Genomic DNA, 55877 nt, shown 5'->3' with positions numbered 1-55877 from the left:
ACTCTATCCGCTGGGCCGATTGGTAGACTGTCCGGACCGAACCCAACCGATGTGCCGCCACACCCAACGCAGAAACAATTGAACCTTCAACCGAGCGGAGTCCCCTGTGCTGCCAGTCCTCGCCCTGCATTTCGTAGTGGCGGCTGGCGCGCCCTGGATCTTCCGGCGGATGGGGCGATCGGGGTTCTTCCTCCTCGCGCTCGTCCCGGCAGGCTCGCTCGTGTGGCTCGCCTTCCAAGGCCCTGCCGCGTACGACGCCGGCCCGTCCGGTTCCGCGGCGCCCATCGCCGCCGGGGCGCTCGCCGCAGCCCAGGCCAGTCCGCAGGCGGCCCGCGGCATCGTCCAGTCCTGGGACTTCATCCCCACCCTCGGCGTCCAGATCGCGTTCAGGCTCGACCCGCTCGCCTGGGTCATGTCCCTGCTGGTCCTCGGGGTGGGCGCCCTGGTCCTGCTCTACTGCGCGCGCTACTTCACCCGCGATGACGAGGGGCTCGGCGGATTCGGCGGCCAGATGCTCGCGTTCGCCGGCGCGATGTTCGGGCTCGTCACCGCGGACGACCTGATCGTCCTGTTCATCTTCTGGGAACTCACCACCGTCCTGTCCTACCTGCTCATCGGCTACGCCCACGTCCGCCTCTCCGCCCGCCGCTCGGCGCTGCAGGCCCTCATCGTCACGACCGCCGGCGGCCTCGCCATGCTCGTGGGCCTCATCCTGCTCGGGGAGGCTGCCGGGACCTACCGGGTCTCCGGGGTACTCGAGCGCGCATCCTCGCTCGTCGCCGACCCTGCCACCGCGGGCACGGTCGCCGCCGGCGCGGTCCTCGTCCTCGTCGGCGCCCTGAGCAAGTCCGCCCTCGTCCCGTTCCATTTCTGGCTCCCGGCCGCGATGGCCGCCCCCACCCCGGTCTCGGCGTACCTCCATGCGGCGGCCATGGTGAAGGCCGGCGTGTACCTCGTGGCCCGGCTCGCCCCCGGCTTCGCCGAGACGGCCTACTGGCAGCCCGTGGTCCTCGGACTGGGCCTGGCCACCATGGTCCTGGGCGGCTACCGCTCCCTGCGCCAGACGGACATCAAGCTGATCCTCGCCTTCGGCACCGTGAGCCAGCTGGGCTTCATGATCGCGATCGTGGGGCTCGGGACCCCGGCCGCTGCGCTCGCGGGCCTGGCCATGGTGGTGGCGCACGCGCTGTTCAAGGCGGCGCTCTTCCTGGTGGTGGGCGTCATAGACCACCAGACGGGCACCCGAGACCTTCGGAAGCTCTCCGGGCTCTTCAGGCAGTCCCGGGCGCTCGCCGTCACGGGCGCGCTGGCGGCCGCGTCGATGGCGGGCCTGCCCCTCTTCGGAGGCTTCGTGGCGAAGGAGGCGGTCTTCGAGGCGTTCACGCACTCCCCGCTCCCGCCCGGTCTGGCGGCGGTCATGGTCGCGGGATTCGCGGTGGGCTCGGGGCTCACGGTCGCGTACAGTGCGCGCTTCGTGTGGGGAGCCTTTGCCCGCAAGCCCGGCATCGCCGACACGCCGTTCACCCCCATCACCGGGCTGTTCGTGGCCTCTCCGGCCGTGCTCGCGCTCCTCGGCCTCGTCTACGGACTGTGGCCCGCGCCCGTGGACGCGTGGGTCGGGCCCTATGCCGCCGAGGTCGCGGCGGGTGCCGCGGCCGCCACGCACGACGCCGGAGCGCAGCTGGGTGCCCTGCCGCACCTGGCAGCGTGGCACGGGTTCGGGCTCCCGCTCGCCCTCTCAGCCGCAGGCTGGGCCATAGGTGCGCTGCTCTTCTTGAGCCGGGGCGCGGTCGGACGCCTCCAGTCCCGGCTGGCGTCGCCCTTCGACGCGGAGCGCGCCTACCGGGCGATCGTGGGCGCGGTGGACGATACGGCCATCTGGCTCACCGGGCGCACGCAGCGCGGCTCGCTGTTCTTCTACCTCGCGGTGATCCTGGCGGTGGCCGCGCTCGTGCCGCTCTCGGCCCTGATTGCAGGCCGCGTGGTCCTCCCCGCGCCGGACCGCCTCACGTTCGTGGACCCCCGATCCCCACTCGTCCCGGTCATCGGGATCGCGATCGCCATCGGTGCGGTCGCCGCGGTGCGGGCCAACAAGAGGTTCCTGGCCGTGCTCATGGTCTCCATCACCGGCTACGGCCTCTCCCTCATCTTCGCCCTCCAGGGCGCACCGGACCTCGCCCTGACGCAGATGCTCGTCGAGACCATCGTGCTCGTCGCGTTCGTCCTGGGCATGCGCAGCCTCCCACCGCAGCTGCGGGACCGGCTCGGCGGCCGGTACCGGGCCGTCCGGATCGTCATCGCCGCGGTGTTCGGAACGGTCATGGTCCTGGCCGGCCTTGCGGCGATGGACGCCCGCACCGCCGCGCCCGTCTCGCTGCAGTTCCCCGATCTGGCCTACAGCGACGGGGGCGGCCTCAACGTCGTCAACGTCACCCTCGTGGACATCAGGGCCTGGGACACGTTCGGGGAGATCTCCGTCCTCGCGCTCGCCGCGACCGGAGTCGCGAGCCTCATCTTCATCCGGCACAGCGGGCGCACACTCGGCCAGACCGCGGACGTGCCCACCGGCAGCATCGGCCGAATGCGCCCTGCCGAGGCGCCCCGGAGCGCTGCGGAGCTCGCCGTTGCCCGGACGTTCGCGACAGTCGTCCGCGATCCGTGGCTCCTGGCCGGGCGCACCCTCGCACCGGAGCGGCGCTCCATCATCTTCGAGGTCATCACCCGGCTCATCTTCCACTCGATGGTGGTGTTCTCCGTCTACGTGCTCCTGGCTGGCCACAACCTGCCCGGGGGCGGGTTCGCGGGCGGCCTGCTCGCGGGGCTCGCGCTCACGGTGCGGTATCTCGCCGGTGGCCGCTTCGAGCTGCACGAGGCCGCGTCCCTCAGCCCCGGCGTGCTGCTCGGCGTGGGCCTCGGGACCGCATCCCTGGCCGGCGCCGTGCCACTCGCGCTCGGCGGCCAGGTCTTCCAGAGCGCCATCATCGGACTCTGGCTGCCCGTGTTCGGCGATGTGAAGTTCGTGACGTCCACGATCTTCGACGTCGGCGTCTACCTCGTGGTCGTGGGGCTCGTGGTGGACGTGCTGCGCAGCCTCGGATCGCGCGTTGACGAGCACCTCGAGTCGAGCGAGAAGGCGGCGGTGCAGGCGGCGCGGCGATCCCGCGGAGACCATGAGGAGGCCCGGGCATGACTGTGAACGTGACGCTCGCCCTCGTCGCCGGACTCCTCTTCGCCACCGGGATCTACCTCCTGCTCGAGCGGTCCCTGACCCGCGTGCTCCTCGGCCTCATGCTCCTGACCAACGGCGCGAATGTGCTGCTGCTGGCCACCGGCGGTGCGGCTGGCCTGGCGCCGCTGATCTCGAAGGGCACTAACCCCGCGCAGTACAACGACCCGCTCCCGCAGGCACTCATCCTCACCTCGATCGTGATCTCGTTCGCGGTCACCGCGTTCATGCTCGCGCTCATCTACCGAACGTGGCAGCTGGGCCGGGCGGACGTGGTCGCGGACGACATCGAGGACCGCCGCGTGGCATCCCAGCCGAGCTGGGACGCGGAGGACGACGCCGACGTCCCTGACGACCCCTCCGAGTTCCCCAGCCCCGAGGCGGCGGCTGCCGCCGACCACGCCGTGCTGGCAGCCAAGGACCCGAGAGCCCACGCCGACGCCCGGAAGGAGGCGGCGCGAGAGTGAATGTCACCGCCTTGGCGCCGCTCGCCGTCGCCCTTCCGATCCTCGGCGCCGCCCTCGCCTTCCTGCTGCTGCGCCAGGAGCGCGCGCAGCGCACCGTCACCATCTCCGTCCTGACGCTCACCCTCGGGCTCGAGTGCCTGCTCCTCGCGTCGGTCTGGGACGGCGGGACCGCCGCCGTGACGATCGGGGGGTGGGCCCCGCCGTTCGGCATCACGATGGTCGTGGACCAGTTCTCCTCGCTCATGCTCGTCATCTCCACCACCGTGAGCCTGGCCGTGCTCGTGTATGCGACGGGGCAGGGCATGGCGGATGGGGACAAGGACGGCCCCGTCTCCGTGTTCCACCCGAGCTACATGATCCTCGTGGCGGGCGTCTCGAATGCCTTCCTCGCAGGGGACCTGTTCAACCTGTACGTCGGGTTCGAGATCCTCCTGACCGCGAGCTACGTCCTCCTGACCCTCGGCGGCACGGGACCCCGCATCCGTGCGGGCGTGACCTACGTGGTGGTCAGCGTCGTCTCCTCGATGCTGTTCCTGATCGCAATTGCCATGGTGTACGCGGCGACAGGCACCGTGAACATGGCGGACCTTGCGGTGAAGCTCGGCCAGCTCGACCCCGGGATGCAGACGCTCCTGCACTCCATGCTGCTCGTGGGCTTCGGCATCAAGGCGGCCGTCTTCCCCCTGTCCTTCTGGCTGCCGGACTCATACCCGACCGCGCCGGCACCCGTGACCGCCGTCTTCGCGGGCCTGCTGACCAAGGTCGGCGTCTACGCGATCATCCGCACCGAGACGCTCCTCTTCCCCGGGGACACGCTCAACGTCCCGCTCATGCTCGTGGCGTTGGCGACCATGGTGGTCGGGATCCTAGGCGCCCTCGCCCAGACGGACATCAAGAGGCTTCTCTCCTTCACGCTCGTGAGCCACATCGGGTACATGGTGTTCGGAGCCGCCATGAGCTCGGTGCTCGGACTGGCTGCAGCCGTCTACTACGTGGTGCACCACATCACCGTGCAGACCTCGCTGTTCCTCGTGGCGGGGCTCGTCGAGCGGCGGGGAGGATCGTCGTCCTTCGAGAGGCTCGGCGGCCTGGCCAAGCTCTCGCCGCTGTTGGCCCTCCTGTACTTCCTTCCCGCGATGAACCTCTCCGGCATCCCGCCCCTCTCCGGCTTCCTGGGCAAGCTCGGACTCCTGCAGGCCGGCATCCAGCTCGGCACGCCGCTCGCGCTCGTGCTCGTGGGTGCCGGTGTGGTGGTGAGCCTGCTGACCCTGCTGGCCATGGCGCGCGTGTGGAGCCGCGCCTTCTGGCGCCGGCCGGAGGACGCCGAGGCGCCAGCGCCGGCGCTGTTCCGGCCCGCCGCCGCGCAGGCGATGCCCAAGTCCATGGTGGGCGCCACTGCCGGGCTGGTGGGCGTGGGACTTGCGCTGACCGTGTTCGCCGGGCCGCTGTTCCGCCTCAGCGAGGAGTCCGCGCGGGAGATGCTGGGCCGCACTGCGTACATCTCGGCGGTGCTCGGGCCCGAGGCCGCGGCCGCCGCGCAGGCGCAGTTCACGCCGCCCGTCGAGGCAGGCGCCCGATGAGGCGGCCCAGCACGACGCTGCGGACCGAGCTGCCGCTGCTCGCGTGGCTCGTGATCGTGTGGGGCGCGCTGTGGCAGGACTTCTCCCCGGGGAACCTGCTGTTCGGGGCCCTCATTGCGCTCGTCGTGACGCGCGTGTTCTACCTCCCACCGGTCGAGCTCAGCGGCCGCTTCAATGTGCTGCATGCCGTGAGGTACGCGTTCGTGTTCGTGTGGCACGTGATCGTGGCCAGCGTCCAGCTGACGTGGCTCGCCCTTGCCAAGGGCCCTGCGGTGCGCAGCGCCGTCATCGCAGTGCCGCTGCGCAGCCACGCGGACCTCATGGTCACCGCCACCGGCCACGTCATCTCCCTCGTGCCCGGCTCCCTCGTCGTGGATGTGGACCGGGCCAACGCGACGCTCTACGTCCACTACATCGACGTCGAGACCGAGGCGGACGCCGACAGGGTGCGGCGCGAGGTGCTCGGCGTGGAGGCGGAGCTCATCCGCATCATGGGCACCCGGGAGGAACTGGCACTCGTGGCCGAGGAACAGCACCTGGACCGCATGATGTCCGCCGAGCGCGGGGAAGGGGGCATCCGGTGAGCCCCCTCGTGATGCCGTGGGTCCTGGCGATCTGCAGCGTGGTGCTCTCACTCGCGGCCTTCGGCGCGATCATCAGGATGATCAAGGGGCCCGCTCTCCTGGACCGCGTCCTCGCCGCGGACGTGCTGCTCGCCGTCGTGGCGGCGGCGCTGAGCATCGACATGGCCGCCAACCGGCACACCAACCACACCGCCCTGATCGTGGCCATCACCCTCATCGGGTTCGTCGGGTCCGTCACTGTCGCACGGTTCGTGCAGGAGCGGAGGCGCCCATGACCCCCGAGCCCGTCACCCCCGACGCCCTCGATGCCATCCTCACGTGGACCGCCGCTGTGCTCATGGTCCTCGGCTCGCTCATGTCCCTCACCGCCGCCGTGGGGCTCCTGCGCTTCCCGGACCTGATCACCCGCATGCACGCGGCCACCAAGCCCCAGGTCCTCGGCTCGCTGCTCCTGCTCGCGGCGGTGGCCCTGCAGCTGCGCTCCTGGGCGCTGGTGCCGGTGCTCATGGTGGCATGGATCTTCCAGCTGCTCACCGTGCCCGTCTCAGCGCACATGGTGGGCCGGTCCGGCTACCGGACCAAGCACTACGACCGCTCCCACCTCTCGGTCGACGAGCTCGAGGACGTCGTGGCGCGGGTCGAACGCGAGCACGACGCCGGCGACTGACCACCGGGGGACTGCCGAGTTCCCCAGCTTTCGGCCTCGCACCCGGGCGCCACGCCGACAGAACTGCCCGACGTGCCGAGGCTTGAAGGCTAAAGCTGGGGAGGAAGGTCAAAGTTGGGGACGGAGGACGCCCGGCCCCAACGCCACCGCACAGCGCCCCGCCCAACACCGCGGACGAGGGACTGCTCCCCGGCCAGGCCGGGCCTGGGCAGCAGGGCTCAGGTGAGCTCGGGGGTCTTCTTGTAGTTGGCGATGGCCCGCTGGGTGTACCGCTGGGTGAAGGTCTGGATGACGGCCCCGACGCTGGCCGAGACGAGTGCGAACACGAGCGTGGCCCGCAGGCTCTCCTCGAGGTTCGTCGCGTCCTTGGGCGGCTTGTTCCCGGTGCTCTTCTCCCACGCGAAGTCCACGAGCTTGGTGGCCACGATGCCCGCACCGATACTGATCGCCGTGCCGAGGAGCTTGATGAGGATGCTCATGGTGGCCAGCCTAACCCGCCGCGCTAGACTGAGGGCACCAAACGACAGGGGAGCGTCGCCCCGCGCCGTCACCGGACGGATGCCGTCGCAGGACGGAACCCGCCACTGGCGGGCCGCGGAGCACAGGGCGCTGAGAGTGCGGGCCACCGCTGACCCTCGAACCTGCTCCGGCTAGTACCGGCGAAGGGAGTCGAGTTCTCAAGGCAGCCACGGCTGCCCTCCCCTCCTGAACGCAGGAGGACACACCAATGTCTGGAACCACCACCCCTCCGACCTCCGCCCCGGCCACGTACAGCTGGCGCGTGGTCGACATCGTCGTGGCCGCGGTCATCTCCGTCGCGTGCGGCGTCATCTTCTGGCTCTGGGACCAGGGCTACGTCGGGGTCGAGGCCGCCACGGCGGCGTTCGCCCCGCTGGGCGGCCTGTATGCGGGCGGCTGGGTCATCGCCGGCGTGCTTGGAGGGCTCATCATCCGAAAGCCCGGCGCCGCGCTGTTCTGCGAGATCCTCGCAGCCGTGGTCGAGGCGCTCCTGGGCTCCCAGTTCGGGCTCGCCGTCCTGCTCTCGGGCCTCGTCCAGGGCGCCGGCGCGGAGCTCGCGTTCGCGGTCTTCCGCTACCGCCGCTGGAACCTCGGCGTCAGCCTGCTCGCGGGCGCCCTCTCCGGCCTCGCCCTCGGCGTCTCGGAGGTCATCATCTACTTCCCGGAATGGGAGTTCGGCTGGCAGGCCGTGTACGTGGTGCTCGCCGTCATCTCCGGGACGGTCATTGCGGGCCTGCTGAGCTGGCTCGCTGTGCGGGGCCTGGCGAAGACGGGCGCGCTCTCCGCCTTCGCGGCCGGCCGCGCCGCGGACGTCTAGATGGCGGGCAGCGCGCCAGCGGCGCCCTCGGGCCCTGCTGGGCGCACCGGCCCCGCGGCCGTCAGGGCCCAGGGATGGGGCTGGCGGCACGCGGGCCGCAGGGCGTTCGCGCTCGACGGCGTGGACCTGGACATCGCCCCCGGCGAACGGGTGCTGCTGCTCGGTGCCTCCGGCGCGGGCAAGTCCACCCTCTTGCATGCGCTCGCCGGGGTGCTCGGCGCGGCGGAGGAGGGCGAGGAGCGCGGCACCCTGACGGTCGACGGCGTCCCCGCACCCCGGGCGCGCGGCCGCGCCGGGCTCGTCCTGCAGGACCCGGACGGGCAGATCGCGATGGCCCGCGTGGGGGACGAGGTCGCGTTCGGCTGCGAGAACCTCGCTGTCCCCCGCGATGAGATCTGGCCCCGCGTGCACCGCGCCCTCGACGACGTGGGCCTGGCCCTGCCCCTCGACCGCCCCACGTCCGCGCTTTCCGGCGGCCAGAAGCAGCGCCTCGCACTCGCGGGGATCCTCGCCATGGAGCCCGGCCTCGTGCTGCTCGACGAGCCCACCGCCAACCTCGACCCGGACGGTGTGACGGAGGTGCGCGAGGCGGTCCGCCGGAGCCTCGACCGCACCGGCGCGACCCTCGTGGTGGTCGAGCACCGGGTCTCGGTCTGGGCGGAGCTCGTGGACCGTGTCGTGGTGCTCGAGCCGGCCGGCGGCGTCGCCGCGGACGGGACGCCGGCGGAGATCCTCGCTGATCCCGGCGCACGACGGCGGCTGGCCGCCTCGGGTGTGTGGGTTCCCGGCTGGCATCCGCTCACGGGGGAGGAGCCGCCGCGGCCGCTGGTCGGACGGAGCCGCGGCCTCGGGGACAGAGCCGGCGGCGACCTGCTCGCGGCAGGAGGGCTCGCCGTCGGCCGCTCACGAAAGCAGGCAGTGGTGGCCGGGATCGACCTGACGCTGCACGCGGGGCGGGCCGTGAGCGTGACCGGCCCCAACGGCGCCGGCAAGTCCACCCTGGCCCTCACGCTCGCGGGCCTGCTGCCCGCGGTGGGCGGTCGGCTCGAGGCGCTCCCGACGCTCGCGCGCGGGGCCGCGCCCAGCCCGCACCGCTGGCGTTCGAGCGAGCTCGTGACCCGGATCGGCAGCGTGTTCCAGGAGCCCGAGCACCAGTTCCTCACCCCGCGGGTGATCGACGAGCTCGAGTTCGGCCCGCGGCGCGTGGCCAGGCTGCCGGAGGCGGAGGTGCGAGCCGCCGTCGACCCCCTGCTCGAGCGCCTGCGCCTGGCCAAGCTCGCGGGCGCCAACCCGTTCACCCTCTCGGGCGGGGAGAAGCGCAGGCTCTCGGTGGCGACCATGCTTGCCACCGGCCCGAGCATCCTCATGCTCGACGAGCCCACGTTCGGACAGGACACCCTCACGTGGGCGGAGCTCGTGCGGCTGCTGGCCGGGCTCCTCGAGGAGGGGACGTCTCTGCTGGCAGTGACCCACGACGAGGACTTCACGGCCGCCCTCGCAGACTCCGTGTACCGCGTGGACTCGGGCCGCGCCGCCCTCGTCGGGGCCGCGGCGTGAGCGCGGGGAGCACGGACGGGGCCGCGGCGGCGGGCATCCTCACCCCCGACGTCGCGAACTCGCCGCTTGCCCGCGCGAATCCGGTGGCGAAGCTCGCCGCAGGCCTGTCCATCACGATCGCGCTCCTGTTCAGCGTGGACTGGGTGTCCGCATCCGTGGCGCTCGCCTGCGAGCTCGCCCTCGTGCCCCTGCTCGGCGTGCGCCCGTGGACGCTCCTGAAGCGCACCTGGCCGCTCGTCGTCGCCGCTGCGCTCGCGGCATACTCGACCGCGCTGCTGGGCGCGAAGACCGGCCCCGTCTGGCTGCAGCTCGGCCCGATCACCTTCACCGAGCACTCCGTCCTCGCGGGGATCGCCATCGGCCTCCGCGGCCTCGCCATCGCCCTGCCCGGAGTGTTCCTCCTCTTCTCCACCGACCCTACCGACCTCGCCGACGGCCTTGCCCAGAAGCTGCGGCTGCCGGCGCGGTTCGTGCTCGGCGCCCTCGCCGGCATGCGGCTCGTGGGGCTCCTCGTGGATGAGTGGCGCACGCTCGGGCTTGCCCGGCGGGCCCGCGGTGTCGGCAGCGGGCACAACGCCGTGGACCGGTTCCGGGCCTTCCTCGGGCAGGCGTTCGCCCTGCTCGTCCAGGCCATCCGGCGCGCCACGCGGCTCGCCGTGGCGATGGAGGCCCGTGGCTTCGGCGGCACGGTGGACGGGAAGGCCGCGCCGCGGACCTGGGCGAGGGAGTCGAGCTTCTCGCGGCTCGACGTCTGGGTCGTGGCCGGGGGCCTGGCGATCGCCGCGCTCGCGGTGGGCGCCGCCGTCGTGCTCGGGACGTGGAACGTGGTCTGGGGGTAGTCCGCGATCCGTCACGCGCAGCGGGCTCTGGCGCCGGGGGTTCTGGCGCCGCGGGTTCTGGCGCCCGGCGGCGCCCAGTGGGATTGTGGAGGCGGGAGGAACCCCGACCCCAGGAGCCACCATGTTCCAGCCATCAGACTCGTTCTCGAGCTTCAGCGTCAATGACATCGAGAAGGCCCGCTCGTTCTACGGCACCACCCTCGGCCTCCCGGTCGAGAACACGATGGGCGGCCTCAACATCACCGTGCCCGGCGGCCACCGGGTCTTCGCCTATCCCAAGCCCGACCACGAGCCCGCGTCCTTCACGGTGCTCAACTTCCGGGTGGACGATCTCGACGCCGCGATCGGCCAGCTCGCCGACCTCGGGATCAGCCTCGAGAAGTACCCGTCGACCCCGGAGATGCCGGTGGACGAGCAGGGCGTCCTGCGCGACCCGGAGAGCGGGATGGGCATCGCGTGGTTCAAGGACCCGGCGGGGAACGTGCTCTCCGTGATGGCAGGATAGACCACCGGCTTATCTCACCAAAATCGGTTACCGTCGGGTTGAAGCGGTTCTGGAGTGTCGGGAGCCCCCGAATTCGGGCTACGTATAGCAGATGTGATATTTTTGGGGCCATGTCACAACAGACCGCTGAGACCGTCGGCGTCCTCCTGCGCCAAGTCCGCTCCCACCGGGGCTGGACCCAGGGGCAGCTCGCCTCCGAGCTGGGAACCAGCCAGAGCGCCGTCGCGCGCATGGAGCAGGGAAAGCAGAACCTCAGCCTGAAGATGATCCAGCGCATCGAGGACATCCTCGGCCAGCGGATCGTCAGCATCGGCGCCCCCAAGATGACCCACCTTCGGGTCGAGGGCGGGCACCGGCTCTCGGGCGCAGTGGACGTGAACACCTCGAAGAACGCCGGCGTGGCCCTCCTGTGCGCCTCCCTCATCAACCGCGGCACCACCACCCTCCGCCGCCTCGCGCGGATCGAGGAGGTCAACCGGATCGTCGAGGTCCTCACCTCGATCGGCGTCGAGTGCACGTGGCTCGACGCCGCGGACGGCGAGCCCCGCGACCTCCAGATCCGCCGTCCGGCGGTCCTCGACCTCGACGCGATGGACGTCGAGGCGGCGCGCCGCACCCGCAGCGTGATCATGCTCCTGGGCCCGCTCCTCGACGAGCGCAGCGAGTACCGGCTCCCCTACGCGGGAGGCTGCGATCTCGGCACCCGCACCGTGGAACCGCACATGCAGGCCCTGCGGGAGTTCGGCCTCGCGGTCGAGGCGACCGCGGGCTTCTACACCGTCCGGGCCCCCGAGGCCGACGGCGCCGACCGCTCGTTCGTCCTCACCGAGCGCGGCGACACCGTCACCGAGAACGCCATCATGGCCGCCGCGCACCGCGAGGGCGTCACCGTGATCCGCAACGCGAGCCCCAACTACATGGTCCAGGACCTGTGCTTCTACCTGCAGGGCCTCGGCGTGCAGATCGACGGCGTGGGCACCACGACGCTGCGCATCCTCGGTACCTCGCGCGTGGACGTGGACATCGACTACTGGCCCAGCGAGGACCCGATCGAGGCCATGAGCCTCATCACGGCCGGCATCGTGACGAACTCCGAGGTCACCGTGCGCCGGGTGCCGATCGAGTTCATGGAGATCGAGCTCGCGACGCTTGCGACCATGGGCCAGAAGCTCGAGGTCTCCGGCGAGTACACCGCGCGGAACGGGCGCACGCGCCTCGTCGACGTCACGGTCCTCCCGTCCGAGCTGCATGCCGCGGCGGACAAGATCCACCCCATGCCGTTCCCGGGCCTGAACATCGACAACCTGCCGTTCTTCGCCGTCATCGCCGCGAACGCGACGGGACAGACGATGATCCACGACTGGGTCTACGAGAACCGTGCCATCTACCTCACGGAGCTCAACAAGCTCGGCGCCAACGTCCAGCTGCTCGATCCGCACCGCATCTACGTCAACGGCCCCACCAAGTGGCGCGCCGCCGAGATCGGCTGCCCGCCGGCCCTGCGCCCGGCGGCGTGCATCCTGCTGGCCATGCTCGCGGCGCGCGGCACGAGCGAGCTGCGGAACATCTACGTGATCGAGCGCGGCTACCAGGACCTCGCCGAGCGGCTCAACTCGATCGGCGCCAAGATCGAGTACTTCCAGGACTAGCCCCCGGCAGGCAGATCTGGGTTACGCCCTCGCCGGGTGGGGCAGGATGGGGGCATGGCTGAAACCTACCGTGCCGTCCAGTACAACCAGACCGGCCCGTCCTCGGTCCTGACCCTCCATGAGCGCGAGCTCGCCGAGCCCGGCGAAGGCCAGGTGCGCATCCGGATCGCGGTCGCGGGCGTCAACCCGACCGACTGGAAGGCCCGCGCGGGCGGAACGTACCCCGGCGCGCTCGACGGCTGGCATATGCCCGGCCAGGACGCGGCGGGAACGGTCGACGCCGTCGGGCCGGGTGCCGAGGGCCTCGAGCCCGGGCAGCGGGTCTGGCTCTGGGACGTCGCCTACGGCGGCACGGAGGGCACGGCCCAGGAGTACGCCATCGTCCCGGCGGAGAAGGTGCAGCCCCTGCCGGACGGCGAGTCCTTCGAGACGGGCGCCTCGCTCGGCATCCCCGCCCTCACGGCCCACCGTGCGCTGACCGCCAGCGAGCACGGGCCCGCCCGGCTCGCCCCCGGGAGCCTGGCCGGAAGGACCGTCCTCGTCACGGGCGGTGCGGGCGCCGTGGGCCACGCGGCCATCCAGCTTGCCCGCTGGGCCGGCGCGCAGGTCGTCGCCACGGTGAGCAGCGGCGAGAAGGCGGCGCTCGCGAGCGCTGCGGGCGCCAGCGCCGTCGTGAACTACCGGGAGCAGGAAGTGGCCGCCGAGGTGCGCAGGATTGCCCCCGGCGGCGCGGACGTGATCGTGGACGTCAACGTCGCCGCGAACATCAGGGCCGACCTCGACGCCGTGGCCCTGGGCGGCACCATCTCTGTGTACGCGGGCACCGGCGACGAGACCGTGAGCGTGCCGGTCCGCCCGGCGATGGGGAAGAACGCGCGCCTCCAGTTCCTCCTGACCTACACGGTCACCGATGCCCAGAAGCACGACGCCGTTGCCGCCGTCGGCGCGGCCCTCGCCGACGGCGCGCTGCGGGTCGGCGAGGGGCACGGCCTGCCGCTCACGCGGTTCCCGCTGGCCGAGACCGCCGCCGCGCACGACGCCGTCGAGGCCGGCTTCGTGGGGAAGGTGCTCATCGACGTGGCGGACTAATCCCCGCTGCCGAGCTCTGTCCGGTCGGAACCGGGGCGCGCCGGCGCGGGAGCCTCCGCACCCGCGAGGGCCTCCTCGATGAGCCCCACGATGGCAGGGTCGTCGGGAAGGGTGTGCGGCCGGAAGCGGTGCACGTCGCCGCTGGGCATCACGAGGAACTTCTCGAAGTTCCACTGGATCCGGCCCGCCTTGCCGCTCGCGTCGGCGACTCGGGTCAGCTCCCGGTAGAGCGGGTGCTGCCCGCGCCCGTTCACCCGCACCTTGGCCATCATCGGGAAGGTCACGCCCCATCTGGCCGAGCAGTATTGCGCGATCTTCTCGGCATGCAGGTACTCCTGGAGGAACTGGTTGCTCGGGAAGCCGAGCACGGTGAACCCGCGGTCGCCGTAGCGCTTCTGGAGCTCCTCGAGCTGCTCGTACTGCGGCGCGAGGCCGCATCTGCTGGCGACGTTGACCACGAGCCGGGTCTTGCCCGCCCATTCGCCGAACGTCGTACTGCGTCCGTCGAGCGTGGTGACGCCGATGCCGTCGAGATCCATGTGTTCCCCTCTCGTTCTACCGTGAGAACGAACATCGGGGCGCGGCGGTTCAGCTGCGGTGCCCGGAGCCTGCTCAGGCCGAAGGGCCCGCTGCCTGCACCCGCGCGCCCACGGTGGACGAGGAGAGGACCTTCGACTCTTCGACATCGCGTAGAAGAGGCGGATCCTGAAGGTGGGAGCCCGCCCGGGCGGGCGGCCTTCCACGAAGGAGGTGGCGACGATGCGGTCGTTGATGTGGAAGCTCCGGATCGCCACGCTGTGGATGTTCTACGCAGTCGGCATGGTCCTCCTGTTCCTGCTGGTGCTCATGGAACCGGGATCCGTCGATCAGCTCAGGACGGGGCAGATCGCGCAGATGGCGGTCGACAGCCCTGCGACGCTCATGATGCCCGCGTTCGTGCTCGTTCCGTTGGCCGTGGCCTTCCTGACGTTCGTGCTCAGTGACACGGTGGCCCGCTGGGTCAACGTGGTTGCGGGTGCGTTCTTCGGCGCCATGATGGTCTGGGACGTCTTCGAGCACTGGGGCGCTGCGGTGATCGCCGCCCCGGTCGTCTCCGAGCTCGTGGCGCTCTCCGGGCTCCTCGTCGTCGTGATGGCGCTGATGAAGCCGAAGGACGAGCTGGCCGAGACGGAGGCCGAGGCAAAGGCCGGGCACCGGCGCCACCATACCCTCGCGGCGTAGTGGCGCTCGGGCGCGCGGAAACTGGCGGGGCGATGCCCGGACCGATCTGGTCCGGGCATCGCCCCGCCTGCGTCTGCTCCCGCGGCTAGACCGACCCGAGGGCCGCGATGGACTCCGCCGCGTCCCACGCGAAGCTCGCGAGCCAGTGCGTCGACATGAAGTCGCCGCTGTCGAGGCCACTGAGCCCGGCCGTGAAGAGCGGTTCCACCGCGGCGGCGAGCACCGGCTCGGCCGCACTGGCGGCGGCCGGGGTCTCGGCGCCGTCGTGCGCCGACCCTGCCGTCCCGCCAGCACTCCTCAGCGCCGCGACGACCCGCGCGAGCTGGCCCGAACGGGTGAGGTTGAGGCCGTGGAGGTGGACCATGTAGCCGTCGGTCTCGTCGGTGACCCCCACGGGGCTGAGCATCCGGGAGTCCGGGCGGAGGTCCGGGAGGAACCGTCCGAGCCAGGCTGCGAACTCGTCCGCGGCGAGGACGCGTGCCATGAGGTCCGCCTCGGAGAGGCCCGCGGACAGGAAGTCCTGGCCTGAGAGCTCCCACTCGGACGGCCATCCCGCGTCATCGGCGAACCAGCGCCGGGCCGCCGCCTCGCACGCGGCCGCGGCATCGTCCCGGCCCAGGACGCGGAAGGCGTCCACGAGCCACGCCAGGCCGAACGCCGAGTTGGTGTGCAGGCCGTGCCGGATCGGGTATTCCGCCTTGTCCAGCCACTCCACCATGAGCTTCTCGACCGTCTCGACGCATCCGGCGAGGTTCTCGCCCCAGGCGCGCAGGCCGGCGTCGTGCGAGGTGGTGCAGGCTGCGGCGAGCCGGATGAGCCACGCCCACCCGTAGGGGCGCTCCCAGGTCGGGTTCGCCGCGAGGTACGCCGCCTCGACGGCGAGGTTCTCGGCAGTGAGGTTCGCCGCGAGGGCCGCGCGGAGCCGATCCGCGGTGGCGGAGTCGAGCCGGCCCGAGTCCAGCACGCTCACCCCGAGCCAATGCATGTGCACGCACGAATGCCAGTCGAACGAGGTGCCGAAGGCGGGATGCAGTTCGTGCGGCATCGCCGTGTCCCGCGCTGAGCGGCGCACATGGTGGGCGGCATACGGGTAGGGGCGGCTGAGGTTGTCCAGCACGACGGCGGCACAGCGGGCCGCCGCATCCGGGAACAGATCGGGGAACAGGTCCCCGGGGACGGTGGCGGGTGAGGCGTGGTCCATGGGTCCTGACTCCTAGTGGAACGCGAGGAAGTACATGAGCGCGGTGTTGACGGCGAGCAGCGGGATGGCCGTGCCGATCTGCGCCGTGATGACGCCGTACTTGTTCTTCATCTCGAGCAGCGCCGACGGGACGAGGTTGAAGTTGGCAGCCATCGGGGTGCAGAGGGTGCCGCAGAAACCCGCGAGCATGCCGATCGCGAACACGATCGCCGGGGTGCCGTGGAACTCCTGCACGAGGACCGGCCAGCCGATCGCCGCCGTCATGATCGGGAAGGCCGCGAAGCCGTTGCCCATCAGGATCGTGAACAGGAACATGCCCACGCAGTAGACGATCACGCCCGCGACGAGCGATCCCCGCGGCATGACCGTCTGCGCGAGAGTGCCCACGGCGGTGCCGACGCCGGCCTTGGTGAACAGGATGCCCAGGGTCGAGAGCATCTGCGGCAGCAGTGCCGCCCATCCGATGGACTCGAGGAGCCGGCGGCTCTCGATGATCGGGTTCAGCTTGTTCTTGGGCTTCAGGAGCACGACGGCGAGCACGGCCGCCACGATCGCGCCGATGGCCAGCGCCACGAGGGTGGTGTTCTTGGGGTCGAGGATCGCGGTCTTGCCGATGGTCAGCACCGGTGCGGCGAGCACGAGGATGACGGTCACCACGGGGATCGCCAGCGCCGGGATGAAGAGCCTGTTGCCGAACTTCGCCGCGTACGCGACGCGCTCGGCCGGCGTGGACGTCCGGGCCGGGCCGTGCTTGAGGCGCCCGGTCGCGGCGATCGCCACGAGGACCAGGACGGCGATGCCGAGGATCCACGCGGGCGCCGTGCCGGCCTGGACCCAGGTGCCGTAGAAGAAGCACAGCCCGAGCAGGCCCCAGAAGGAGGACGCGCCCCAGCGGTGCGGGTGGTTCTCGTCCCGCGCGATGAGAGAGGCCCAGGCGATGAACAGGGCCCCGATGAGCCAGTAGACGGCTTCGACGTTGATCACTTGTTGTCTCCCAGATCAGTGTTGAGGGAAGAGCCGAGGGACGAGGGGTCCACGTCCGGGGCGGCCGCGTCCTCGCGCTCCGCCTCGGCCTCGGCAGCCCGGGACGGCCGCGCAGCGACGCCGAGGTCCTGGCCCGCCTCGGCGTCCTCGTCCGTGTCCCGGCCCGCGGCGTTGGCGTACTCGCGGTCCAGCTGCCGGTCGAGGCGCAGGAGCCGGAAGCCGTGGATCAGGAAGGCCGCGACCGCGGTCGGGATCGCCCAGATGGCGAGCTCGAGCGGCTCGAGGTGCAGGTGGTAGGTGGTGTCCACGAAGGTGGTGATGAGCAGGATCGAGCCGACGGCCACGAACACGTCCTCGCCGAAGAACACGCCCACGTTGTCGGCACCCGCCGAGTGGCCCTTGATCCTCTCCTTCACCTTCTCGGGCACGTGGCCGTACCGCCGCATCGCGGCGCCCTCGGCCATCGGGAAGACGAGGGGTCGGACGGTCTGGGCGTGGCCGCCGATGCTCGTCAGGCCGACTGCGGCGGTGATCTGGCGGATGGCGAGGTAGGCGAGGAGCACGCGGCCGGCGGTGAGCCTGGCCAGCTTGCCGATGAGGTTCTTGGCCTGCTCTTGGAGGCCGAAGAACTCGATGATGCCGATCACTGGCAGCACTGCCGCGAAGATCGTCACCGAACGGCTGCTGGCGAAGCCGGAGCCGAACGCGTCGAGGATCTGCAGGGGGTTCAGGCCGCCGAGCAGCGCGGTGACGATGCCGGACACGGTGACGACGACGAGGGGGTTCAGCCGGATGGCGAAGCCAACGATGACCAGGAGTACCCCGATGAGTACAAGCATGATGATCCGTTCCGAGGGGGGAGTGCACCGGTCCTGGGAAGGGTGCTGGAGGGACGCGCCGTGCGGCGCTGTGACCTAGAGCATATAGGTTTGTTCAACAATCAGGCAAGGCATTTGTTGAACAATGTGCCTTGCGCGGGCGCGCGGCCCGGCGGCCCCCGGCCTGCCGGCGCTCAGGCCGGGGTGAGGGCGGTGAGGAGCTGGTGTTCAGCGCGGTCGAGGTAGTGGGCCATCGACTCGGCGCCCTCCGCGGCCTTCCCAGCCTCGAGGAGCGCGAGGATCCTGGCGTTCTCTTCGACGTAGGGCGCGTGGAAGCGCGGATCTGCGCCCATCGTGGCGAACACGAGCCGCATCTCGGCCAGGACCTGCTCCATGAGCGTGTCGAGGCGCTCGCTGCCGGCGGCTCCCACGAGCGCGCGGTGGAAGTCCTGGTTGGCGCCGGCCATGGCCGCGACGTCGCCGGCCTCGGCCGCTTCCCGCGCCCTCCGCACGATGGCTGTGAGCTGCCCGATCGGGTGCTGGGGGGCCCACAGGATCGCTGCGGGCTCCAGGAGCCGGCGCACGCGGTAGATCTCCCGGATGTCTTCCGGGGTGGGATGCGAGACGAAGACGCCGCGGTTCGGGATCCGCGTGACCACCCGCTCCGTGCTCAGGGTCGCGAAGGCCTCCCGGAGGGTGTTCCGGGAGACGCCGAGCGCCTCCCGGAGCTCTTCCTCGGCGAGCTTGGCCCCGGGCGCGAGCCGCCCGTCCGCGATCGCCTGCCGCAGCTGGGCCGCCACCCATTGGCCCGTCTCGGCGTGCCTCGACCTCCCGGCCGCGGTGCGCAGGCTCGCCAGGACCCCCTCGGTTGTCATGGTCCCAGCCTATCCAGCCACGGCGCGCGTTCTTCAGTCGCCGCTGATGGTGGTCAGGACCGTCCCGGGCTCCACCGGGGCCCCGGCCGGTGCGCCGTGCTCGCCGACGGTCCCGGACCGGTGCGCCTGGACGGTCGTCTCCATCTTCATCGCCTCGAGCACGACGACGCCGTCTCCCGCCTCGACTGCCGCGCCCGGCTCCACGAGCCACTTGACCACCGTGCCGCCCATCCCTGCGGTGAGATCCGCGGCGGCGGGCGCAGCGCCCGAGGAGGCGGCGCCGTCGTGCGCCGAGCGCCCGGTCACCGCGGCACCGAGCCCCGCGAGCAGCTCGGCGGGCAGGCCGAGGGTGACGCGGCGGCCGTCGAGGTCGATCGCGAAGGTGCGGCGGGCGCCGTCGTGCCCGCTGGGCGCGGTGAATGCCGGGCTCGCGGCGATCCCGCCGGCGAACTCCGACTCGATCCACGTGGTGTACACGCCGAACGAGTCGCCGCCGTCCTCGGCGGTGAACGCGGGGGAGTCGACGACGGCCCTGTCGAACGGGAGGACCGTGGGCAGCCCCTCGATCTCGAACTCCCGCAGCGCCCGGCGTGCCCGGCGCAGCGCCTGCTGGCGGTCCGCCCCCGTGACCACGAGCTTGGCGAGGAGCGAGTCGAACTGGCTGGGGACGGTGAAGCCGTCGCGGACGCCGGAGTCGATGCGGATGCCGGGGCCCGTGGGTGTCGAGAAACGGGTCACGGTGCCGGGGGAGGGCAGGAATCCGCGGCCCGGGTCCTCGGCGTTGATGCGGAACTCGATCGAGTGGCCGCGGGGCTCGGGATCCTCCAGGACCGGCAGCACCCCGCCGTCGGCGATGCGCAGCTGCGCGGCGACGAGGTCCACCCCGGAGGTCTCCTCGGTGATGGGATGCTCCACCTGGAGGCGCGTGTTGACCTCGAGGAAGCTCACCGTGCCGTCCACGCCCAGTAGGTACTCGACCGTGCCCGCGCCCACGTAGCCGGCCTCCCGGCAGATCGCCTTGGCCGAGGAGTGGATCCGGGCGCGCTGCTCCGGGGTGAGGAACGGGGCCGGCGCCTCCTCGACGAGCTTCTGGTACCGGCGCTGGAGCGAGCAGTCCCGCGTGCCCACCACGACCACGTTGCCGTGCGTGTCGGCGAGGACCTGCGCCTCGACGTGGCGGGGCCGGTCGAGGAACTTCTCCACGAAGCACTCGCCGCGGCCGAACGCCGCCTGGGACTCCCGCACAGCCGACTCGTAGGCCTCCTCGATCCCCTCCAGGGTCCGGGCCACCTTCAGGCCGCGCCCGCCGCCGCCGTGCGCGGCCTTGATGGCCACCGGCAGGCCGTGCTCCTCCGCGAACGCCCGGACCTCGGAGGCGGAGGCCACCGGGCCGTCGGTGCCCGGGGCGAGCGGTGCCCCAGCGCGGACGGCGACCTCGCGGGCGCTGACCTTGTCGCCGAGGAGGCGGATCGTCTGCGGGGAGGGTCCGATCCACGTCAGCCCCGCGTCCAGGACGGCCTGGGCGAACGCCGCGTTCTCGGACAGGAAGCCGTAGCCCGGGTGGACGGCGTCCGCGCCGGAGCGCCGGGCCACGTCCAGGATCTTCGCGATGTCCAGGTAGGTCTCCGCGGGGGAAGTGCCGCCGAGCGCGTATGCCTCGGTGCAGGCGGCGGTGTGCGGAGCGTCCGCATCCGGGTCCGCGTACACAGCGACGCTCTCGAGGCCAGCGTCATCGCACGCCCGGGCCACGCGGACGGCGATCTCGCCGCGGTTGGCGATGAGGACTTTACGCATGGGAGGTTCCTTCCGGGGTGCCGGCCCCGGGTGCCGGCGCGTTCTGGGAGTGTGTGGGCTGCGGGTGCTGGGAGGTCTGGGAGTTCTGGGGGACGAAGCGGACCTTCGCCCCGGGCGGCAGCTGGGCGGCGAGGTCGAGGTCCGCGCTCACGACGACGCCGATCACCGGGTACCCGCCGGTGACTGGGGCGTCGGCGAGGAACAGCACGGGCAGGCCGCTCGCGGGGACCTGGACGGCCCCACGCGCCGTGCCCTCGCTCACGAGTTCGCCCTTGAGGGAGCGCTTCAGCGGAGTTCCGTCCAGCCGCACCCCGACGCGGTTGGACTGGGCCGTCACAGTCCACTCCTGCTCCGCGAACGAGGCGAGGGACTCCCGCGTGAACCAGTCCTGGCGCGGGCCGGGAATGACCCGCAGCTCTGTGACGGCGCCGTGTGCGCCGGGCAGCGGCGGCGGGACCTCCGGGAAGCCGACTACATGCGCGCCCCGCGGTGGGAGCACCGCGAGCTCATCCCCTGCCGCCAGCGGGGCGGGGCCGATCCCCGAGAGGGAGTCGGCGCTCGCACTGCCGAGGAGGTGCGGCACGTCAAGCCCCCCGCGAACCGCGATGTAGGTGCGCAGCCCCTGCGTGGGGGCACCCACGGCCAGGGTCTCGCCGGCGAGGAGGGCGAACGGCGCGTCGAGGGGCGCCTCCCGCACGCGGGCGGGCCGCGGTGAGGGGTCACTTCCCTGCGCTGAGGGGCCATGTCCCCGCGTTGAGGGGTCAGTGTGAGGCGTCGGTGCCACGGTGATCCTCAGGGGTACCTGTGCGCCCGTGACCGCGAGGACCTGATCCTCCCTTGCCCGCAGCTCGAGGCCGCCGAAGAGCGACTCGAGTCCGGCCGCCCCCGGCTCGTTGCCCACCATCCGGTTGGCCCGCCGCAGCGCGCCGCGGTCCAGGGCCCCGGCCGGGCTCACGCCGAGGGCCGCCCGGCCGGGGCGCCCCAGGTCCTGCACCGTGGTCTGGAGCCCCGGACGCACGACGACGAGCCCCGCCTCCGCAGGCTCGCCCCCCTCGCGCGCCGCCTCGCCCCCCTCGGAAATGGTGGGTTGAGCAGGGTGAGAGGCCCCGGCACCCTGCGCAACCCACCATTTCGCGGAAGGGGCGATGGTCGTGGACTCGCGCACTGCGACGAACTGCACCCGATCGCCGGGCTGCACCAGCGCAGGCTCGTCCCGCCCGAGGTCCCACATGGGCGCGTCGGTGCGGCCGATCAGCTGCCAGCCGCCCGGCGATTCGCCGGGATAGACGGCGGAGTAGGTGCCGGCGAGGGCCACGGAACCCGGGGGAACCGCAGTGCGCGGCGACGTGCGGCGCGGAACGGAGGGCGCGGCGTCGTGCGTCAGATAGGTGAACCCGGGCGCGAAGCCGCCGAACGCCGCGTCCCACACCGCCTGGGTGTGTGCCGCGACGAGACCCTCGGGAGAGAGGCCAGCGAGCCGGGCCGCCTCATTGAGGTCGGCGCCGTTGTACACGGTCTCGAGGCGTACAAGCCGGCCGGGGGGCCGCTCGCCTGGATCGAGCTGCGCGGGGCCGAGGGCCCGCACATAGGCCGCGGCGCGGGCAAGCTCCTGCGCGGACGGGGCGACGATGAGCACGGTGGTCGCCGCGGCGACGACGTCCACGACGTCGATGTCCCCGGCGTGCTCGGCCGCGGCGAGCTGCGAGGCGAGGGTCAGGACCGCGCCGAGGGAGCGGAGCTCCACGAGGACGGCGCGGTCGCCGACGGGGCGCAGGCCCACGATGGGGTGCGGCGCCTCCGGATGGGGCGTCTCGGCGTTGTCGCGCCCGGGACTCGGACGGCCGCCGGACACGCGGGCCCCGATGCCGTGCTCCGCGGCCCGCTGCGCGATGGCGGCGTGGCGCCTCACGCGAAGCTCGCGATGTCGACGCCGGACGCCGTGATGGCCTCGCGGATCTTCGCTGCCATCTCCACGGCGCCCGGGGTGTCGCCGTGGACGCAGATGCTGTGGGCCTCGAGGGTGACGCGGCTGCCGTCGATCGCCTTGACCTCGCCGTCGAGGATCCGCAGGACGTGCTGGACGATTTCGTCGACGTCGTGCAGGACCGAGCCGGGCTCCCGCCGTGAGACGAGCGTCCCGTCGGGGGTGTAGGCGCGGTCGGCGAACGCCTCGGTCACGGTGCGCAGCCCGGCGGCCTCGGCCGCGCGCTGGATCTCGGAGTTGGGGAGCACGAGCAGCGGCAGCTCGGGGGCCACCTCCAAGATCGCCTTCGCCACCGCCTTCGCCTGTGCCTCGTGGTGCACGATGGTGTTGTAGAGCGCGCCGTGGGGCTTGACGTAGCGGACCTGGCCGCCGACCGAGCGCGCGAGGGCCTCGAGGGCGCCGATCTGGTAGATGACGTCGTCGATGAGTTCCTTCGGCGCCACGTCCATAAAGCGCCGGCCGAACCCGGCGAGGTCGCGGTATGCCGGGTGTGCCCCGATGACGACGCCGGCCGCCACCGCCGCCTCGCACGTGGCCCGGATGCCGCTCGGATCCCCTGCATGGAAGCCGCACGCGACGTTGGCGCTCGAGACGCTCGTGAAGATCGCGGCGTCGTCGCCGAAGGTCCAGTTGCCGTACGACTCGCCGACATCGCTGTTGAGGTCGATGGTTGCCATGAGTGATCTCCGTCTCACGAGGTGGTGAATCAAGCATGCACCATCGGAGGCAGATTGTTCAACAATTTCTGCGAAGTGGGCACCGCGGCGGTCGGCCGCGGAGGAACCGTTCAGGGCTCGTAGGCAACGTCCTTCGGCGTCTTGTCGGGGCGCCACCCCCGCCACACCGGGTGGCGGAGCCTTCCGCCCGAGGTCATCTCCGAATAGGTCACCTCGCCGACGAGCTTGGGCGTCACCCAGTGCGCGCCCCGCGCGTCGGCCGCCGGCACGTCCTCGAGCGGCGACGTCTTCCGCTCGAGTGCGTGCAGCCGCCGGGAGACCTCCGTGAGCATGCCCTCCGTGAACCCCGAGCCGACGCGCCCCGCGTACGCCAGCCGGCCGGCGTCGTCCGGAATGCCCAGAAGCAGCGAACCGACCGTCGCCGCGCGGCTCCCGTTGCCCTCGCGCCAGCCCGCCACGACCACCTCCTGGGTCCGCTCGTTCTTGATCTTGACCCATGCCCCCGAGCGGCGCCCCGGCTCGTAGCGGGCGCCGAGCCGCTTGGCCACGATGCCCTCGAGCCCGTGCTCGGCGGAGGCGGCGAGGACGTGCTCGGCGTCGTCGGGGGCGCCGTCCTCCGCGCCGAACAGCGGTGAGAGCCTGACGTTCTCGGGGAGGCCTCCCTCGGCGAGGAGCTCAAGGGCCTGGCGGCGCTCGCGGAACGGCAGCCGGGTGAGGTCGCGGCCCTCGTACTCGAGGAGGTCGAACAGCACGATCTGCACCGGGACGTCGCGGCGGATGCGTTCGACGTCGGCGGCCCGGGTCAGGTTCATGCGCTGCTGCAGGAGCCCGAAGTCGGGGCGGCCGTGCGCGTCGAGGGCGACGATCTCGCCGTCGAGCACTGCAGGCCCCAGCTCCATGAGGCCCCCGAGCTCCGGGTACGTGGCTGCCTGGTCAATCCCTTTGCGGCTCAGGAGGCGCAGCGGCTCCGCGCGGGCGTCCACGATGGCGCGGATGCCGTCCCACTTCATCTCGAACGCCCATTCGTCTCCGCGGACGAGCGCCGCCGTGCCGGTCTGGGCGAGCATGGGCTCCGGCGCCGGGCCAGTGCGCGAGGAGGCGGCGTCGGGGTGAGGGCCCGCGGCGTCGGCCGCAACGACGTCGTCGGGCCCCTCGGCCTCCGCGCCCTTCCCGCCCTTCGCCCCGCCTCGCCAGTGCCCCTTCGCCTGGTCCTTCATGAGATGCGCGAGCCAGTTCTCCTTGCCGGAGCTCCCCTCGCTGGTCCGGATGAGAGCCAGCCGCACGCCCTCGCCCGGGCGCCCCAGCCCCTCCGCCACCGACTCGAGGCCGCCGCCGGGCCGACCGTGCAGCACCACGACGATCTCGTCCTCGCGCCACTTCTCGGCCTCATAGGTGCCGGTGTCCCACACGTACATCTCGCCGGCGCCGTACTCGCCCTTCGGGATGCTGCCGGAGAACGTGAGGTACTCGATCGGGTGGTCCTCGGTGTGCACGGCGAGGTGATTCTTCCCGGTGCCCGTGGGAATCCCCTTGGGGATCGCGAACGAGGCGAGCACACCCTCGTGCTCGAGCCGCAGGTCCCAGTGCAGCCGGCGCGCATGGTGCTCGTGGATCACGAACGCCGTGCCTTCCCCCGGGGTGGGAGCCTCGAGCGGGACCGGCTCCGGGGTCTTCGCGGCGTCCCTCTTGGCCCGGTACTCGGTGAGCCGGTCACTGCGCGCTCCGCCTGTGGTGGCGGACGACGCCGCGTGGCCGCCGCCGTCGTCCTCCTCGCCGTCCGCACCGGGCAGGGGCTCGGGGCGGAGCGGGGCGAAGAGGTCGCCGAACTCCTCCAGGCGGGCGGCCATCTCGGTGTAGCGCACGTGTGCCAGATCCGGCGAGGCGATCTCCTCCCACGTCCGCGGCGCGGCGACCATGGGCTGAAGGCGGCCGCGCAGTGAGTAGGGGGCGATGGTCGTCTTCTGGCCGCTGTTCTGGCTCCAGTCCACCAGCACGCGGCCGTGCCGGAGGGTCTTCTTCTGGTCCGCGACCACGAGGTCGGGGTGGTCCGCCTCGAGGGACTTGGCGAGCTCGCGCGCCACGGCGGAGACGGCCTCCCATTCCTGCGAGCCGTCGAGCTTGGCGTAGAGGTGGATGCCCTTCGAGCCGGAGGTGACCGGGACGGAGACGAGGCCCATGTCGTCGAAGACCGGCTTGATGAGGTGTGCTACCTCGACGCACTCGGCCAGCCCCGCTCCGGGGCCCGGATCGAGGTCGATCACGAGGCGGTCGGGGTTGATCATCGTGTCGGTCTCGATGGCGCGCCACTGCGGCACGTGGATCTCGAGCGCGGCGATCTGGGCGAGCCAGATCAGCGTGGGCAGGTTGTTGACGAGGGGGTAGGTGTTCGTCGAGTTGCGGTGGTGCAGGGTGACGCGCTCAACCCACGGGGGCGTGGACTTGTCGAGGTTCTTCTGGAAGAACACGTCGCCGGGCTCGTCTTCGGTGCCCACGCCATGGACCCACCTCTTGCGGGTCGCCGGTCGGTCCCGGATGGCCGGGATCATGACCGGTGCCACTGTCCGGTAGTACTCGATGACATCGCCCTTGGTGGTTCCGGCAGCGGGGTACATGACCTTGTCGAGGTTCGACAGGCTGATGCGGCGGCCTTCGATCTCGACGGTCTCGCGCTGCGGAGCCATGCGGCTACCCTGCCACGGGCCCTAGCCCGCGGGGAAGGCATGGATTCCGGCGACGCCGCCCCCAGAGGGCTGCAAAGGCTCAGGGGCGCACCCGGACCGGACTCGGCCGGGTGCGCCCCTGAGAGGTGTGAGTGGGTCCCTTGGCCGGGGCTACTTCGAGAAGCCGTCCTTGACGTCCTTCACGGCGTCCTTGACGTGCTCGCCGGCCTGCTTGACGCCCGCCGATGCCTGGTCCGCCTGGCCCTCGGCCTCGAGGTTCGGGTTGTCGGTGGCCCGGCCGGTCGACTCCTTGATCTTGCCGCCGAGCTCTTCTGCCTTGTTGCTGATCTTGTCGCCGAGTCCCATGGTGCTCTCCGTTCCCGTATGCCCGGTGTCCGGGCCGCGCTCGCCGTGTGCGCTGGCCTTAAACTGCCACGCGCGCCCCCGGCAGACAAGGGGGCTGCCCTCCGCCTTCGCCTCAGCCCCGCTCCGGTCCTGGGGCGCGCAGCTCGTCAGCAATGCCCCGCGCCCACGCCTCGATGTCCTCCCAGTCCCGGAAGTCTCCGGCGGGCATCGAGGCGAGCGGCTTCCCGGGCAGGTGGCTCATCATCTTCTCCATCGCGCCGACCGGCGGCGACGCCGGATCCCACGCCCCGAAGAACACGCGCTCGCCCCTGACGTGGAGCAGGTCGGCGAATTTCTCGAACTCCTTGGGCTGCGTCGTCTCGCGCACGTCGCGGCCTTCCTTGTCCACCGTCTCCGTGCCGAGCGGGCCGCTGCTGAACAGCCATACCGGCCGTTCCGCGAGCTCGGTCTCATGCCGCTTGGCGAAGGCTGTGGCCTCTTTCATCCAATGGAGCGTGTAGGCGGCGCTGCCGAGCACCACGGCGTCGTAGGCGGTCACGTCGTCGATCTCGTCCACGGGCTTGACGGTGGCTGGAAGCCCTGCGGCGCTGAGTGTCGAGCCGATCCGTTCGGCGATGCCGGCAGTGGCCCCGTGCTTGCTGGCGTAGGCGACGAGGATGTTCATGGCGAGTCCTCTCAGAGGTGGGGTGTGATTCCAGCGTGGCCCAGCCCCGTGCGAGCAGGTAGGGCCAAAGGGCCGCCCGGGACGGAGGGCGGCCTATCCAAGCCTGCGATTGTGCGGTTCACTTAGGCACATGCGTTCTATCTGGAAGGGCGCCATCAGCTTCGGCCTGGTCAGCGTGCCCGTGAAGGTCTACAGCGCCACCGAGGACCACGACCTCAAGCTGCACCAGGTCCACGACCGCGACCGGGGCCGCATCCGCTACCAGCGGCGCTGCGAGGTCTGCGGCGAGGTCGTAGAGTACGCGGACATCGACAAGGCGTACGAGGAGGGCGGGCGGACAGTGGTCCTCACGGACGAGGACCTCAAGTCGCTGCCGGTGGAGCGCAGCCGGGAGATCGAGGTGGTCGAGTTCGTCCCCGACGCCCAGATCGACCCGATGTTCTTCGAGAAGAGCTACTACCTCGAGCCGGAGAAGGTGGGGGTCAAGCCGTACCAGCTGCTCCGGGAGACGCTTGAGCGGACGGAGCTGACCGCCGTCGTGAAGTTCTCGCTGCGGCAGAAGTCCCGCCTCGGGGCGCTGCGGGTCCGCGGGGACGTCATGGTCCTCCAGGCGCTCCTCTGGCCAGACGAGGTGCGTGAGGCCAACTTCCCCATCATCGAGGACACCGAGGTGAAGATCTCGGACAAGGAACTGAAGATGTCCTCGTCGCTCGTGGAGAGCCTGTCCTCGGACTACGAGCCGGAGCAGTTCACCGACGAGTACCAGGAGCAGCTGCGCCAGCTCGTGGAGGCGAAGCTCGCCAAGGGCGACGCTGTGGACACCGAGGAGACCTTCGGTGCCCCGGCCGAGGAGGGCGAGGGCGCCGAGGTCCTTGACCTCATGGAGGCCCTGCGCCGGAGTGTCGAGAGCCGCCGCAAGGCCTCCGGAGGCTCCGAGGAGGCGAAGCCCTCGGCAGGCACACGCAGCCGGGCCAAGAAGGAGGAGAAGCACGACGACGAGCCCGCACCCTCCGAGGAGAAGGCGCCTCCCAAGCGGCGTCCCCGCAAGACGGGCTAGGCCGCCGCCTCCCCGCGCGGGCACAGCGTCCCGGGCGAGGCAGCGTCCCGGCAGCTACTTCTTCGCCCGGACCTCGATGCGGCCGTCCCGCACGCGGGCCTCGTAGCTCGGCTGCGGGGCTGTGGCAGGCCCGAGCATGGGAGCGCCGTCGGCCAGGCGGAACTGGCTGCCGTGCCAGGGGCACGTGACGCAGCCGTCCTTGAAGGTCCCCTCGTTCAGCGGGCCGCCCGCATGAGTGCAGGTGTTGTCGAGCGCGACGATCCGACCGCCGTCGCGCATCACGAGCAGCGGGATCTCGCCGTGCTGGACGAGCTTGGGCGCGTTGCCCTCGAGCTCGCCCTCCGCCATCACGTCCTCCCACGTGAGGGGTCCCTCGTGGTAGGCGGTGTGGCTGACCTTGACGCCCTTGGAGTAGGTGAGGTGGCCTCCGAGATAGCCGCCCACGCTCAGCACCCCGAGCCCGGCGAAGGCGAGCGCGCGGCCGGCCGGCCGACGTCCTGCGCGGCGCGCGGCGAGCGAGGCCGCGTAGAGGCCGAGTGCAACCGTGTTCACCGCGGCGTGGACGAGGCCCACCCGCTCGGTCGGGCCGTAGGTGTCCGACCAGTCGTTGAGGCCGGCCGCAGCGGTCGGCACGGCGGCGGCCAGGCCGGCGGCGACGAGGAGGTCCGCGGCGGGTTCGAATCCGCGGTCGTCCGGAGCCAGCATGGACTTCCCGTCCAGCAGGGCAGCCATGCTCCACGCCCCGATCGGGATGTCCGTGAGGACGGCGTGGAGGGGGTGGCCGGTAGGGATGCCGCTGAGCGCGTTGCGGACCAGACGCGGCCTGACGAGTGTATGGGCCGCCTTGCGGAGCGGTTCTGCCAGGCCGTCCAGGGCCCTCCAGCGCTCGAGGCGGCTGACGGCGTCATCCAACAGGTTCACGTGACCCTCCTGCGTGCTGTAGCGGACGCGGTGACCGTGGACACTTACCCGGGGCTCATCTCTTCACGCACCGGTTCCTGCGGGCGAGCGGCCGGCTGGGTGGTTTCGATTCCCCCGTCCCGGGTAGGCCTGCGCCATGAGCGAGAATGCGGGCGCGCACCCGATCCCTGAGAATCCACGCCACGACGAGTCCGGGCTGCCCCTGGAGCCCGGAAGCCGCCACGTGGGCAGCGCCGCTGAGGGCCAGTACACCGACGGGGAGTACGACGTCGAGCCGGGAGAAGACGACGCGGCCGTGGCCCCGCCGGTCGTCGAAGAACCGGTGCGCCGTGCCGACACTGCGGCCCCGGTGCGGGCGCCCGGACAGTACACGGACGGCGCGTACGACACCGCCCCGGAGGAGTAGCCCGATTGGACCCGATCGGAGCGGGTACGGATGGCCCATGACTGAGAACACGAGCGAGCCCGAAGAGCGCGAGTACAAGACCGGCGACCCGTACGACGAGCCGCGCGACTCCGGCGACCAGGCCAACGACATCCGGTTCAGCGAGGAAGAGCAGCTCATCCGGGAGCAGATCCACGGCAACATGCCGCAGGAGGACGATGTGCCGCGCAACTACGCGGACATCGACAAGGCGATGGCCGGGATGGACGTCCCCGACGCCGAGCTCACCAGCGACGCGAGCGACAGCCCGCCCTACCACGGCCAGGAAGACTGACCCCTCAGGCAGGGCGGGCAAACCCACGCGCTCACCGCTCAGGCGGTGCGTCCCGGCGGCAGGTCGAACTCGTCGTCGCGCATCGTTACCAGGGTCAGGCCCGCGGCCGCGAAGCCGACGGCGGTCAGGCCCCAGCCGATGAGGTCGAGGGGGTGGTTGCCTGTCATCGCGCTGAGGAGGTGGACCGGCTGGGACACGGCGAGTGCCCAGGCGATCCACGCGGGGACGGCCCGCGAACGCCACAGCGCCATGCCGAGGATGCTCGTGCCGATGAGGTGCCCGAAGACGAAGACCCCCACGAGGGCTCCGGATTGGGGGAGCTTCTGGACGGCGTCGGAAACGGTGTAGGCGAAGCCCGGGTCCGTCTTCCCCTGTGCGGCGAGCACCGTGATGATGTTCTGGGTCGACCCTTGGCCTTCGAGGGCGATGAACCCGGGCACGGCAAGGAAGACGCCGATGGTGGCCAGCACGGGTGCTCACCGGCGGGGGAGAGGACGAGCACCGCCGCGTCCTCGCGGTCCTCGCCTACCTCCGCGCCCGGACCGTCGACGCGTCCCCGGAGCGCCGCCGGGCCTAGCCGCGCACGCTGTAGCGGTGCTCCGGCCGCCCTGTCGTGCCGTAGCGCAGCCCCATCTCGACGGCACCCTCCTCCACCAGCGCCGAGAGGTGCCGTTGAGCGGTCGCCCGGGAGATGCCCACCGCAGTGGCGATATCCAGCGCAGTGAGGGGCGCACCCGCGGCCACGAGTGCATCGACGACGGCCCCTTCAGTGAGGGAACGGGATGCGGTGGGCTGGACCGAGGCGGGCAGGAGGTGGCGGCGTGCGCGATCCACCGTGTCCTGAGTGAGGTCCGGCGTCGACTCGAGGACCCTCCGGTATCGCGAGTATCCACGCAGCCGCTCCTGGAGCAGCCTCTCCGCGAAGGGCTTGATGAGGTAGCCGATGGCCCCGCGGCGGTAGGCGCGGGAGACAGTCGCGGCGTCCGAGGCGGCGCTGAGCACCATGGAATCGGCCTCGAGGTCGGGCAGGACGTCGAGCCCGTTCCCATCCGGCAGATAGACGTCTATGAGCACGAGATCCGGCCGGAATGCACGGGCGGCGTCGAGCGCCGCGGCGGCGCTCCCGACAGGGTCGAGGGCGACGAATCCGGGCGCGCCGCCGACGTACTCGGCGTGCAGCCGCGCCACACGGAAGTCGTCGTCGACGATCAGAACGCGCAGGCTCTCACTCATCTGCGATCCCCGCGTGCGTCTCGAGCACCCCGGGCAGCCTTGCGCAGAACACCGCGCCCGGGCCGCCGGGAGCGCCCGTGGACACCAGCCACACGTCGCCCCCGAGGCTTCTGGCGATCTGGCGCGAGAGCGAGAGCCCGAAGCCCTCGCCCCGGCCCGTGGCCGAGTACCCCTCGGCAAAGAGCTGCTCCGGGTCCGCAGTCCCGAGGCCGTCCCCGGAGTCGTGCACCGTGAGATACAGGGTGGTCCCGTCCTCCAGGATCTCCACCTCGGCCCAGCGGTCCCTGCCCAGCCCGCGCACGGCGGCCGCGACGGCGTTGTCCACGAGATTCCCGAGCACGGTGGTGACATTCTGCGGGTCGCGGACACGGCCGTCCAGGAGGGTCGCGGCCCCGAGTCGTAGAGGCACGCCCATCTCGGCCGAGCGCATCGCCTTGGCGCCCAGGAAGGCCTGCAGGAACGGGTCCTCGAGCCTGCCGGCGAAGTCCACCGGGTACTTGAGCGGGCCCGCCTCGAGCGCCTCCTCGAGGTACCCGGCCGCGTCGTCGTGCCTGCCGATCCGCAGCAGCCCGGAGACTGCATGGAGCCGGTTCGCGAACTCGTGCCGCTGCGCGCGCAGCGCAGTGGAGAGGGCACCGACGGCGTCGAGCTGGCGGCTGAGCGCCTCCACGTCCGTCCGGTCACGCACGACGACGACCCATCCCAGCCTGCGCTGCCCGCGCGTGACCCGCTTCGCCGTGACGATGAGCACCGATCCGGCGACGACGACCTGCTCGCCGGGCCGCGCGGCGTCGTCCGGCGCATCGAGGAGCGCAAGCACCCGCGGCGGCAGGCCGAGCTCCGCCAGGGTGCGGCCAGCGGGTTCGGTGAGGCCGAGCAGTCGGCGCGCGCGCTCATTGCAGATGGTCACGCGGGCGTCCTCGCCCACGCCGATCACGCCCTCGCTCACGCCGTGGAGCACCACGGCCTGGTCCTGCACGAGTTCGCCGATCTCCGCCGGCTCAAGTCCCAGGGTGTCGCTGCGGAGGCGCCTGCCGAGCAGCGCGGTGCCGGTGCCGCCGGTCACGAGCGCGAGGGCAGCGATTCCGAGGATTGGACCAACCGCGGTGGCGAGCGCCTCCCCGACGTCGTCTGTCGAGAACCCCACGCTGACCTCGCCCACCACGGCGTCGGAGTGCGCGGACCAGACAGGGACCTTGGCGCGCACGGACGGGCCCAGCGTTCCCGTTTCGAGCAGCATCACCTCGCGCCCGGCGAGAGCCTCCTCGGGGCTCGTGCTCACCGTCTCGCCGAGCAACGCCGCAGTGGGGTGCGACCAGCGCTTCCCGTACCGATCCGTCACGACGACGAACAGCGAGTCCGTGCGTTCGCGCAGCGCCTCGGCGACCCGTTGCACCGGCCCTGTGCGGAGCTCGGCGTTGGATGGCGCGTTCCCGGACTCCGCCGCTGCGTCCAGCGAGCTCCGGACGGTGTCCTCGACAGCCACGCTCTGCGCCACGGCGAGGGCCTTCGAGCCGATCTCGGCGACGAGACGCTGGTAGGACAGCCAGCCGTAAACGCCGGCGGTGAGCACGACGACGATCACAACCACCGCGAGTTGGAGGGCCAGCATGCGGGTCGAGAAGGCGAGGCCGCGCCTGAGGGGGACGCGCCGGCTCCCAGGAACCGGGACGACCGTATCCGTTGCGTGCACAGGGACACCCTAGGGCGGCGCCCGGACCGCCGCCAGCGGCCCGTGAGCACAATGCGCAGAAGGGGAAGAACGAGTTCATTGGGGCCAATGGGAGAAAGCGAGACAGGCCCTCTCAGCGATCCGTAGCGTCTATGGCGCAGACCACACGGTTGCGCATCCAGCCCCCCGCCATCGCACCCCACGAGACAAAGGAGTCAGCATGGCTTCCCCCGCGCCGCCCCTCATCGAACTGAAGTCCGCCACCAAGAGATTCCCCAAGAACGGAGGCGGCATCCACACCGCCATCCGGGACGTGACGCTCTCGATCGCGCCCGGCGAGTTCGTCGCCGTCGTCGGCCCGACCGGCTGCGGCAAGTCCACCACCCTGTCCCTCATCTCGGGTCTGGCCCCCGCTTCGGAGGGCGAGACCTACGTGCGCGGCGACCTTGTCACCGGGATCCCTTCCGGCATCGGGTACATGTTCCAGGCCGATGCGACGCTGCCGTGGAAGACGGTCCTGGACAACGTCGCCTCCGGCCCGGAGTACCGGGGTGCCCCGAAGTCCAAGGCCCGCGCGAAGGCCCGCGAATGGGTTCAGCGGGTGGGGCTCGGGAAGTTCGAGTCGTACTATCCGCACCAGCTCTCGGGCGGCATGCGCAAGCGCGTGGCACTGGCCCAGACCCTCGTCAACGAGCCCTCGATCATGCTCATGGACGAACCCTTCAGCGCCCTCGACGTGCAGACGCGCCAGCTCATGCAGCAGGAGCTCCTGCGGCTCTGGGGCGAGAGCGACGCCGCGGTCGTGTTCGTCACCCACGACCTCGAGGAGGCCATCGCGCTCGCCGACCGCGTGGTCGTCATGACCGCGAGCCCGGCCACGATCAAGGCGGACTTCCGCGTGGACCTCGAGCGGCCGCGCAACGTCGAGGAGGTGCGCCTCACCCCCGAGTTCCTGGACCTGTACAAGCGCGTGTGGGACAGCCTGCGCGAGGAGGTCGAGATTGCCCGCGCCGCAGCCGGCAACCCCGTCCCGTCCCGAGGAGAGAAGTGAGCACGATGACCACCCTGCCCCTATCCACGGACACGGCTCCCAACAGGGACGCCGGCTGGCTCAGCGCCGAGAAGGAGGCCGTACTCCTGGCCGGGGCGAGGAAGGCCCAGCGTGCCGCCGCAATCCGCGTGTGGGGGCTGCGGGCCCTCATCGTCGCGATCTGGCTCGGCTCGTGGGAGATCACCGCGACCTTCTTCATCGACGAGTTCTTCTACTCCAAGCCCTCGCTCATCTGGGGCCGGCTCGTCCAGTGGTTCACCTCCGGGACGCAGTTCGGCTCGGTGTGGGAGAACATCGGCTACACCGTTCTCGAGGCCACGATGGGCTTCGCCATCGGCACGGTGGCCGGGATCGTGCTCGGCGTCCTGCTGGGCCGCAGCCGGTACATGGCCAAGGTGTTCTCGCCGTTCATCAAGGCCGCCAACGCCGTGCCGCGCATCGTCCTCGCAGCGCTGTTCATCATCTGGTTCGGCTTCGGGATCTCCTCGAAGGTCGCCACCGTGGTGGTGCTCGTGTTCTTTGCCGTGTTCTTCAACGCGTTCACGGGTGCCCGGGAGGTGGACGGCAACGTGGTGGACAACGCCCGCATCCTCGGTGCGAGCAAGCGCAAGATCCTCACCTCGATCGTGCTGCCCAGTGCCACCACGTGGATCCTCTCCTCCCTGCACACGGCCTTCGGCTTTGCGCTCATCGGCGCGATCGTGGGCGAGTACGCGGGCGCCAAGCACGGCATGGGCATGCTCATCGCCAACGCCCAGGGCACGTTCGACTCGGCCGGCATCTACGCCGGGATGATCATCGTCACGGTCGTCGCGCTCCTTGCCGAATCCCTCATCACCGCACTCGAGAACAAGCTCCTCACCTGGCGCCCGTCGCAGGCCCAGGGGCACACGGAAGGAATCTGAGAATGAACGCCACTTTCAAGCGCCGTGCAGCGCAGGCGGGGGCAGCGCTGCTCGCCGTGGGCCTCGCCGCCGGGATCAGCGGATGCCGCGACTCGCGTGCCGCGGCCGTGGACTCCGCCGCGGAGCCGGAGATCAACATCATCGTGGGCGGCCTCGAGAAGGTCATCTACATGCCGGCCAAGCTCTCCGAGAGCCTCGGCTACTTCGAGAAGGAGGGCGTCAAGGTCAACCTCCTCGGCGAGCAGTCGGGCGCGACGGCGGAGAACGCGCTCCTGACCGGCAGTGCCCAAGCGGTGGTCGGCTTCTACGACCACACCATCGACCTCGCCGCCAAGAACCAGTGCCTCACCTCGGTGGTCCAGCTGGCCAACATCCCGGGCGAGGCCGAAGTGGTGGCAGCATCCAAGGCGGACACGATCAAGAGCCCGGCCGACTTCGAGGGCAAGAACCTGGGCATCACATCCCTGGGTTCCTCGACGGACTTCCTGACCCAGGCCCTGGCCGGCCAGGCGGGCGTCAAGAACTACACGCCGGCCAAGGTGGGTGCGGGCCAGACGTTTATCGCCGCGATCGACAACAACGGCATCGACGCGGGCATGACCACGGACCCGACCATCGCCCAGCTCACCGAAAGCGGCAAGGGCAAGGTCCTGACCGAGATGCGCACCGAGGAGGGCACGCGGAAGGCGCTCGGCGGCCTGTACCCGGCGGCGTCCGTGTACATGGCGTGCGACTTCGTGCAGAAGAACCCCAAGACGGTCCAGAAGCTGGCAAACGCCTTCGTGCAGACGCTGCGCTACATCAACGACCACAGCGCCGCAGAGATCGCCGCAAAGATGCCCAAGGAGTACGCGAACGGCGGCCAGGCGCTGTACGAGAAGTCGATCAAGGACACCAAGACCATGTTCAACAGGGACGGCGTCATCGACCCGGAGGGCGCCAAGAACGTGCTCCGCATCCTCGACAGCTATTCGAGCAACGTCAAGGGCAAGGGCGGCTCCATCGACCTGTCCAAGACCTACACGACCGAGTTCGTGAGCAAGGTCCCGGCCCAGTAGGCCGAATGTAGGGACGGGACCCCACAGCGCCGCATCGGGACTTGCCGTTATCCAGTCGGGTTTACGGCATGTCCTGATGCGGCGTTCACGGGGGGCGCACGACCAGGGCCTGGCCGCTCAGGGCCGCGGCCCGCTGAGGCCACGCTGGGTGAGCGGAGTCGACCCGAGCGTTCCAACCCGCTTCATCCCGTCCCATCAGCGGAAACGTCGGCGTTTCCTGCCGTGGCACTGCGAGAGACGGGCAGGAGCGCACGCCGCCCCGCGCGCCTCAGCGTGCCTTGACGCCCGCCCGCCCCACGAAGTGGTCCATGCCCTTGTTGATGCCGAAGAAGTCCGCGACCCGGTCGAAGGCGCGGGTGGGGAGGAACCGCATGAGCGGCACGAGCCGGGCGAACGGCGGCAGGATGATCTGCTCGCGCCCGGACTCGATCCCGTCGATGACCTTCAGCGCGACGTCGTGCTCCTCGAGGATGGGGAGCAGGAATGGGAAGCGGGTCTCCACGCCGTCGAACATCCCCGTGTTGATGTAGTACGGGCACACCACGAGCGTGCCCACGCCGTGGCCGTCCGCGCGCAGCTCGGCGCGCAGCGACTCGGTGAACCCGAGCGCGCCGAACTTGCTCGCCGAGTAGTCGGTCTGGCGTGCGACGCCGATCAGTCCCGCCGCGCTCGCGATCGTCACCACGGTGCCGCCGCGCCGCTGGATCATGCCGGGCAGGAACGCGCGGGTGACCCAGTACAGGGCGAGGGTGTTGACCTCGAGCGTGCGGCGCAGCGCCTCCTCGCTTGCCTCCAGGAGCGGCTGCCCGGACACGACGCCCGCGTTGTTCACCACCACGTCGACGTCCCCGGTCTGCCGGGCGACCTCCCGGACGTGGGCGGCGTCGGTCACGTCCACCTGGTAGGAGCTGGCGAGGCCTCCGGAGCCGACGATCTCGGCGGCCACCGCCGTGCCGCCCTCCTCCGAGAGGTCCCAGATGATCACCTCGGCTCGGCGCCGGGCGGCCTCGAGGGCCATGAGGCGTCCGATCCCGGATGCTCCTCCTGTGATCAGGATGCGCGCGCCGCGCAGGCGTGTTCCTCGGTACATGTGACCTAGGTTACCAGCGAGTAGCATCCTGCGCAGGGTCCGGAGATCAGCGCCTGCCGTTCGACGCCTCGTGAGCGAGCAGCAGCCACGCCGTTGCGAGTGCGAGGACGGGCGGGAACGCATCGGACCCGAGCGCCCACACGCCGCAGACGAGGGCGGCGAACAGGACCGCGGCGCTCCACGAGGCCCGCACGCTCACGCGGCGGCGCACGGGGATTGGCGCCTTCTGCGGGGAGCTGAGTGTCATCTCGTTCGCCTCTCGTCACGCCGGCTCTACCAGACCGAGTCTCCGCGCAGCACAGCGTCGCTGCCGCCGTCCACATAGACGATCTGCCCGCACAGGTGCGTGTTCTCCTCGCCGCCGAGCCAAGCCAGCGCCCGGGCGACGACGATGGGCTCGGCGATGCCGTTCAACGGCATGGGAACCACTTTGAGGAGCCCTTCACGCCCCTCGGGAGTCGCGATCAGCTCAGCAGTCATGGGCGTGGAGATGACTCCAGGGGCGACCGCGTTCAGCGGAATCCCAGCCCCAGCCCACTGCGGCGCGGGGGCCTGCCGACGGACCCACCGAGAGAGGGCGAGCTTGGTGGAAGCGTAGATGAGCTGTCCCGTGGAGGGTTCCTCGGCCAGAGTACCGGCGCGAGCGATGGCGCCTGGCTCGTCGCCTGCAGAGAGCAGGGCGACCAATTCCGCGTCGCTCGGCAGAAGCGCTGCCATCGAGGATACGAGCACTGCCCGCGGGGCAGGGGAGTTGCGCAGGAGAGGCCGGAGGCCTTCGAGAGTGGCGACTGTTCCGAAGAAGTTCACCGCCACGGTGTCCGGCCCCGGGACGGACAGTCCGGCCACCGCATAGATGCAATCGATGGAGCCACCAGTCGCCCCCCGCACGCCCTCGACCAGGTGGGCGCGGCCCGAAGCGGTCGAGAGGTCAGCGGTCACCTCGGCGTCGTGCAGGTCCACGCCGATGACGCGTTCCCCGCGCCGCTCGAGAAGCTCCTTGGTCGCCCGGCCGATTCCCGAGGCGGCGCCGGTGACCACGGATGTTCGGGGCATTGGGACTCCATGTGCTGGTCGGACCTTCGCTCCCATGGTGTGGTGGGCGCCGGGTCCCGAGCCAGAGTCGAAGGGCCCAGTGAGGCCGCCGCTCAGCGGAAGCGGTTGAGGATGCGGGTGGCGCGGGTGAACAGGTTGGCGAAGGTCTCGTTGCCCATCCCCGTCCAGGGGGCGATCGGGAGGGCGCGCTGGACGGAGACGGTCTGGGACTCGGTGTACTTCAGGAGGCCCTCGGCGCCGTGCCGCCGGCCCACGCCGGACTCCTTCCAGCCCCCCATGGGCGCCGAGTGGGAGGCCCATGCGGCGGCGTAGCCCTCGTTGACGTTGACGGTGCCGGCCTCGATGCGCGAACCGAACGCCAGGCCGCGGGACGGCGCGGTCCACACGCTCGCGTTGAGCCCGAGGGGGCTGTCGTTGGCGTGGGCGATTGCCTCCTCCTCGGTCCGCACGGGGTAGATGGCCACGACGGGACCGAAGGTCTCGCTCCGCACGAGCTCGGCGGACTCCGGGACGTCGGTGAGGACGGTGGGGGCGAAGAAGCTGGGCCCGAGGTCGGGCCGCGCCGTTCCTCCTGCGAGCACGCGGGCGCCCTTGCCCACGGCGTCGTCGAGGTGGGCCTGCACCCGCGCGAGCTGCTCGGGCGAGATGAGCGAGCCCATGTCCGCGTCCCAGGAGGTCCCGGCCGCGACCTGGATCCGCGAGACCGCGGCGAGGAAGGCCTCGGTGAACCGGGAGCGGACGGCCTCGTGCACGTAGATCCGCTCGGGCCCCACGCACAGCTGGCCGGCGTTGGCGAAGCACGCCCGCGCGGCGCCGGCAGCGGCGGCGGGGATGTTGGCATCCGGCAGGACGATGAGGGGGTTCTTCCCGCCCAGCTCCGCGGAGAACCCGATGAGCCGGCCCGCGGCGCGCTGCGCGACCGTGCGGCCCGTGGCCGTCGAGCCCGTGAACATCACGAAGTCCACCTCGTCCACGAGCTGCGGGCCCACCTCCGGGCCCGGCCCGAGCACGATCTGCATGACACCCTCGGGGAGCCCGGCCTGCCGGAGCAGGTCGAGGACCAGCAGGGCGGAGAACGGCGTCTGGTGGTCCGGCTTGACCACCACGGCGTTGCCCGCGAGCAGGGCGGGGACGGAGTCGCTCGCCACAAGGGTGAAGGGGTAGTTCCACGGCGTGATGACCCCGACCGCTCCCTTGGGATGCCGCAGCTCGGTCGTCTGGGTGAGGAGTGGCAGCGCCCCGACGTGCCGCTGGGGGCGCAGCAGCCGCGGTGCGGTGTGGGCGTAGTGCGAGGACGTCATGGACGCGTCCACGGCCTCCTCGAGGGCGGCGGGACGGGACTTGCCGGTCTCCGCCTGGACCACGTCGAGGATCTCGTCCCGGTGGTCCAGCACGAGTGCGGCGAAGCGGCGGGCCACAGCGGCCCTCTCCCTGACCGGCGTCGCGGCCCAGCGCCTCTGGGCCTCGCGGCCGCGCTGCACCGCGGCGGCCACCTCGCCGGCCGCCACCTGGCGCACGACGCCGAGCGGCTGGCCGTCAGACGGGGAGGTCACCTCGAGCTCGGCGCCAGTGCCGGTGGCGAGGGCCGCGAGCCGGGCGAGAGCGGGGACGGCCATGCGGGAGCCGGTGGTCTGTGTGCTCATGGACGCAGATTCTGCCATTGTTACTCGCCAGTAGCCATAGGTGTACGCGCCCCGGGTGCGCTGCGGGCAATCCGCCGCCCCCCGCCGCCCCGAACAGGGTGCATGGGCGAAAACATCCTCATCGGATTCCTCGGCGGCCTCATCACGGGCATCTCGCCCTGCATCCTCCCGGTCCTGCCGGTGATCTTCTTCTCAGCCGGGCTCGACAGCGCCCGGCGCGGCACGCCGTCGTCCGCCCCTGCGGGCCGCGCGGCCCGGACCGCCCTTGCCTCGGGCCACGCCACGGCGGCGCGGCAGACGTCCCGGTGGCGGCCGTACCAGGTGATTGCGGGGCTCGTGCTGAGCTTCAGCGCGGTCACGCTGCTGGGCTCGCTGGCCCTCTCCGCGCTCGGCCTTCCACAGGACGTGCTCCGCTGGGCGGGAATCGCGGTCCTCGGGGCGGTAGGGATCGGCCTGATGGCGCCGCGGGTCGAGGAGTGGCTCGAGAAGCCGTTCTCGTGGATCCCGCAGCGTCGCGTGGATGCACGCAGGGGCGGATTCGGCCTCGGCCTCGCCCTCGGCGCGGTGTTCGTCCCGTGCGCCGGCCCGGTGCTCGCGGCGATCGTGGTCTCCGGCGCCACGGGCAGGATCGGCCCGGAGTCGGTGGCCCTGACGCTCTCGTTCGCGCTCGGGGTCTCCGTGCCGCTGCTCGTCTTCGCCCTCGCCGGCCGCGGGCTCGCGGAGCGGCTCAAGGCCTTCCGGCGGCGCCAGCGGGGCATCCGCATCACGGCGGGCGTGCTCATGGTTGCACTCGCGGCAGGACTCGCACTCGATCTGCCCGCCGCGCTCCAGCGGCTCGTCCCCGACTACACGGCGTCCTTCCAGGACCAGCTGCACCCAAATGCGGGCACCCCGCTGGACCTCGGCGGCCTCGTCACCGATGAGAACCGGCAGCTGGCCAACTGCACCCAGGGCGCCACCACGCTGCAGGACTGCGGACCCGCGCCGGCGCTCCGCGGCGCCACGGCATGGATCGGCTCCGAGCCGCTCACTCTCGCCGGCCTGCGGGGCCATGTGGTCCTCATCGACTTCTGGGCCTACTCGTGCATCAACTGCCAGCGGTCGCTGCCGCACATCATCGCGCTCAACGACGCCTACAAGGCGGCAGGGCTGACGGTGATCGGCGTCCACACGCCCGAGTACGCCTTCGAGCGCGAGCAGCGCAACGTTGAGGCAGGGGTGAAGGACCACGGAATCGACTACCCCGTGGCCATGGACAATGGGTACGCGACCTGGTCGGCGTACCGCAACCGCTTCTGGCCCGCCCAGTACCTCATCGACGCGCAGGGGAACGTGCGGCACATCCAGCAGGGCGAGGGCGGCTACCAGACCACGGAGAGCCTCGTCCGGCAGCTCCTGGCCGACGCCCACCCCGGGGCTGCACTCCCGGCGCCCGTCGAGACGGCCGGCACGGCACCCGCCGCCGGCACCACCCCCGAGACGTTCCTCGGTGTTGCCAAGCAGGTGAACTACGCCGGGGTGGGCCCCTATCGCACGGGGACAGCGACCTTCTCGTACCCGGCGCAGCAGCCCGCAGACTCGTTCGCCCTTTCCGGGCCCTGGACCCTGGGTGCCCAGAGCATTGCGCCCGGCCCCGCAGCCTCCGTCCGGCTGGATTTCAGAGCAGCACAGGTCCAGGCCGTGGCCGGGGGCACCGGCACGCTCACCGTCCACGGGCCCGACGGCGAGCGGACGGTCGACGTCGGCGGGTCACCTCGCTCCTACGTCCTCCTCGACGGGGCCGCCCAGCGGCAGGGGACCCTCGAGGTCACGGCGAGCCCCGGCGTCGAGCTCTACTCGTTCACCTTCGGATGAGCGCGGGGGGTGCGGGCGAGGCGCTCAGACGTCGAGGCACCAGTCGATCTGGATGGTGGCCCCGCGGTCGAGGTACGGGTGGTCTGCGAGCAGTTCCCGCGCGTCCGCGAGGGACTTCGCCTCGATGATCGAGAAGCCCGAGATCTCGGTGTGCGGGGCGGCCGTGCCCTTGGCGAGCTGGCCCGCGAGATAGACGGGGGCGCCCGGGTCCACGAGGGCGTCCCCGAGGGCAGTCTCGGCCCACGCGCGGAAGGCGGCGCGGTTCGCGGCGACCACCTCCGGGGAGGGGTGGGGCATGTCGTGGTAGGTGACGAGGAACCGTGCCATGGCTTGACGTCCTTCCGGTCTGCGTGCCGTCACACTACCCCAGGCGCCTGCCGTGAAGCCGGTCGGCTTGCGGGCGGCCGGGATGTTGGCGTTCGCCGGCGGGCGCGGCTCCGGGCTCACGTGGCGAACTCCCCAGCCTTCAGCCCGGGCGGAGCGCGACACGCCGCAGAAGTCCTGCGACACGCCGCAGAAGTCCTGCGACACGCCGCGCCCGGGGCCCAAAGCTGGGGAACTCCCGACGGCCTGCCTAATGCACGGCCGCGTTCGCGTCCACCCGGCCGTACGCCCAGTAGGAGCCGGTGCCGGGGATCCTGTCTGCGCTGGACTCGACCTTCGCCCGGACTTGGGCGTTGCTGTAGCCGGAATGCGCACTGAGGGCCAGTGCGGCGGTGGCGGCGACGATCGGTGAGGCCATCGAGGTACCGCTGCCGATGTCATAGCTCTCGGAGCGGTTGTAGGTGGTCTGCAGGGCGAACGGGTGGTTGGGGAAGGTCGAGTAGACGCTCACGCCCGGGGCCGCGACGTCCACCCACTTCGCGCCGTAGGTCGAGAAGGACGCCTTGGCGTCGTTGTTGTCCGTGGCCGCGACGGCGATGACGTTCGAGTAGGCCGCCGGGTACATCTTTGCCTGGGCGCCGGTGTTCCCTGCCGCGGCGACGATGACCACCCCGCTGTTCCAGGCGTTGTTGACGGCGGTTTCGAGGGTGCGGGAGGAGACGCGCATCGCGAGGCTCATGTTGATGACCTTCGCGCCGTTCTTGACCGCCCAGTCGATGCCCCGCGCGATGGCCGAGGCGGTGCCCGATCCGTTGTCGTCGAGGACCTTGCCGTTGAGGATGGTGCAGCTCGGGCAGACGCCGGCCACACCGATCGTGTTGTTCGCGATGGCCGCCACGATGCCGGCCACGTGCGTTCCGTGCCCGTACATGTCGTCCTGAGTCGTGGAGGTGCTGAAGTTGGCGCTCGCGGTGACGTGAGGCCAGATGTCGTGGTTGTCCGTGGCGACGCCAGTATCGAGGACTGCGACCGGGATCCCCCCGCCCGTGGTGGTGCTCCAGGCCCCCACGGCGCCGACGTCTGCCCCCGCCTTGCCCGCTGGCACGGTGATGGTGCCCGCGGTGTTGGTGAAGGACTGACCGGTGTTCTGCAGGGCGTACTGGCGGTCAAAGTACTGGTCGTCCGTCACCGCCCTCGCGATGGCGTCCGGCTCGGCGTACTCGACCGCCGGATTGCTGCTGAGGGCCTGGACGAGCCGGAGCTCGGCGCCGGCCGGCACTTTGATGAGGTGGGCGCCGGTGCTGCCGACCGTCGGCCCATTCGCGAGCCCGTGCTGGCGGAGCACGCCGTCGGCCGCGTGGTCGTCGGCGAACTTCACGAGGATCTGCCCGGCGGCGTGGGGCGGCGGCTCGCCAGCCGCGCTCGCGGCAGGTACGGCCACGAGGGGGCTGACGGCGATGATCAGTGCTGCGATGCCGGCAAAGACGGTCTTCTTCATGCTCATACTCCCTCGTGCGGGCCTACATCGGCTGGCATTCGTTGATCTGCAGGGTGCCGCCCAGGGCCAGGTATGGGTGGTCGGCCAGCATGTCGCGGACCTCGGACAGGGACGAGGCCTCGATGATCGTGTATCCGTCGATCTCCACCGCGCCATGGGGCTGCCCGGCGGACACCTGTCCTCCCAGGAGCACCGGGGCGCCGAAGTCCACCATGGCGTCCCCGAGCTTCTCAACCGCCCATCGGCGCAGGGCCCCGCGGGTCCGGTCGATGATGTCCGGCTCAGGGTAGGGCATGCCGTGGTAGGTGATGAGGAAGCGAGTCATGGCGCCGTCCTTCCCGCAATGCGTGCGGTAAACCTACCGCCGAACATCGCTGGCGTGTAGGTCTGAGCACGGGACGCAGTGAGCGCACGACGCCGGGTGGGCACCCGCCGTCGTGCGCTCAGGCACCGCTGGGGAAGGGTCACATCGTGTTGACGATGAGCCCGATGTGGGTGAAGAAGTTCATCGCGCCGAAGAGCAGGAACACGATTCCCGCGACCATCCACACCACGCCGATCCACCGCACGATCGCTTGGTGCTTGTAGCCGGCGCGAAGCTGGCGAGCGGCGAACGGGAACAGCACGGCACCGAGGCCCACGAGGGCGAACAGGAGCGACATGAACGTCGCCTCGAGCCACGGCCACTGGGCGAACGCCCCGGAGATGGGCTCCTGGGGAGGGGCGGCGAAGAGCTGGTAGGTGATGCCGGCGGCGGCGATGCCGAACAGGCTCAGGCCGAGGCCGCCCACGAACCATGAGATCGGCCGCGCCACGCGCGCGGCTTCAGCGACCGGGTCGGCGGCCTCACGGATCACCGAGCCGCGCTTCCACAGGTAGAAGGCGGCCCCGAGCAGCAGGGCGCTGAGGCCGAGGCTTGTCTCGCCGAAGATCACGTTGTCGAACGGGAAGCCGCCCTTGGCCAGGGGCCACGTGAGGGTCATGTGCAGGCCGGTGGGGAAGAGGACGAGGCCCAGGATGCCGAGCGCCACCGCCCATCCGTCGGTCTGGAGGGGCTCGGAGCCGGGAGCATTGGCCAGCCGGGCCTTGATGATGTCCTTGCCGAGGATCACGAGCGCGATCAGCGCTGCGCCCGCGGCCACGGACATGATGGTGTTGTAGGTCGGCATCGTCGACCAGTCGATCTTCAGTCCCATGGGAACCGACATCCTTGACTCCTTGGTCACGGCGGGTCTTGCCCCGCTCCCAAAACCTATACATTCGTATAGCTATTGACCTCAGCAATCGGGCGCGCCGGTTTATTCCGGCACAATGGGCCAGATGGAGGGGAAGCAGGAGCGGAGCCGCGAGCGGAAGCGACGCATGGCGGAGGCCGCTGCCCGGCTGCTCATCTCGGACGGCCCCGCGGCTATCACGCACCGGCGGGTGGCGGAGGCCGCCGGACTGGCCCAGGGCTCAGGCAACTACTACTTCCGCAGCAAGCAGGCCCTGTACGCCGCCGCGGTGGAGGGCGCGGAGGACCTGAGGGCCCGCGCCGCCCAGGAGCAGGCCGAGGCACTCGATGCTGGCCCGCGCAGTCTTGAGCAGATCGCCCGGGAACTCATGGACGTCTTCTTCGCGCCCGGGCTCGCCGCCGACGTCGTGGCGATCCGGCTGCTGCCGATGCTCGATGCGGGGCGCGACGCCGGGCTGCAGCAGATCATGCGGGCGCACCGGCCGCTCCTCGCGGCGGCGGTGAACACGGCCCTCGAGCGGATGACGGGGCGACGCCTCGAGGATGCGGACGTGGAGCTGGTCATGCAGGTCATCGCCGCGGCCCTGCTTCATGCGGACGGCCCGGTCTCCGCGGACGGCCCGGGCGAGGGTGCCTCGCTAGACCGCGCCGCCGCAACGGTGGCCCGGGTGCTCGGACTCCTCGGCGTCGAGGCTGGCTGACTCGCGGCAGGTCGCGCCGTTCACACCTCGAGGCACTCGTTGATCTGGATGGTGCCGCCGAGTGCAAGGAAGGGGTGGCCATCGAGGAGTGCACGGACCTCGGACACGGAACGCGCCTCGATGATCGTGTACCCGTCGATCTCGACGGGCGGGAGCGGCGGCCCCGCCGTGGACACCTGCCCGGCGTCGAAGAGCGGCGCACCGAAGTCCACCATGGCGGGTCCGAACGTCTTCTCGGCCCAGACGCGGAACTCCCGCCGTTGGCTGGCGATGGTGTCCATGTCAGGGTAGGGGTACCCGTGGTACGTGATGAGGAAGCGGGTCATGGCCGGTCCTTCCGCTGCTCGTACCGCAACCGTACCGCCGCGGCCCTGCCTGGGGGAGAGCCTGCTGCGGAGTCGGCGGACTGGGCCGTGCCGGCCGCAGCAGCCTGTGCGTCGGCCAGTACGACGCCGCCCGCACCGGAGCGGACCTTGAGCCAGGGTCAGGCCTGCTGCCCGGGGGCGCGGATGATGCGGCGCTGGGTGGCGGCGGCGATGGCTGCTGTGCGGCTGTCCACGCCGAGCTTGCTGTAGATGTGCACGAGGTGCGTCTTCACCGTTGCCTCGGAGATGAACAGCTCTCTGGCCATTGCCCGGTTGGTCAGGCCGGTGGCCAGCAGCTCGAGCAATTGGATTTCCCGTGACGTCAGTGCTGTGGCGGGGTTGCTGATCCTGTCCATCAGCAAGGCGGCCGCCTTGGGTGCCAGAGCCGTCTGGCCGGCGGCGGCGGCGAGCACCGCCTGCCGGATCTGTTCGGGAGGGGCATCCTTGAGCATGTAGCCGCTGGCTCCTGCTTCCACTGCCGCGAGGATGTCGGCGTCGGTGTCATAGGTCGTGAGGATGAGGACCGGCGGGGGCTTCTCCAGCCTTCTGATGCGGGACGTGGCCGTGACGCCGTCCATCCCGGCGCCCATCTGCAGGTCCATGAGCACCACGTCGACGTCGTCGCCCAGAATCCGCAGCCGTTCCAGTTCCCTCAGCGCGGCGCCGCCGTCGGCGGCCTCCGCTGCTACCGAGATGCCCTCGAACGCGGAGAGCATCGCCGTCAGTCCGGCTCGGACCACCGGATGGTCATCGACAAGCAGGACGCGGATCTCATTCATCGATCGCTCCTTCCAGCGGCATCGTCGAGGGGTAGCCGGACCGCGACCACCGTCCCTTCCCCGGGCGATGATTCCACGTCGAGCGAGCCGTTCAGCCCTTGCACGCGCTGCTGCAGCGAGCGGATCCCGTACCCGGTGCCGTCTGTCCGCGCCGCCGTCTGTGCCGTCAGTCCGGCTGGATCGAACCCGGCGCCGTCATCATAGATGTCCAACGCGACGTCACTGCCGAGGAAGGCGAGGGTCACGACGGCGTTGCCGGCGTCGGCGTGGTCCGTGACGTTCGCGAGGCTGGCCTGGGCAGCACGGAGCAGCGTTACCCGGTAGGGCTGCGGCAGCTCCACTGGATCACCGTCGAGTTCAAACCGGCAGCGCAGCCGCAAGCCGCGGGCTGCGGCGTTGTTCTCGGTTCTCTCGCACAGTCGGCGCAGGCTCTCGATGAGCGAGGCCTCCTGAAGCTGCGGGGCGGAGAGGCCACGGACGAAATGGCGGGCCTCCGAGAGGTTCTCCGATGCCGTCTGCCGCACGAGGCCGAGGCGCTCGGTGGCGGTGGCGATGTCTCCGTCCGCGAGCGACTTCTCGGCCGCGCGGACCATCAGCACGATGCTCGAAAGCCCCTGGGCAAGGGTGTCGTGGATCTCCCGGGCCAGCCTCTCGCGCTCGGCGTGGACGCCCGCATCGTGCTGGGACGCCGCGAGTTCCGCACGCGTCCTCGTGAGTTCGCTGACGGCCCGGCGCTGGTTCTCCGCTTCCCTGTAGAGCGCGCTGTAGGCGAGGCCGGTCACGACCGCGAACCCGGCCCCTAGGAGTGGGCCGATGACCACCGCCGGCTGGGGTGTGGGCAGGCCACTGGCAGCCCACTGCGCGGCGATGACCGCCGCCGTCATCAGCGCGATGGTCAGCAGCGCCACCCGCCGCGGAAGCAGGTGCAGGTGGAGGAAGAAGAGGGGAAACGCCAGCCAGGAGAATTCGGCGCTTCCGGCGAGGAGGACGAGCCAGAGCGCCGTGACGATCCCGAGCCAGAGGACGCCATAGCGGCGGGGGTCCAAGCCGGTGCGGTTCGCGGCGTAGCGCTTCTCCAGGAGGGTGCCGGTGAGGTAGACGCCGGCCAGGACAAAGGCGGCGGCGGTCCAGGCGTAGCCCAGCACGCCAACGTGCCCCGTGCTCAGCAGCCTCACGACAGCGACGCCGAGCAGTGCGGCGAAGCCGACGTGCAGCGTGACCCTCAGGACGCGCAGGATCACGACAGTCGGCGCCGTGCCGGGATCGCCGGGAAGACCCGTGCCGGACTCCAGAGGACGGTCGCTTTCCGGCGCGGGAGGGAGGTCGGCGGCAGGCACTCTGCCAGCCTATGCGGGTACCGCGCCCGAGGGGTCAACCGAATGGTTGACACCCGGGTCACCCATTCCTCCGCACAGATCAGCCAATCAGCACGATGGTCTCCGTCCCCGGCGGCAGGAGAGTGGATTCAGGAGCCTTTCGGCCACCGAACAACCTCACTGAAAGAAGACGGAACGTGTTTCTTGCTCTCCGCGACATCCGATTCGCCAAGGGCCGGTTCGCCCTCATGGGCGGAGTCGTTGCCCTGATCACCCTGCTCCTCGTCATGCTCTCCGGGCTGACGGCCGGTCTCGGGGACCAGTCAACCTCGGCCATCGGCAGGCTGGGCGCCGTCAGCCCCGAGGGACGCCAGTCCAAAGCCGTCGACAGGATCGCCTTCGGCGCCCCTGGCACCACTGAACCCAAGGCTTCCTACACCGAGAGCGAACTCACCGCAGCCCAGATCGACACATGGAAGAACCAGCCGGGCGTGCGGTCCGCGGAGCCGCTCGGCATCAGCCAGACCCGGCTCCAGGCCATCGCCGGGGGCAGCGGCGCCGGCACCACCAACGTCGCCGTCTTCGGGGTAGCACCCGACGGGGACCTCGCACCGTCCCGCGTCACCGCCAACACCGCGGTGATCGGCAAGAGCGTCGCCTCAGCCCTGTCCCTGAAGGCCGGGGACAAGGCCAGCCTCGGCGGCACCGACGTGACCGTGAGCGCCGTGGTCGATGACCAGTGGTACTCCCACACGAGCGTCGTCTGGACTGCACTGCCGACCTGGTCGAAGCTCGCCCACCTGAGCGACCCCGAACAGATCGCGACCGTGGCAGCGATCACCTACCAGGACGGCGCTGCCGTTGACGAGACCGCTGCCAATGCCGCCGCGCACACAGTCAGCACCTCACGCACTGGGTCCTTCCAGGCCTTGGGCTCCTACAAGAGCGAGAACGGTTCCCTGACCCTCATGCAGGCGTTCCTCTACGGCATCTCGGCCCTGGTGATCGTGGCGTTCCTGACGGTCTGGACCGTCCAGCGCACGCGGGACATCGCGGTCCTGAAGGCCATAGGAGCGTCTGCCGGCTATCTCCTCCGGGACGCCGTCGCCCAGGCGGCCATCGTCCTGCTCGCCGGCGCCGGCCTCGGTGGCGCCATCGGCCTCGTCGGCGGCCTCTTCGCGGCGAAGGCCGCCCCCTTCCTCATCACACCGGCCACGACGCTGCTGCCCGTCCTCGGGATCATCGCCCTCGGGCTGAGCGGTGCGGCCCTTGCCGTGCGACGCGTCACCAAAGTCGACGCCCTCATCGCCCTCGGGGGCAACTAGCCGCGCCCCGGTCCCCGCGTCTCGCGCAGACGTCCCCAGCCCCCCGTGCACACCAGCAAAGGAAGTTCCACCATGCCTACTGCATCCGTACCCCTGAACCTCGTCGACGTCACCCTCGAGTACCCCGACGGAGAGGGAACCATCAAAGCCCTCGACCGTGTGAACCTCACCGTCCAGGCCGGCCAGATGGTCTCCCTCGTCGGGCCGTCAGGTTCCGGCAAGTCCAGCCTGCTGGCCGTCGCAGCCACCCTGGTCCGCCCCACCCGCGGCCAGGTGCTCATCGACGGCACCGACGCCATCGGCCTCGGCGACAGGGAGAGGACTGCGCTCCGCCGCGAGGCGATCGGCATCATCTTCCAGCAGCCGAACCTGCTCCCGTCTCTGACCGCGGCCGAACAGCTCATCATCGGGGACCACCTGCGCGGCCGGTCCGCCAAGGCTGCGGAGGCCGAGGCCGCGAAGATGCTCGACGTCGTCGGGCTCGCCTCGAGCGCTGGCAAGCGCCCCCACCAGCTCTCCGGCGGCCAGCGCCAGCGGGTCAACATCGCCCGGGCGCTGATGGGGAGACCGAAGGTCCTGCTCGTGGACGAGCCCACCGCAGCCCTGGACCACGAGCGCAGCGACTCCATCGTCCGGCTCCTGCGCCGCGTCACCGACGAGTTCGGGGTCGGCACCGTCATGGTCACCCACGACACCGAGTTCGTGCCGCTGACTGACGCTGTCGCGACCATGCGCGACGGACGGCTCGCTGCGGCAGTCCCCACCGCCGCCTGACGGCGCCGAGCCCGCAGGTGCAGCGGGAAAGGCCCATGCCCTCGCCACGGCGGCAGTACCGCTGCGGTCAGCGTGGATTCGCCAGCAGCAGGTCCTTGAGGCTCATGGGCCGCTGCCCGGTGATGGTCTCGACATCGTCGGAGACGTGCTCCATCTCCCCGGCGGCGATGGCCGTGTAGGTGGAGACCCAGGCGTCGTACTGCCAGTCCGGCGCGGGCCATTTCTTGCGGGACTCGTAGGCCTCGGCGACGGTCTCGTTGTGGAAGGTCACGTGGCGGCCGCGGGCCTCGGAGATGATGTGGGCGATCTGAACCATGTTCAGCGCCTCGGGCCCCGTGAGGGTGTAGGTCACGCCGGCGTGGGTGGCCGCGTCGCGCAGGATGGCAGCGGCGCACCGGGCCACGTCCGCCTGGGCGACCACGGCGGCGGCGCCGGTGCCCGCGGGCCCACGGAGCACGCCGTCGTCCCCCACCATGCCCTCGAGGAAGTCGGCGTAGAGGCAGTCGCGCAGGAACGTGTAGGCGAGGCCGGCGTCCCTGATGTACTCCTCGGTGGCGTAGTGGTCGCGGGCGAGGGTGAACGTGGCATCCGGTGCGGCGCCCATGAAGGAGGTGTAGACCACGTGCCGCACACCCGCTGCCTGGGCGGCGTCGACGAAGCTGCGGTGCTCGTCCATGCGGGTCTCGCTCTCGCGGCCGGAGACCATGAACAGGGTCTCGATCCCCTCGAGCGAGCGCTCGCTGAGATTGCGGTCGCCGTAGTCCACCGGACGCACGACGGCGTCTGGCAGCCTGGGTGCCTTGGCGACGTTGCGGGGGAGCAGCACGAGGGGGAGCTGGTGCTCGGCGAGGAGCCGGGCCACGTGGCCGCCGATGGTCCCCGTGACGCCGGTGATGCCGATGGTGGGGGAGTCGCTCATATGGCCGAGCCTAAACCCAGACAACGGACGTTTCAGGGTTTACAGTGTGGCCATGACTGAGCAGCGCGCCACCGCCCCCGAGCCCTCCGACGCGTCCGGCGAGGAGGAAGTCGAGTACCCGGCCAAGCAGGAGGTCGACGGCGCGCGCGACTCTGTCGACGACGCCAACGCCCTCCGCTTCACCGAGGAGGAGCAGCTCATCCAGGCGCAGATCCGCCGGCACCGCGAGGAGAGCGAGCGGCGGAAGAAGGAGCAGGGGAAGGGCTGAAATTCGCGTCCGGGACTCCAGCGGAGCTTTGTCGTAGGCAGCCCATAGAGTAAGTCCGTGAGTGATTCTGGGGGACACGACAATAAGGGACTGCCCGACGGGCTTTACGAGAGTCTTCGGACCGAGGAACTTCAGCGCCGACTTCTCGGCCTTCCTGAGAACCGCGAGGCGCGATTCCAGCCAGTGAGCGCCGAGGACGCTCCCGATGTTCTGGCGCAGCACATGGTAAAAGCTGCCAGAAAGGCGATCGCTGCGGCACCTGCTGAGAGTCGCGTCGATATGGCAAACCGGTTCCTCCGCTCGATCGCGGAGGACGGGAATGCGGATACTATTCTCGCTGGCCCCGAGCTCCTCGACGCCGTCTTCGATTCATCCCAGGTGCGTCGTCGGAATCTGCGGCGGCCGACCACTCCTTTCCGCGACGCAGCGCTCCTGACGGCAAGCCGCGAAGATCCCAATCTGGCCCACGAACTCCGCCGCGAACTTGAGTCGGCCGATTCGGTTGATCTCATCTGCGCGTTCATCAAATGGCGCGGTCTCCGGCTGCTGGAGTCTGAACTGAGCGCTCTGAAGGAACGCGGTATCAAAATCCGCGTCATCACGACAACGTACATGGGAGCCACTGAACGTCAGGCGATCGATGAGCTCGTGCGGCGGTACGGGGCTGAAGTCCGCATCAACTACGAGACGAACGCGACAAGGCTGCATGCGAAGGCCTGGCTCTTCCGCAGGCGCTCCGGTTTCGACACCGCCTACGTTGGGAGTTCGAACCTCAGCCAGCCGGCGCTCCTCGATGGCCTCGAGTGGAATGTGCGCCTATCCGGAGTAGGGACGCCTCGTCTCCTCCAGAAGTTCGAGATCACGTTCGACAGCTACTGGGCGGATCGACGGTTTGTCCCGTACGATCCGAACACCGATGCCGCCCGGCTTGACGAGGCGCTACGCCGCGTCGGCAGCCTTGAGCGGTTGAGAGATCTCGGGCCGACAGGTCTCGAAGTGGTTCCCTATCTTCACCAACAGGAAATGCTCGAGGACCTCGACGCCGAGCGTTCCAGAGGCCACCATCGGAACCTCCTCGTTGCAGCGACTGGAACAGGCAAGACCGTGGTCGCCGCATTGGACTACAAACGGCTTGCCCAAGGTAGGTCGGAGAAGCCGACTCTCCTCTTCGTTGCCCACCGTCGCGAGATCCTTGAACAATCACTCACGACGTACCGGAGGGTACTCAATGACGGAAACTTCGGTGAGCTACTCGTGGCCGGAGACGTTCCCAAAGAGTGGCGGCACGTCTTCGCGTCCGTGCAGTCGCTCAGTGACGAGAGGCTTCATCGCCTTGGGCCGGACGCATTCGAAATTGTTGTGGTCGACGAGTTCCATCATGCGGCGGCGCCGACATACCGGAGACTTCTTGACCAGCTGAAGCCCAGAGAACTGCTGGGGCTCACAGCGACGCCGGAGCGCGGCGATGGAGTCAGCGTTGCGGACGAGTACTTCGAGGGGCGCACGGCGAGCGAGATGCGCCTGTGGGACGCACTGGGGGAAGACCTCCTCGTCCCCTTCCACTATTTCGGGGTATCGGACGACGTGGATTTGTCGCGCTTGGAATGGCGCCGGGGAACCTATGACCTGTCGCAGCTGAGCGCAATCTACACAGGCAATGATGCCCGAGCGGCGAAGGTGATCAGCTCCCTCCGCGACAAGGTCCTCAGCACCGCCGACATGCGGGCGATCGGCTTCTGCGTGTCCGTCCAGCACGCCCGGTACATGGCGCAGGTCTTCAACAGTGCGGGCATCAGTTCCCTCGCCATCGATGGGTCGACCCCTGACGACGAGCGTGCCGAGTCCCTTCGCAAGCTTCGGGACCGCGAGGTCAACTGCCTCTTTGCCGTCGACCTGTTCAATGAGGGACTCGATGTCCCCGAAATCGACACCATCCTCCTGCTCCGTCCGACTCAGAGCTCAACCGTCTTCCTGCAACAGCTTGGCCGTGGGCTCAGACGCGCTCCGGACAAGGCCGTATTGACAGTGTTGGACTTCATCGGACAGCAGCACCGCCAGTTCCGCTTCGACGTGAAGTACCGTGCGCTTCTTGGAGGGTTGGTAAGGAACCGGCTTGCACGGGAGATCGAAGAGGAGTTCCCCACCCTCCCGTCGGGCTGCCAGGTCCAGCTGGACCGGGTTTCCCAGGACATCGTGCTAGCCAACGTGAGGTCGCAACTCGGCTTCACGCGCAAGGCGCTGGTCCAGGACGTCCGCTCGCAGGGGACCATCGTGCTCGCCGACTATCTTCGTGCCTCTGGCGCGGACGTCCGGGACGTCTACCGCGACACGAAGGATTCCTGGACGGGCTACCTTCGTGCTGCACAGCTGATCAGCTCCGAATCGGTCTTTGAGCAGGTGCTTGCTGCCCGGCTCGCGGATCTCGCGAGCGTGGCTGAAAAGCGCATCCTGAGCAAGGTCTCGCGTTTCCTGCACGTGGACGATCCAGAGCGTGCAGAGGCGTACGGCCGTCTGCTTGCAGGGGACTCTCCACGATATGAGGCAATGGATCGTCGCACGAAGGCGTTCGCGCGGATGCTCTACTACACGCTTGAGCTTCAGAAGGAGCCCTCGCTCACCGGCTCGGACATCGATACAGGGCTTGACTACGTGCGCAGCTTTCCATGGGTGGCGTCTGAAATCGCACAGATCACCGCAATCGGTGCTGACTCGGCGCGCCGCGCTGCCAGATCCCTCGGCATGGACCTTGCCTATGTCCCGATCCAGTCCCACGCCACCTATAACCGGCAGGAGATCCTCGCTGCTTTCGGCTTCCCGGGCAGGGGGATCGGAAGCCACCGTGAAGGGGTCGCCTGGTGCCCAGAAACCGGAGTGGATGCTTTCCTGGTCACCCTCGACAAGGATGAGCGCGATCATTCACCCACGACGCTGTACAAGGACTACGCCATCAGCCCCGACATCTTCCACTGGGAGTCGCAGAGCCGCACGACCGTCGGCTCGTCGGACGGGCAGCGGTACATCGGAGGCAGTTCCAGCGTGGTTCTCTTCACCCGGGCCACTGCCAAGGACGATCGCGGAATGACGCTCCAGTACACCTGCCTCGGAAAGGCGCGTTACGTGGATCATTCGGGGGAGAAGCCCATCGCCATCACGTGGAAGCTTCAACGCCCCATGCCAGCAGACGTGTTCGCCGTCGCTAATGCTGTCGCCGTCTGACGCCGCCGGCCTAGGCTACGACCGTGATTGAGAGATTCGGGCTCGAAGAGAACGTACTCCGAGTTCAAATCATGGAATGGCTCGCTGCGCGGACGCACGATGGAGCCGAGCCGATCGGCTGGGGCGAGCTCCGCGATTTCACACTTGCCGGCAAGTCGCTTCCACTGAAGGACAGGGTCAAAGGGATTTGGAAGCCAGCGGGGTTCAGCGCGGCACTGTCAATCACGACAACCTACCGACCTGAGGGATCCGAACGGCCATACGACGACGGCGTCTACGACCACGACTTTCTGTTGCGGTACAAATGGAATGGAACGGACCCCGCGGAGGCGACCAACCGCGCATTGCGCGCGGCGATGGAGCAGCGCGTTCCCCTCATCTGGTTCGTTGGCGTTGCGAAGGGCCTTTTCCAGCCGCATTTCCCGGTCTACGTGGTGGGAGAGGAGCCAACCGCGCATCAGTTCCTCGTGAGCGCAGATGCGGCTGCATTGGGTGGCGACAGCCCTTTCGAGGAGCAGCTCAGGCGATACGCCGACGTCACTGCAAAGCATCGGCTCTTCCAGGGCATCTTCCGCAGTCAGGTTCTCCGCGCCTACAGCGAACGATGCGCCGTCTGCAACTTGGGTCACCTGCCGTTGCTCGACGCGGCACACATCATTCCGGACCGCGACGAACAGGGAATTGCCTCGGTAGTCAACGGAATGGCCATGTGCAAGATCCACCATGCCGCGTTCGATTCGAACCTGCTCGGCGTGCGGCCCGATTTGGTGGTCCAGATCAGAGCAGACCTGCTCCACGAGATCGACGGGCCGATGCTTAGGTATGGGCTCCAGGAGATGCACGGCAGACCCCTCATGTCGGTGCCGAGAATGCGGTCGCTCCGCCCCCGAGAGGACCTTCTTGAGAAGGCGTGGGAGCGATTCAAGGCGGGATAGGGGTCTGCGACTTGCAGGAATCCTCTTTCGGAGGACGGGAACGCTCAAGCCAACCACCCGCCGTCGTGCGTCACTTCCGTTCCCGGCCCGTGCCGGTACATTGAGTCCTTGGGCTCTCGAGGACGAGCGGAGGTGGGGTGCCCGTGGAATCGCTGGCGGACCTCGCCTACCGGGTGATCGCGGACCGGCTCATCATGCTGGACATCAGGCCGAACGAGTCGATCAACGAGTCGCAGCTGTCCAAGGAGATGCAGATGGGCCGCACGCCCATCCGTGAGGCTCTGCACCGGCTCGAGCACGAGCGGCTCGTGGTGACCCAGCCCCGCAAGGGCTCGTTCGCGGCGCCCATCGACATCACGGACCTCTCCGAGGTGAACCAGGTGCGGCAGGTCCTCGAACCCGTCGGCGCTCGACTGGCCGCCGAGAACCTCAGGGACGCAGACCGAGCCGAGGTTGAGCGGTACCTGGGCCTCGTGGAGTCTATCGACGAGCAGAAGGTCGACCAGGGCGACCTCATGCGCCTCGACCTCGCCGTCCACAATGCCATCTACACTGCCACCGGGAACGGCCACCTCGAGGACACCCTGCGCAAGTACGGCAACCTCTCCACCCGCATCTGGCTCCTGGTCCTCGAGCGCCGCCCTCTCGTCGTCGAGCATGTCCGCGAACTCGCCCCCATCCTCCGGGCGATCCTCGCGAAGAATGCTGAGCGGGCAGAGGCGCTCATGGAAGCCCACGTGCACAACTTCAGCCGATATATCGCCAGCGTCGTCTGAAGCGCCGTCCGAGCCGGCCTCCGCTCGCCCTTGACGGGCCCCGCGCCCGGGAGGACTCTGGGTGCAGACGTGCTGGGGCCTTCGATGGAGGGGGAATCCCATGCGCGCGCATGCAGCAGCAGGACCGGCGCCCCGCCGGGCCGTGATCACCATGTTCGTGCCACACGGTCATCCGGCCCACCGGGCATCTGCTCAGCAGGTCCCCGCCCTCCAGTGGCTCCCCGTCCGCAGCGGCCTCCCCGTCGCCCTCGCCGCGACGCTCTGTGCCCTGGCCCTCCTGACCGCCATGCTTCTGGCCGCAACGCCCGCCGCCACCCGAAGCCCTGCGGCGCCGGCCGTGCCGTGGCTGTCTGCCCCGGCCGCGGCCCCGTTCGCCCGAAACGGGGTCTTCCACTTTGGGCGTGGTGGCGGTGTTCAGCATGCTGTCTGGGCTGCCGTGTACAAGAGT

General features: G+C 70.3%; 55 protein-coding genes and 1 pseudogene. 28 read left to right on the top strand and 28 right to left on the bottom strand.

The window, feature by feature from the left end:
* Positions 1-106 precede the first annotated feature (106 nt).
* From IE231_RS15405 to mnhG, 6 genes are read left to right on the top strand one after another with little or no spacing between them, the layout of a single operon-like run.
* Positions 107-3190: a Na+/H+ antiporter subunit A gene (locus IE231_RS15405; protein WP_189694875.1), complete on the top strand. Its 3084-nt coding sequence runs from the start codon at positions 107-109 to the stop codon at positions 3188-3190.
* Positions 3187-3693 (top strand): Na(+)/H(+) antiporter subunit C, encoded by a 507-nt coding sequence (locus tag IE231_RS15400; RefSeq protein ID WP_189694874.1) that lies wholly within the window; start codon positions 3187-3189, stop codon positions 3691-3693. Before IE231_RS15405 ends, IE231_RS15400 begins: the two co-directional genes overlap by 4 nt.
* Complete coding sequence (locus IE231_RS15395; RefSeq protein WP_189694873.1) at positions 3690-5273, top strand: Na+/H+ antiporter subunit D; 1584 nt, start codon at positions 3690-3692, stop codon at positions 5271-5273. Before IE231_RS15400 ends, IE231_RS15395 begins: the two co-directional genes overlap by 4 nt.
* The gene (locus tag IE231_RS15390) at positions 5270-5857 is read left to right on the top strand and encodes a Na+/H+ antiporter subunit E (RefSeq protein WP_189694872.1); all 588 of its coding nucleotides are present in this window, start codon (positions 5270-5272) and stop codon (positions 5855-5857) included. Before IE231_RS15395 ends, IE231_RS15390 begins: the two co-directional genes overlap by 4 nt.
* A gap of 8 nt (positions 5858-5865) precedes the next feature.
* On the top strand, positions 5866-6132 hold the full coding sequence (locus IE231_RS15385) for an MrpF/PhaF family protein (protein WP_374189466.1): 267 nt from the start codon (positions 5866-5868) through the stop codon (positions 6130-6132).
* Positions 6129-6524, top strand: a complete 396-nt coding sequence (gene mnhG, locus IE231_RS15380; RefSeq protein WP_189694871.1) for a monovalent cation/H(+) antiporter subunit G — start codon at positions 6129-6131, stop codon at positions 6522-6524. Before IE231_RS15385 ends, mnhG begins: the two co-directional genes overlap by 4 nt.
* A gap of 218 nt (positions 6525-6742) precedes the next feature.
* On the opposite strand, the gene IE231_RS15375 is transcribed toward mnhG, so the two are convergent.
* Positions 6743-7003, bottom strand: a complete 261-nt coding sequence (locus tag IE231_RS15375; protein ID WP_189694870.1) for a DUF4235 domain-containing protein — start codon at positions 7001-7003, stop codon at positions 6743-6745.
* A gap of 248 nt (positions 7004-7251) precedes the next feature.
* Here IE231_RS15375 and IE231_RS15370 point away from each other — a divergent pair, with 248 nt between their 5' ends.
* The 6 genes from IE231_RS15370 (at position 7252) to IE231_RS15345 (ending at position 13499) form a co-directional block, all read left to right on the top strand.
* Positions 7252-7860 carry an ECF transporter S component gene (locus IE231_RS15370; protein ID WP_189694869.1) on the top strand — a complete coding sequence of 203 codons (609 nt, stop codon included), beginning with the start codon at positions 7252-7254 and terminating at the stop codon, positions 7858-7860.
* The gene (locus IE231_RS15365) at positions 7861-9417 is read left to right on the top strand and encodes an ABC transporter ATP-binding protein (RefSeq protein WP_189694868.1); all 1557 of its coding nucleotides are present in this window, start codon (positions 7861-7863) and stop codon (positions 9415-9417) included.
* Positions 9418-9452: 35 nt separating this feature from the next.
* Positions 9453-10256, top strand: coding sequence for an energy-coupling factor transporter transmembrane component T family protein (locus IE231_RS15360; RefSeq protein ID WP_189694909.1), 804 nt, complete (start codon positions 9453-9455; stop codon positions 10254-10256).
* 121 nt (positions 10257-10377) lie between these two features.
* The gene (locus IE231_RS15355) at positions 10378-10761 is read left to right on the top strand and encodes a VOC family protein (protein ID WP_189694867.1); all 384 of its coding nucleotides are present in this window, start codon (positions 10378-10380) and stop codon (positions 10759-10761) included.
* 110 nt (positions 10762-10871) lie between these two features.
* Positions 10872-12410: a UDP-N-acetylglucosamine 1-carboxyvinyltransferase gene (locus IE231_RS15350; RefSeq protein ID WP_189694866.1), complete on the top strand. Its 1539-nt coding sequence runs from the start codon at positions 10872-10874 to the stop codon at positions 12408-12410.
* A gap of 54 nt (positions 12411-12464) precedes the next feature.
* Positions 12465-13499 (top strand): NADPH:quinone reductase, encoded by a 1035-nt coding sequence (locus IE231_RS15345; protein WP_189694865.1) that lies wholly within the window; start codon positions 12465-12467, stop codon positions 13497-13499.
* Here IE231_RS15345 and IE231_RS15340 read toward each other — a convergent pair.
* On the bottom strand, positions 13496-14038 hold the full coding sequence (locus tag IE231_RS15340; RefSeq protein WP_189694864.1) for a glutathione peroxidase: 543 nt from the start codon (positions 14036-14038) through the stop codon (positions 13496-13498). The genes IE231_RS15345 and IE231_RS15340 overlap by 4 nt on opposite strands.
* Positions 14039-14258: 220 nt before the next feature.
* On the opposite strand from IE231_RS15340, the gene IE231_RS15335 reads away from it, so the two are divergent.
* Entirely contained in the window at positions 14259-14720 is a 462-nt protein-coding gene (locus IE231_RS15335; protein WP_189694863.1) for a hypothetical protein, read from the top strand.
* An 85-nt stretch (positions 14721-14805) separates the two neighbouring features.
* Here IE231_RS15335 and IE231_RS15330 read toward each other — a convergent pair whose 3' ends face one another.
* The 10 genes from IE231_RS15330 to IE231_RS15285 all read right to left on the bottom strand — a co-directional run bounded on the left by IE231_RS15330 (position 14806) and on the right by IE231_RS15285 (position 26743).
* Positions 14806-15921, bottom strand: coding sequence for a DUF2891 family protein (locus tag IE231_RS15330; RefSeq protein WP_189694862.1), 1116 nt, complete (start codon positions 15919-15921; stop codon positions 14806-14808).
* A 12-nt stretch (positions 15922-15933) separates the two neighbouring features.
* Positions 15934-16905 (bottom strand): DUF979 domain-containing protein, encoded by a 972-nt coding sequence (locus IE231_RS15325; protein WP_189694861.1) that lies wholly within the window; start codon positions 16903-16905, stop codon positions 15934-15936.
* Entirely contained in the window at positions 16902-17744 is an 843-nt protein-coding gene (locus tag IE231_RS15320; protein ID WP_189694860.1) for a DUF969 domain-containing protein, read from the bottom strand. Before IE231_RS15320 ends, IE231_RS15325 begins: the two co-directional genes overlap by 4 nt.
* A gap of 173 nt (positions 17745-17917) precedes the next feature.
* The gene (locus IE231_RS15315) at positions 17918-18598 is read right to left on the bottom strand and encodes a GntR family transcriptional regulator (protein ID WP_189694859.1); all 681 of its coding nucleotides are present in this window, start codon (positions 18596-18598) and stop codon (positions 17918-17920) included.
* Positions 18599-18631: 33 nt separating this feature from the next.
* Positions 18632-20392, bottom strand: coding sequence for an acetyl/propionyl/methylcrotonyl-CoA carboxylase subunit alpha (locus tag IE231_RS15310; RefSeq protein WP_189694858.1), 1761 nt, complete (start codon positions 20390-20392; stop codon positions 18632-18634).
* Positions 20385-22301 carry a 5-oxoprolinase subunit B/C family protein gene (locus tag IE231_RS15305; protein WP_229867202.1) on the bottom strand — a complete coding sequence of 639 codons (1917 nt, stop codon included), beginning with the start codon at positions 22299-22301 and terminating at the stop codon, positions 20385-20387. Before IE231_RS15305 ends, IE231_RS15310 begins: the two co-directional genes overlap by 8 nt.
* Positions 22298-23053, bottom strand: coding sequence for a LamB/YcsF family protein (locus IE231_RS15300; RefSeq protein ID WP_189694857.1), 756 nt, complete (start codon positions 23051-23053; stop codon positions 22298-22300). The genes IE231_RS15305 and IE231_RS15300 overlap by 4 nt, the downstream gene beginning before the upstream one ends.
* 110 nt (positions 23054-23163) lie before the next feature.
* The gene (locus tag IE231_RS15295) at positions 23164-25734 is read right to left on the bottom strand and encodes an ATP-dependent DNA ligase (RefSeq protein WP_189694856.1); all 2571 of its coding nucleotides are present in this window, start codon (positions 25732-25734) and stop codon (positions 23164-23166) included.
* 150 nt (positions 25735-25884) lie between these two features.
* A complete protein-coding gene (locus IE231_RS15290; protein WP_189694855.1) occupies positions 25885-26079 on the bottom strand; it encodes a CsbD family protein in 195 nt (64 codons plus the stop codon).
* A 112-nt stretch (positions 26080-26191) separates the two neighbouring features.
* A complete protein-coding gene (locus IE231_RS15285) occupies positions 26192-26743 on the bottom strand; it encodes a flavodoxin domain-containing protein (protein WP_189694854.1) in 552 nt (183 codons plus the stop codon).
* A 130-nt stretch (positions 26744-26873) separates the two neighbouring features.
* Between IE231_RS15285 and ku the strand changes: the two genes are divergently transcribed.
* A complete protein-coding gene (gene ku / locus IE231_RS15280; protein WP_189694853.1) occupies positions 26874-27800 on the top strand; it encodes a non-homologous end joining protein Ku in 927 nt (308 codons plus the stop codon).
* A gap of 54 nt (positions 27801-27854) precedes the next feature.
* On the opposite strand, the gene IE231_RS15275 is transcribed toward ku, so the two are convergent.
* Positions 27855-28721, bottom strand: coding sequence for a Rieske (2Fe-2S) protein (locus IE231_RS15275; protein WP_189694852.1), 867 nt, complete (start codon positions 28719-28721; stop codon positions 27855-27857).
* 136 nt (positions 28722-28857) lie between these two features.
* Between IE231_RS15275 and IE231_RS15270 the strand changes: the two genes are divergently transcribed.
* The gene (locus IE231_RS15270; RefSeq protein WP_189694851.1) at positions 28858-29127 is read left to right on the top strand and encodes a hypothetical protein; all 270 of its coding nucleotides are present in this window, start codon (positions 28858-28860) and stop codon (positions 29125-29127) included.
* A 37-nt stretch (positions 29128-29164) separates the two neighbouring features.
* Positions 29165-29440, top strand: coding sequence for a hypothetical protein (locus IE231_RS15265; RefSeq protein WP_189694850.1), 276 nt, complete (start codon positions 29165-29167; stop codon positions 29438-29440).
* Positions 29441-29478: 38 nt separating this feature from the next.
* Here the strand turns inward: IE231_RS15265 and IE231_RS15260 are convergent, their stop codons facing one another.
* The 3 genes from IE231_RS15260 to IE231_RS15250 all read right to left on the bottom strand — a co-directional run bounded on the left by IE231_RS15260 (position 29479) and on the right by IE231_RS15250 (position 32366).
* Entirely contained in the window at positions 29479-29910 is a 432-nt protein-coding gene (locus IE231_RS15260; protein WP_189694849.1) for a DUF4386 family protein, read from the bottom strand.
* A 103-nt stretch (positions 29911-30013) separates the two neighbouring features.
* Positions 30014-30673, bottom strand: a complete 660-nt coding sequence (locus tag IE231_RS15255) for a response regulator (protein ID WP_189694848.1) — start codon at positions 30671-30673, stop codon at positions 30014-30016.
* Positions 30666-32366 carry a sensor histidine kinase gene (locus IE231_RS15250; RefSeq protein ID WP_229867188.1) on the bottom strand — a complete coding sequence of 567 codons (1701 nt, stop codon included), beginning with the start codon at positions 32364-32366 and terminating at the stop codon, positions 30666-30668. The genes IE231_RS15255 and IE231_RS15250 overlap by 8 nt, the downstream gene beginning before the upstream one ends.
* A gap of 199 nt (positions 32367-32565) precedes the next feature.
* On the opposite strand from IE231_RS15250, the gene IE231_RS15245 reads away from it, so the two are divergent.
* From IE231_RS15245 to IE231_RS15235, 3 genes are read left to right on the top strand one after another with little or no spacing between them, the layout of a single operon-like run.
* Positions 32566-33396: an ABC transporter ATP-binding protein gene (locus IE231_RS15245; protein ID WP_189694847.1), complete on the top strand. Its 831-nt coding sequence runs from the start codon at positions 32566-32568 to the stop codon at positions 33394-33396.
* Positions 33397-33401: 5 nt separating this feature from the next.
* Positions 33402-34301: an ABC transporter permease gene (locus tag IE231_RS15240; RefSeq protein ID WP_189694906.1), complete on the top strand. Its 900-nt coding sequence runs from the start codon at positions 33402-33404 to the stop codon at positions 34299-34301.
* Between the two features lie 2 nt (positions 34302-34303).
* On the top strand, positions 34304-35359 hold the full coding sequence (locus tag IE231_RS15235; protein ID WP_189694846.1) for an ABC transporter substrate-binding protein: 1056 nt from the start codon (positions 34304-34306) through the stop codon (positions 35357-35359).
* 268 nt (positions 35360-35627) lie between these two features.
* On the opposite strand, the gene IE231_RS15230 is transcribed toward IE231_RS15235, so the two are convergent.
* The 4 genes from IE231_RS15230 to IE231_RS15215 all read right to left on the bottom strand — a co-directional run bounded on the left by IE231_RS15230 (position 35628) and on the right by IE231_RS15215 (position 39145).
* Positions 35628-36449 carry an SDR family oxidoreductase gene (locus IE231_RS15230; protein WP_189694845.1) on the bottom strand — a complete coding sequence of 274 codons (822 nt, stop codon included), beginning with the start codon at positions 36447-36449 and terminating at the stop codon, positions 35628-35630.
* Positions 36450-36495: 46 nt separating this feature from the next.
* Positions 36496-36696, bottom strand: coding sequence for a hypothetical protein (locus tag IE231_RS15225; protein WP_189694844.1), 201 nt, complete (start codon positions 36694-36696; stop codon positions 36496-36498).
* Positions 36697-36722: 26 nt separating this feature from the next.
* Positions 36723-37502, bottom strand: coding sequence for an SDR family oxidoreductase (locus tag IE231_RS15220; RefSeq protein ID WP_189694843.1), 780 nt, complete (start codon positions 37500-37502; stop codon positions 36723-36725).
* 92 nt (positions 37503-37594) lie between these two features.
* Complete coding sequence (locus IE231_RS15215) at positions 37595-39145, bottom strand: succinic semialdehyde dehydrogenase (protein ID WP_189694842.1); 1551 nt, start codon at positions 39143-39145, stop codon at positions 37595-37597.
* A gap of 102 nt (positions 39146-39247) precedes the next feature.
* Between IE231_RS15215 and IE231_RS15210 the strand changes: the two genes are divergently transcribed.
* Positions 39248-40999, top strand: a complete 1752-nt coding sequence (locus IE231_RS15210; RefSeq protein ID WP_189694841.1) for a cytochrome c biogenesis protein CcdA — start codon at positions 39248-39250, stop codon at positions 40997-40999.
* A gap of 24 nt (positions 41000-41023) precedes the next feature.
* Here IE231_RS15210 and IE231_RS15205 read toward each other — a convergent pair whose 3' ends face one another.
* The 4 genes from IE231_RS15205 to IE231_RS15190 form a co-directional block, all read right to left on the bottom strand.
* Positions 41024-41326 carry a YciI family protein gene (locus IE231_RS15205; protein WP_189694840.1) on the bottom strand — a complete coding sequence of 101 codons (303 nt, stop codon included), beginning with the start codon at positions 41324-41326 and terminating at the stop codon, positions 41024-41026.
* Positions 41327-41573: 247 nt separating this feature from the next.
* Positions 41574-42821: a S8 family serine peptidase gene (locus IE231_RS15200; RefSeq protein ID WP_189694839.1), complete on the bottom strand. Its 1248-nt coding sequence runs from the start codon at positions 42819-42821 to the stop codon at positions 41574-41576.
* A gap of 22 nt (positions 42822-42843) precedes the next feature.
* Positions 42844-43146 carry a hypothetical protein gene (locus IE231_RS15195; protein ID WP_189694838.1) on the bottom strand — a complete coding sequence of 101 codons (303 nt, stop codon included), beginning with the start codon at positions 43144-43146 and terminating at the stop codon, positions 42844-42846.
* A gap of 139 nt (positions 43147-43285) precedes the next feature.
* A complete protein-coding gene (locus IE231_RS15190; protein ID WP_189694837.1) occupies positions 43286-44029 on the bottom strand; it encodes a DUF981 family protein in 744 nt (247 codons plus the stop codon).
* Between the two features lie 112 nt (positions 44030-44141).
* Between IE231_RS15190 and IE231_RS15185 the strand changes: the two genes are divergently transcribed.
* Positions 44142-44756: a TetR/AcrR family transcriptional regulator gene (locus IE231_RS15185; protein WP_189694836.1), complete on the top strand. Its 615-nt coding sequence runs from the start codon at positions 44142-44144 to the stop codon at positions 44754-44756.
* Positions 44757-44776: 20 nt separating this feature from the next.
* Here IE231_RS15185 and IE231_RS15180 read toward each other — a convergent pair whose 3' ends face one another.
* The 3 genes from IE231_RS15180 to IE231_RS15170 all read right to left on the bottom strand — a co-directional run bounded on the left by IE231_RS15180 (position 44777) and on the right by IE231_RS15170 (position 47192).
* Entirely contained in the window at positions 44777-45082 is a 306-nt protein-coding gene (locus tag IE231_RS15180) for a YciI family protein (protein ID WP_189694835.1), read from the bottom strand.
* 158 nt (positions 45083-45240) lie between these two features.
* On the bottom strand, positions 45241-45900 hold the full coding sequence (locus tag IE231_RS15175) for a response regulator transcription factor (protein ID WP_189694834.1): 660 nt from the start codon (positions 45898-45900) through the stop codon (positions 45241-45243).
* A complete protein-coding gene (locus tag IE231_RS15170; protein WP_189694905.1) occupies positions 45897-47192 on the bottom strand; it encodes a sensor histidine kinase in 1296 nt (431 codons plus the stop codon). Before IE231_RS15170 ends, IE231_RS15175 begins: the two co-directional genes overlap by 4 nt.
* A 221-nt stretch (positions 47193-47413) precedes the next feature.
* Here IE231_RS15170 and IE231_RS15165 point away from each other — a divergent pair, with 221 nt between their 5' ends.
* Entirely contained in the window at positions 47414-48541 is a 1128-nt protein-coding gene (locus IE231_RS15165) for an ABC transporter permease (RefSeq protein WP_189694833.1), read from the top strand.
* Positions 48542-48613: 72 nt separating this feature from the next.
* Entirely contained in the window at positions 48614-49315 is a 702-nt protein-coding gene (locus IE231_RS15160) for an ABC transporter ATP-binding protein (RefSeq protein ID WP_189694832.1), read from the top strand.
* 67 nt (positions 49316-49382) lie between these two features.
* On the opposite strand, the gene IE231_RS15155 is transcribed toward IE231_RS15160, so the two are convergent.
* Positions 49383-50234: an SDR family oxidoreductase gene (locus IE231_RS15155; RefSeq protein WP_189694831.1), complete on the bottom strand. Its 852-nt coding sequence runs from the start codon at positions 50232-50234 to the stop codon at positions 49383-49385.
* A gap of 52 nt (positions 50235-50286) precedes the next feature.
* Here IE231_RS15155 and IE231_RS15150 point away from each other — a divergent pair, with 52 nt between their 5' ends.
* The 5 genes and pseudogenes from IE231_RS15150 to IE231_RS18320 all read left to right on the top strand — a co-directional run.
* Positions 50287-50502, top strand: coding sequence for a hypothetical protein (locus IE231_RS15150; RefSeq protein WP_189694830.1), 216 nt, complete (start codon positions 50287-50289; stop codon positions 50500-50502).
* Between the two features lie 90 nt (positions 50503-50592).
* Positions 50593-53718, top strand: coding sequence for a DEAD/DEAH box helicase (locus IE231_RS15145; protein ID WP_374189465.1), 3126 nt, complete (start codon positions 50593-50595; stop codon positions 53716-53718).
* A gap of 23 nt (positions 53719-53741) precedes the next feature.
* The gene (locus IE231_RS15140) at positions 53742-54653 is read left to right on the top strand and encodes an HNH endonuclease (RefSeq protein WP_229867182.1); all 912 of its coding nucleotides are present in this window, start codon (positions 53742-53744) and stop codon (positions 54651-54653) included.
* Positions 54654-54796: 143 nt separating this feature from the next.
* Entirely contained in the window at positions 54797-55429 is a 633-nt protein-coding gene (locus IE231_RS15135; protein ID WP_201896855.1) for a GntR family transcriptional regulator, read from the top strand.
* A gap of 100 nt (positions 55430-55529) precedes the next feature.
* Positions 55530-55877: pseudogene (locus IE231_RS18320) on the top strand (hypothetical protein); the annotation flags it as partial.

Origin of the sequence: Sinomonas cellulolyticus (assembly GCF_014656475.1) — a bacterium.
Taxonomy (GTDB): Bacteria; Actinomycetota; Actinomycetes; order Actinomycetales; family Micrococcaceae; genus Sinomonas; species Sinomonas cellulolyticus.
The sequence above is the reverse complement of the archived record's forward strand: the minus strand, read 5'-3'. Positions and strand labels throughout refer to the sequence as shown.

Coding starts and splice junctions, on each gene's coding strand:
- IE231_RS15155 (WP_189694831.1), bottom strand. CDS start 50,234: ATGAGCGACTCCCCCACCATCGGCATCACCGGCGTCACGGGGACCATC.
- IE231_RS15310 (WP_189694858.1), bottom strand. CDS start 20,392: ATGCGTAAAGTCCTCATCGCCAACCGCGGCGAGATCGCCGTCCGCGTG.
- IE231_RS15205 (WP_189694840.1), bottom strand. CDS start 41,326: ATGGCACGGTTCCTCGTCACCTACCACGACATGCCCCACCCCTCCCCG.
- IE231_RS15345 (WP_189694865.1), top strand. CDS start 12,465: ATGGCTGAAACCTACCGTGCCGTCCAGTACAACCAGACCGGCCCGTCC.
- IE231_RS15270 (WP_189694851.1), top strand. CDS start 28,858: ATGAGCGAGAATGCGGGCGCGCACCCGATCCCTGAGAATCCACGCCAC.
- IE231_RS15400 (WP_189694874.1), top strand. CDS start 3,187: ATGACTGTGAACGTGACGCTCGCCCTCGTCGCCGGACTCCTCTTCGCC.
- IE231_RS15315 (WP_189694859.1), bottom strand. CDS start 18,598: ATGACAACCGAGGGGGTCCTGGCGAGCCTGCGCACCGCGGCCGGGAGG.
- IE231_RS15245 (WP_189694847.1), top strand. CDS start 32,566: ATGGCTTCCCCCGCGCCGCCCCTCATCGAACTGAAGTCCGCCACCAAG.
- IE231_RS15320 (WP_189694860.1), bottom strand. CDS start 17,744: ATGCTTGTACTCATCGGGGTACTCCTGGTCATCGTTGGCTTCGCCATC.
- IE231_RS15185 (WP_189694836.1), top strand. CDS start 44,142: ATGGAGGGGAAGCAGGAGCGGAGCCGCGAGCGGAAGCGACGCATGGCG.
- IE231_RS15285 (WP_189694854.1), bottom strand. CDS start 26,743: ATGAACATCCTCGTCGCCTACGCCAGCAAGCACGGGGCCACTGCCGGC.
- IE231_RS15240 (WP_189694906.1), top strand. CDS start 33,402: ATGACCACCCTGCCCCTATCCACGGACACGGCTCCCAACAGGGACGCC.
- IE231_RS15365 (WP_189694868.1), top strand. CDS start 7,861: ATGGCGGGCAGCGCGCCAGCGGCGCCCTCGGGCCCTGCTGGGCGCACC.
- IE231_RS15390 (WP_189694872.1), top strand. CDS start 5,270: ATGAGGCGGCCCAGCACGACGCTGCGGACCGAGCTGCCGCTGCTCGCG.
- IE231_RS15335 (WP_189694863.1), top strand. CDS start 14,259: ATGCGGTCGTTGATGTGGAAGCTCCGGATCGCCACGCTGTGGATGTTC.
- IE231_RS15300 (WP_189694857.1), bottom strand. CDS start 23,053: ATGGCAACCATCGACCTCAACAGCGATGTCGGCGAGTCGTACGGCAAC.
- IE231_RS15290 (WP_189694855.1), bottom strand. CDS start 26,079: ATGGGACTCGGCGACAAGATCAGCAACAAGGCAGAAGAGCTCGGCGGC.
- IE231_RS15220 (WP_189694843.1), bottom strand. CDS start 37,502: ATGCCCCGAACATCCGTGGTCACCGGCGCCGCCTCGGGAATCGGCCGG.
- IE231_RS15150 (WP_189694830.1), top strand. CDS start 50,287: ATGACTGAGCAGCGCGCCACCGCCCCCGAGCCCTCCGACGCGTCCGGC.
- IE231_RS15265 (WP_189694850.1), top strand. CDS start 29,165: ATGACTGAGAACACGAGCGAGCCCGAAGAGCGCGAGTACAAGACCGGC.
- IE231_RS15235 (WP_189694846.1), top strand. CDS start 34,304: ATGAACGCCACTTTCAAGCGCCGTGCAGCGCAGGCGGGGGCAGCGCTG.
- IE231_RS15190 (WP_189694837.1), bottom strand. CDS start 44,029: ATGTCGGTTCCCATGGGACTGAAGATCGACTGGTCGACGATGCCGACC.
- IE231_RS15160 (WP_189694832.1), top strand. CDS start 48,614: ATGCCTACTGCATCCGTACCCCTGAACCTCGTCGACGTCACCCTCGAG.
- IE231_RS15180 (WP_189694835.1), bottom strand. CDS start 45,082: ATGACCCGCTTCCTCATCACGTACCACGGGTACCCCTACCCTGACATG.
- IE231_RS15195 (WP_189694838.1), bottom strand. CDS start 43,146: ATGACTCGCTTCCTCATCACCTACCACGGCATGCCCTACCCTGAGCCG.
- IE231_RS15255 (WP_189694848.1), bottom strand. CDS start 30,673: ATGAGTGAGAGCCTGCGCGTTCTGATCGTCGACGACGACTTCCGTGTG.
- IE231_RS15175 (WP_189694834.1), bottom strand. CDS start 45,900: ATGAATGAGATCCGCGTCCTGCTTGTCGATGACCATCCGGTGGTCCGA.
- IE231_RS15375 (WP_189694870.1), bottom strand. CDS start 7,003: ATGAGCATCCTCATCAAGCTCCTCGGCACGGCGATCAGTATCGGTGCG.
- IE231_RS15370 (WP_189694869.1), top strand. CDS start 7,252: ATGTCTGGAACCACCACCCCTCCGACCTCCGCCCCGGCCACGTACAGC.
- IE231_RS15330 (WP_189694862.1), bottom strand. CDS start 15,921: ATGGACCACGCCTCACCCGCCACCGTCCCCGGGGACCTGTTCCCCGAT.
- IE231_RS15200 (WP_189694839.1), bottom strand. CDS start 42,821: ATGAAGAAGACCGTCTTTGCCGGCATCGCAGCACTGATCATCGCCGTC.
- IE231_RS15230 (WP_189694845.1), bottom strand. CDS start 36,449: ATGTACCGAGGAACACGCCTGCGCGGCGCGCGCATCCTGATCACAGGA.
- IE231_RS15215 (WP_189694842.1), bottom strand. CDS start 39,145: ATGAGCACACAGACCACCGGCTCCCGCATGGCCGTCCCCGCTCTCGCC.
- IE231_RS15355 (WP_189694867.1), top strand. CDS start 10,378: ATGTTCCAGCCATCAGACTCGTTCTCGAGCTTCAGCGTCAATGACATC.
- mnhG (WP_189694871.1), top strand. CDS start 6,129: ATGACCCCCGAGCCCGTCACCCCCGACGCCCTCGATGCCATCCTCACG.
- IE231_RS15350 (WP_189694866.1), top strand. CDS start 10,872: ATGTCACAACAGACCGCTGAGACCGTCGGCGTCCTCCTGCGCCAAGTC.
- ku (WP_189694853.1), top strand. CDS start 26,874: ATGCGTTCTATCTGGAAGGGCGCCATCAGCTTCGGCCTGGTCAGCGTG.
- IE231_RS15225 (WP_189694844.1), bottom strand. CDS start 36,696: ATGACACTCAGCTCCCCGCAGAAGGCGCCAATCCCCGTGCGCCGCCGC.
- IE231_RS15340 (WP_189694864.1), bottom strand. CDS start 14,038: ATGGATCTCGACGGCATCGGCGTCACCACGCTCGACGGACGCAGTACG.
- IE231_RS15210 (WP_189694841.1), top strand. CDS start 39,248: ATGGGCGAAAACATCCTCATCGGATTCCTCGGCGGCCTCATCACGGGC.
- IE231_RS15295 (WP_189694856.1), bottom strand. CDS start 25,734: ATGGCTCCGCAGCGCGAGACCGTCGAGATCGAAGGCCGCCGCATCAGC.